Here is a 55,866-nt window from a genome sequence, read left to right as displayed (position 1 = left end):
GGGCGTCGAAAGGCCGCCGTCGCTCGGCGCCGTCGCTCCCGGTTCACGTCGTTATACGACGAAGAACCTTGGTTGGCCAGCCTTTTCGCGAAACTAAGTCAGTAAAACTGACATTCTCTCTCGCTGCGGCCGCGGTGCCGCGAAAGTTCGGCTGGTCGGCCGCTAGGGACGGCAAGAATTGATCCCGTTTCGAGACTATATCTCTTCTGGGCGCGGGTTTCGAGGCTTGTTATAAGCCCTACGGCTCGACACTCCGAGGAAAGAGATTTTGCCGTTTCTGCACCTCGCGATCCTCGCCCTTATTCAGGGCATCACCGAGTTTCTCCCCATCTCATCCTCCGGCCACCTCGTTCTGACTTGGCACGTCTTCGATGCCGTCGGAATGGACCAGGTCGAGCAGAGCGAGCGCCAGAGACTGGTCCTGGACGTGGCCGTGCACCTCGGCACGCTGCTCGCCGTCCTGCTCTATTTTCGCCGCGATATCATCGAGATGGCGGCCGGCCTGCTCAAGCTGCTGGTCGGCAAGCCGGACCGGGGCACGCGCCTCGCCCTCTACGTGGTGCTCGGCAGCATCCCCCTGGTCATCGTCGGACTGCTGGCGAAGGACCTGGTAATCGAGAGCCTGCGCAACCCGACGGTGGTGGCCAGCGCCACGCTCGGCTTCGGGCTGCTCCTGTTCATCGGCGACCAGATGGGGCTGACCATCCGCCGGGTGGAGCACCTCAACCTGGGCATGGTCGCCTTCATCGGCTGCGCCCAGGTGCTGGCACTCATTCCCGGCACCAGCCGCGCCGGCATCACGATGACGGCGGCCCGCTTCTGCGGCTTCGAACGCGGCGAGGCGGCCCGCTTCTCGCTCCTGCTGGCGGTGCCGGCAATCCTCGGGGCGTCGACCCTGGCCGGGCGCGACCTCTATCAGTCGGGCAGCCTGGAACTGGGGCTCAACGCCGCCGTGGCGGCCGGACTCGCGTTCCTCTCCGCCCTGCTGGCGATCGCCGCCATGATGAAATGGCTGCGCCGCGCCAGCTTCACGCCCTTCGTGGTCTACCGGGTCGCCCTGGCGGCGGTGCTGTTCTACCTGATCTACGAGGCGCCCTTGCGCGCCTAGAGCGGATTCACGCGGCAAATGGATCGCCTCAGGCGATTCATTTGACCGCGATCTGCTCTAGGTGTGGAGCCTCAACAGGTTGTCCTCGTCTGGGCCGAGTTTGCTGATTGGTGTTTTTGCTTTGAGGCTAGCATGAGGTCTGTGCCAGTTGTAGCGGTGGGTCCAGGCTGGCAGGTCTTTTGCGCGCTGATCTGAGTTTTCGTAGGCGCGGGCGTAGGCCCATTCCCGTAGCGCGGTCTGGATGAAGCGCTCGGCCTTTCCGTTGGTCTTCGGCGTGTAGGGTCTGGTTCTGATGTGCTTGACCTTGAGCTGCTTGCAGGCTTTGGCGAAGTCCTTGGAAAGGTAGCAGGAGCCGTTATCGGTCATGACGCGCTGGACCGTGACGCCGAGGCTTGTGTAGTAGGCGACGGCGGCCTTGAGGAAGGCGATGGCGCTGAGTTTTCTCTCGTCTGGCAGGATCTGGGTGAAGGCGACACGCGAGGCGTCGTCGACGCAGACATGGACGTACTCCCAGCCGACGCCGCGGGTGTTGCTCTGGCCTGTGCGGTCGCCGGTGATGCGGTGACCGGTTCGGCTGAAGCGGCCGAGCTTCTTGATGTCGATGTGGAGGATCTCGCCAGGCGTGTCGCGCTGGTAGCGGCGGACCGGCTCGGCCGGCTCGAGGTGTTTGAGCCGGTTGAGGCCGAGCCGCCGCAGGACGCGGCTGACGGTGGCCGTTGAGACCCCGACCTCGGCGGCGATCTGCTGTCCGGTCCGGCGCTCGCGGCGCAAGGTTTCGATCCGCTCGATGATCGGCGCCGAGGTCGGCCGGCGCAGCTTGTGCGGCCGGGAAGAGCGATCCCGCAAGCCCTGCGGTCCTTCCGCCTGGAAGCGGGCGACCCATTTGCCGACGGTCTTGGTACAGACCCCCAAGGCCCTAGCCACGGCCGTGGGCGCCTGTCCCTCATCGAGGATCCGTCGCACCAGCTCGGCTCGACTAAGCGGCGTCAGGCGTGCATTCTTGTGGATGTCCATTCGGCTCCTCCTTGGAAACGGATGTTTCAGCACCATCAGCTTCCTCGGTCAGGGCCGAGTGGACAACCTATTGCAAGCTCACATCTAGGGCGTGCCGAGGCGCCGGCCGAAGCGGCCGTGCCGGCGGTAGCGGTCGAGGTAGGTCGGCAGCACGACCCCGAGAGCGGTCGGCTGGATGCCGAGGTCGTCCAGCGTAAGGGCGCCGGCGCCGACAACGTTGTCGGACTTCAGCAGGCGGACCTGGTCCGGCGTCAGGAGGGGCGTCGGCGCGAGCTGGAGAACCGAAGCCTGGACCGTCGCGGCCCAGAACGGCAGCGGCAGCAGCAGGCGGCGCCGGCCGATCTCTCTCAGCATGATCTCGAGCAGCTCCTTGAAGCTGAAGATCTCGGGCCCGCCCAGTTCGTAGGTCTTGCCGGCGGTCGCCGGGTCGGTCGCGCAGAGCGCCACGGCGTCGGCCACGTCGCCGACGTAGACCGGCTGAAACCGGGTCTTGCCGCCGCCGACCAGCGGCAAGATTGGCGACAGGCGGGCGAGGCCGGCGAAAAGGTTGAAGAAGCCGTCCTCGGGGCCGAAGACGATGCTCGGCCGCACCACGGCCGCGCCGGGAAAGGCGGCGCGCACGGCCTCCTCCCCCGCCGCCTTGGTGCGGGCGTAGTCGGCCGGCGAGCGCGGGTCCGCGCCGATCGCGGACATCTGGACCATGCGCCTGGCGCCGGCCGCTGCCGCGGCTTCGGCGATCCGCCGCGCACCGTCCACGTGCACGGCCTCGAAAGTCTGACGGCCCTTCTCGAACAGCAGTCCGACCAGGTTGATGACAGCATCAGCCCCTTCGACGAGCGCGCGCACCGTGGCGTCGTCTTGCAGTGGGCTGCGCAGCGGCGTGATCTGGCCGACGTCGCCCAGAGGCTTGAGGAAGGCCGCTTCGGCCGGATTGCGCACACCGACGCGGACGGTCCAGCCCTGCCGGGCCAGTCGCTCCACGACGTAGCGTCCGATGAAACCGGAACCGCCGAAAATCGTGACGACGCTCTGCGCCATGACCGCTTCCCCGTCCAGTCCCCCGAATCCGCCGGGCGGCGAGCAAACCCGCCGTCGGCGGACTGCGCCACCTATATCCCGACACGCTTGACAAGCCAAGCGCCGAGGCGAGAATGCGCCAACTCCGGGCCGCGCGGAAGACGCCGAGCCCCCAGCCGGTGTTCCGAGCGTGGAAATCAAGCTCTATCAGAACGATCTGCCCGAGGGCCTGGACCTCGGCGACAGCCTCGCCGTCGATACCGAGACCCTCGGACTGAACCCGGCGCGCGATCCCTTGTGTCTGGTGCAACTTTCCGCCGGCGACGGGGTCTGCCACCTGGTGCAGTTCGCGGAGCGGGACTATCGCGCGCCGCGCCTGCGCGCCGTGCTCGGCGACCCCGGCGTTACCAAGCTGTTCCACTTCGCCCGCTTCGACCTTGCGGTGATCGAGCGTTACCTGGAGACGGTGGCCGCGCCGCTCTACTGCACCAAGATCGCCTCGAAGCTCGCCAGAACCTTTACCGACCGGCACGGCTTGAAGGACCTATGCCGGGATCTGCTCGGCGTGGAGATCTCCAAGCAGCAGCAGTCGTCGGACTGGGGGCTCGCAACCTTGAGCGAGGAGCAGCTGCGCTATGCGGCGACCGACGTGCTTTACCTTCACCGTCTGCGCGAGGCCCTGGACGAGATGCTTCGCCGCGAAGGGCGGGCCGATTTCGCGGCCGCCTGCTTCGAATACCTGCCGACTCGGGCCCGCCTCGATCTGGCCGGCTGGGGCGATATCGATCTTTTTGCCCATTGAGCCCGGCCCCGGGGCCGGGTATGAGACGTTGGGGCGCAGAAAAAAGGACTTTGCGGATATCTCTTAACGAGATCCGTATAATACCAACGATCAGGTGGCGAAGGGGCGGATTGAGAGAACCACGAGAGGGATCTGTTTGATGAGCTCCGTACCCCAATTGGCCGAAACCGAGAGCGCGGAAGACGCCGGCGACCTACAGGCCGCGCGGCGCGTCCTCGCGACCGAGGCCGAAGCCCTGGCGGCGCTGAGCCGCGCCCTCGACCGCTCGTTCATCGCCGCGGTCGACTGCCTGGCGGCCGTGACCGGCAGGGTGACGGTGACCGGCATGGGCAAGAGCGGCCACATCGCGCGCAAGATCGCGGCGACCCTGGCCTCGACCGGCTGCCCGGCGCAGTTCGTCCATCCGGGCGAGGCGAGCCACGGCGACCTGGGCATGATCATGCGGGACGACGCGCTGCTTGCCCTGTCGAACTCCGGAAAAACGGTCGAGCTGGCCGATCTGGTCGCCCATTGCCGGCGCTTCGGCATCCCGCTGATCGGCATGACCAGCCGGCCCGACTCCACCCTGGCGAACGAATCCAACATTGCGCTCATCCTGCCCAAGATGGAGGAGGCCTGCCCCATGGGTCTCGCACCAACCACGTCGACCACGGCGATGATGGCGCTGGGCGACGCCTTGGCGATCGCGCTGCTCGAACGCAAGGGTTTCACGGCCCAAGACTTCCACAGCCTGCATCCCGGCGGCTCGCTCGGCCAGATGCTGGTCCGGGTTAAGGACCTGATGCGCGGCGAGGAGGAACTCCCGCTCTGCGAGCCGGACACGGTGTTGTCGGAGGCGATCCTGACAATGACGAACCGCACCTTCGGGTGCCTCGGCGTGGTCGGTCCGGACCGCCGCCTGCTCGGCATCATCACCGACGGTGACCTTCGCCGCCACATGGCGCCCGACCTCCTGGAGCGCCGGGCCGAGGAAGTCATGACGCCGGCCCCGAAGACGACTGACGAGAACCTGCTCGCCGCAGAGGCCTTGGCGATCATGAACGAGTACAACATCACCAGCCTCTTTGTGGTCGAGAACGGCCGCCCGGTCGGGATCGTCCGGATGCACGACTGCCTGCGTGTCGGGGTCGCCTGAGAGGAAGCGAGACCAGCGTGTCGGAGGCGAACCAGACGCAGAGCGGCTCGAACCTGGACAGCCTGGCGCCGAGAGGCGCCGCGGGTGGCGCGGCGCTGCACGGGCGCCCCGGCTACTACGCCCTCGTGGGCGTCCTGAAAGTGGTGCTCCCCGTGGCGGCCGTGGCCATGTTCCTGCTCGTCGTGTTCTGGCCGCAGCTCCAGACCGAGATCGGCGGCGTCAAGGTCAAGGTTTCCGACGTCTCCCTGAGCCAGACCGGAACAATGACCCTGTTCGACCCCCACTTCGAGGGAGTCGACAGTAGCGGCCAGCCCTACAACCTGACCGCCGAGCAGGCCTCGCGGTCGTCCGGAAACAGCGACGTCGTCATCCTCGACCTGCCGAAGGGCGACATCACCCTGGACAGCGGCACCTGGCTAGCGCTCGACGCCCGCACCGGCCGCTACGATCAGCTTGCCCAGACCCTCGATCTCTACGGCGACGTGACGCTGTTCCATGACCGCGGTTTCGAGATCAAGACCGAGTCGGCGCGGATCGACCTGGCGGCGGGCACCGCCCGGGGCCGCGAGGCCGTGGCAGGACAGGGCCCGGAGGGCGAGCTGAAGGCCCAGGGCTTCCAGGTGCTCGACAAGGGCGAGAGGATCATCTTCACCGGGCGCAGCCGCGTGCTGATCTACCCCCAGGTCGACAGAGGGGGAACGTGATGGTCCCGGCGCTGTTGCGGCGCGCTCTCCTGCCCATCCTCGCACTGGCCGCGCTGGCCGGCCTGCCGGCCGGGGCGGCGGCCCAGAGCCTGGGTGCGGGGGGCGCCGGCAAAGCCATCGAGATCGATGCCGAAGAAGGCATCGAGTGGCACCGCAAGGACAAGCTCTACATCGCGCGCGGCGATGCCCGCGCCACCCGGGGCGAACTCACGGTGTACGCCGAGGTCCTGACCGCCCACTACCGGACGTCGGATCAGGGCGAAGCCGAGATTTTCCGCATCGAGGCGGACGGCGCGGTGAAGCTTACCTCGCCGAGCGAGACCGCCTATGGCGACAAGGGGGTCTACGACGTCGACAAGGGACTGCTTCTTCTGACCGGCGACAACCTGCGGCTGGTGACGGAGCAGGATGTCGTGCGCGCCCGGGACAGCCTGGAGTATTGGGAGGACCGGAAGATCGCTGTCGCCCGCGGCGAAGCCGTCGCCGAGCGCGACGACCAGGAGGTGCGCGCCGACGTGCTGACCGCCTACTTTCAGCCCAACAAGACGGGCGACCTGGAACTCACCACGATCCGCGCCGACGGGAACGTAGAGATCACCACGCCCGGCGAGTTTGCGAGCGGCGACGGAGGCGTGTATTACGTGAAGGATCAGATCGCCACGCTGTCCGGCGAGGTCAAGATTACCCGGGGCAACGATCAGGTGAACGGCGAGTACGCCGAGATGAACATGGCAACCGGCGTCAGCCGCCTTCTGGGGGCGCCCCCGGGGCAGTCGGGCGACGATCGGGTGCGCGGGCTCCTGGTGCCCGAAGACCAGGAAAACTAGAGTTGGCGGACGCCGGCTCCGAGAGGTCTCGATGAACGATGTCCCTCACAGCCACCAGCCGCTGGGCGCGCCGCGCCCGGAGGGCCCGACCCTGGTGGCGGATACCGAGGGCCTGGTGGCCTACAATCTCGGCAAGAGCTTCCGCAAGCGCCCGGTCCTGCGCGGTGTCAACATTTCCGTACACCGTGGCGAAGCGGTCGGCCTGCTCGGTCCCAACGGCGCCGGCAAGACCACCTGCTTCTACATCATCACCGGATTGTTGGCGCCGGATCACGGCCGGGTGACCCTCGACGGCCAGGAGATCACCGGCCAGCCCATGTACCGCCGCGCCCGCCTCGGCATCGGCTACCTGCCCCAGGAGGCCTCGATCTTTCGCGGCCTCTCGGTCGAGCAGAACATCATGAGCGTGCTCGAGGTGGTCGAGTCCGACCGACGCGTGCGCAAGGACTCGCTCAACGCGCTGCTCGAGGAATTCTCGATCGAGCATCTCCGGCACTCGCCGGCGATCGCACTGTCCGGCGGGGAGCGTCGGCGGGTCGAAATCGCCCGGGCGCTGGCCTCGCGGCCGAACTTCATTCTGCTCGACGAGCCCTTGGCCGGGATCGACCCGATCGCGATCAGCGACATCCGCAATCTGGTCTCCCACCTCAAGGACCGGGGCATCGGCGTCCTGATCACCGATCACAACGTGCGGGAGACGCTGGAAGTCATCGATCGGGCCTATATAATTCACGATGGCGTCGTCTTGATGCAGGGCAAGCCCTCCGAGATCGTGTCGCATGCGGACGTTCGCCGTGTTTACCTCGGGGAAACGTTTAGCCTCTAAGGGTCGCCACCATGGCCGTGACCCAGCGCCTAGAGCTTCGACAATCGCAAACTCTTGTAATGACGCCGCAATTGCAGCAGGCGATCAAGCTGCTGCAGTTGTCGAACATGGAGTTGCGCGACTACGTCGACCAGGAGCTGGAGTCGAATCCTCTGCTCGAGCGCGACGAGTCGGGCGAGGCCGGCACGCCGATCGAGGACGGCGGGCCGGGTGAGGGAGCCGCCGACGCGTCGGCCGAGCGAGAGCCCGAGCCAGGCGACGCCGGCCAGCCGGATACGCTGGACCTGGCCACGGCCGATACATTGCCGGGCGAAGCGGAGCCGCCGCTCGACACGTCTTTCGAGAACGAGGATACCTCCTGGTCCGACGGCGGGTGGCAGAGCCAGGAGACCGGCTACGCCAACGCACAGTCAGGCGGCGGCGGCACGGACGCCGGTCAGGCCGGCATCGAACAGCAGGCGAACGAGACTCCGAACCTCCGTCAGCACCTGCTCTACCAGATCCAGATCGAGCTGTCGGATCCGGTCGAGCAGGCGATCGGGATCCAGCTGATCGATCTGCTCGACGAGGCGGGCTATGTCATGGGCGATCTCGCCGAGGTGGCAGACACCCTGGGCTGCGACACCGCCCTGGTCGAGTCGACCCTGCGCCGCATGCAGCGCTTCGATCCGACGGGCATCTTCGCCCGATCCCTGCGCGAGTGCCTGGCGATACAGCTCGCCGAACGCAACCGCCTGGACCCGGCGATCGAGACCCTGCTCGACCACCTTCCCCTGGTGGCAGAGGGCGACGCAGCCCGGCTCCAGAAGCTCTGCGCTGTCGACGACGAGGACCTGGCCGACATGGTCGCCGAGATCAGGGCGCTGGATCCGAAACCCGCCGCCGCCTTCGAATCGGGCCCGATCCAGCCGGTCGTGCCCGACATCCTGATGCGGGCCAAGCCTGGCGGCGGCTGGCTGATCGAGCTCAACAGCGAGACCCTGCCCCGGGTCCTGGTCAACGGCAGCTACTATGCGCAGATATCGGATCGGGCGCGCAGCGCCTCGGAACGGGAGTTCATCACCCAGCGGTTCCAGTCCGCGAGCTGGCTGGTCAAGTCCCTGCACCAGAGGGCCACGACGATCCTGAAGGTCGCCTCGGAGATCGTGCGCCAGCAGGATGCCTTCTTCCACAAGGGGGTCACGCACCTGCGTCCCTTGACCCTGCGCGACGTCGCGGCCGAGATCGAGATGCACGAGTCGACGGTGAGCCGGGTCACCTCGAACAAGTTTATAGCGACGCCGCGCGGCACCTTCGAGCTCAAGTACTTCTTCAGCGCGTCGATCACCGCGACCGAGACCGGGGCGGCTCACGCCGCCGAATCTGTGCGGCACCGGATCAAGCAGCTGATCGAGGCGGAAGACCCCAAGAAGCCGATGTCCGACGAAGCCCTGGTCAGCCAGCTGCGCAAGGACGGCATCGAGATCGCGCGGAGAACCGTCGCGAAGTACCGAGAGGCCCTGCGGATCCCCTCGTCCTCCCAAAGGCGGCGCCTGAAATGCCGGCGCCTCTAGTCCCGGACAGAGGCGCCGACGAAGGCCTCAAGGCCCTTGCGCCGGCCTCGATGGAGCACCAGGATGGTCGGTCAGCTGGTGCTATTGACTTGCAGGGAGGGCGTGCCTATGGTCCGCCGCACCGCCGACCGGGAGCGCCTTCGGGCGCCAGGGAAACGGGGCGGCAACGGTCTCTTGGACGCCCGAAAACTGAATCGATGCAGCTCACCGTAAAAGGTAAACAGCTCGATGTCGGCCAGGTCCTACGCGACCACGTGGACGACAGCCTGAACCGTATGCTGGGCAAGTATTTCGGGGACGCCATCGAGGCACGGGTCACCTTCGCCCGCGAGGCGCACGGCTATCGCACGCAGATTTCGGCGCATGTCGGCCGCAACATCCTGCTCGAGGCGCACGGCGAGGCCGATGATCCCTACCCCGCTTTCGACGTGGCGGCCGACCGCCTCTCCAAGCGGCTGCGGCGCCACAAGCGGCGCCTGCGCGATCACCACAAGCCGCCGGCGCAGATCGACGATGAAACGCTGCCGGCGCAGCAGTACATTTTGGCCGACCTGGACGAGGAGTCGGACTCGCCGGAAAGCCAGGGCGAAACCCCGGACCAGCCCATGGTCATCGCCGAGATGACGACCGAGATCCCCAGCCTGACTGTCAGCGAGGCGGTGATGCGCATGGATCTGTCGGACCAGTCGGCCTTGATGTTCCGGAACCCGGCCCATGGCGGCCTCAACATGGTCTACCGGCGCCGCGATGGAAACATCGGCTGGCTCGACCCCCGCGGTAATCGCCGCTCGTAACCTTTCACAGGTCTAAGGGTGCGGAATGGAAATTCGCGATCTAATCGTCCCGCAAGGGGTCGTGGCCAAGCTGCACGTCACCAGCAAGAAGCAGGCGCTGCAGGAGCTGGCGAAGCGGGCGGCCGACCTGACGGGGCAGCCGGAGCGCTCGATTTTCGAGGTCCTGATCGAACGCGAGCGCCTGGGCACCACCGGCGTCGGTAACGGCATCGCCATTCCTCACGGCAAGCTGCCGGGCCTCGACCGCCTCTACGCGCTCTTTGCACGCCTCGACAAACCGATCGATTTCGATGCGATCGACGAGCAGCCGGTTGACCTGATCTGCCTGCTGCTGGCGCCCGAGACCGCCGGCGCGGACCACTTGAAGGCCCTGGCCCGCGTGTCCCGCCTCCTGCGTGACGCCGCGATCTGCGAGAAGCTGCGCGGCACCGACAAGTCCGAGGCGCTCTACGCGCTGCTTACCGAAGCCAGCACTAGCCACGCCGCCTAGGGCCTGTTGTCATTCAGGGCGCGCTCCTGGTCCGAGTGAAATCGGCCTGCTGTTAGGCGCGAGGAGGAATGACATGCAGAGCATATTCGACCCCAGTCTCAGTTTCCGGGAGCAACGCGGCAGCGGGCTGATTGCGCCGGATCCCTTCGGGACGGGGCGCGTTTGCGCCGGGGCGGCGTCGCGGAAGGCCTTGTGGGGCCCAACCCACGGCGCCTCCCGCTCCTGGCTCCGGCGCAAATCCGCTCCCGCCAGGAGCGCGCCGTGAATGTCAACAGGCCCTAAAGCGGCGCGAGGGCGTTTTCGACAGTTTGCGGAAGGCCCCCGATCAGTTCACTTCAACGGGAGTCATTTCATGCTGAAGGACGGCCGCATAGGCCTGCTCCCGGGTGGGTAGGACTGCGACCTGCCGGCCGTCGGCCGCGTGGACCGCGAAGGCGCTGGCTCCATCGACCTTGATGCTCCGGACGTAAGCGAGGTCGTTCATGCCGAGCACCCGGAAGTCCTGCTGGGAGAACTGGGGGGTCTGCGTCGATTCGCGCATGGTCTCCTCCTTGGAATGATCGCCTGGAGATCCGCTCAGGCGGTCTTGGCGCCCGACTTCCTGGGCGCCGCCTTCGCCTTGCCGTCGATGACCTCGGCGCGGCCGCTGCCCGCGGACGACACGATGTCGATCGTGCGGACCTGCGGCTCCGTGAGCGGCCGCTCGAGCTCGATGCTGAGCAGACCGTTCTCCAGCGACGCGCCGATCACCTCGATGCCCTCGGCCAGGACAAAGGAGCGCTGAAACTGTCGCGCGGCGATGCCGCGGTGAAGGTAGACCCGCTCCGGGTCATCGGCCTGCCGGCCCCTGATCATGAGCTGATTGTCCTCGATCTGGACTTGCAGGTCTTCGGAAGAGAAGCCGGCCACGGCCAGGGTGATCTTGAGGCGATTCTCACCCAGCTGCTCGACGTTGTAGGGCGGGTAGCCGTCCGCGCCGTGCTTGGACACACGGTCGAGGGCAGCTTCGACCTGGTCGAAACCGAGAAACAGGGGGCTGTTGAAGAGCGACAATCGGGTCATGCCCAGCATCCTCCTCCGCCTTGAGCAAGGGCTGTCGTTTCACCGATGCGAACCGAACCCTCAACGAGGCCTCCGGCACCGCAGACGGCCCAGAATGGCGCCGTCTAGACCTATGTGGGTAAGCGCGGGGGTGCCTTCAAGCCGAGCCGCCGGCCCCGCCCGCTTACTGGCCCGCTTAGCGGAATCTTAGCGAAACTGTGCGAATGGTTAAGACTTGGCGGCGCGTTCGCCCGCAACCCCAGAGAGGCGCTGACATGAGCGACACCCTGACCTCCTCCGCCCTTGTCGAGGAAATCGCCGCCACAGGCTCGATCACGGCCGACGACGTGCTCAGGCTGCGTCGCGAGGTCTTTCACGACAGCCTGGTCGATCCCAGGGAGGCGCGGGACGTGTTCCGTCTCGACCACGCCTGCAGCACCAAGGACCCCGCCTGGACCCAGTTCTACGTCGACGCGCTGACGGATTTCTTCGTCTGGCAGGCCAAGCCCAAGGGCTACGTCGACCAGGAGCTGGGCGACTTCCTGATCGAGAACATCGCGAGCGACGGCCGGGTCGACGACAGCAGCGAGCTCGAGCTGCTGATCAACGTGATCCACTGGGCCAAGTCCTGCCCGGAGCAGCTCGCTGTCTTCGTCCTGGAGGCGGTAGGCGAGAGCGTGCTGCGGCCGGAGACCGCGGCCTATGGTTCGAACCGGCCGCCGGCAGTGATCAGCCCGGCCGACGTCGAGATCATCCGCAAGGTGATCTACGCCGGCGCCAGCGGCGGCGGCCTGACCGTCACACGGACCGAAGCCGAGCTCATGTTCGACCTCAACGACGCCACGATTACGGCCGAGAACGCGCCCAGCTGGAGCGACCTCTTCGTCAAGGCCATCGCCAACCACCTGATGTTCCCGCGCGGCGCGCCGGTCGTCCCCGACGCCGACGAGGCCCTGCGCCGCGAGGCCTGGCTCAAGGACCGGCGCGGCGTCGGCCGCCTGCTCGGCCAGATGGGCAAGGCCCTGGGGTCCGGCGACGTGCCCGTGCGCGAGGCCATGGCGGAGGCGGACATCTTCGGCAACCGCGCCGCCAAGCTCGAGCGCGAGCGCGAGGCCGCACGAGTCAGCGAGGCGCTGTCGCGCGAAGCGATCGATCACGAGGAGGCGCGCTGGCTCAGCGAGCGGATCAACCGCGACGACACGCTGCACGAGAACGAGCGCAAGCTCCTGGCCTTCATCAAGAAGAACTCGCCCAGCGTCGACCCGCTGCTCGACGACCTCTTCGCCAAGGCCGGCCTCTAGAACCGGACCCGGGCACGCGGCCCGGGCTCCATGGCCACGGCCGCAGCTTTCGATACCCTGGATGCCCCGCTTCGGGCTATGGTTGCGTCCTCCGCTTTGGCGGGAGGGCACGCCATTCTCCATCGTCCGCTGCCCCGGCCCGCGTCTTTCGGGAAAACCGAGGAGATGTTCGACGCCATGAACGAGACTGTCCTGAGCGAGGTCGCTGACGGCGTCGCCTGGCTTACGCTCAACCGCCCGGACTCGCTCAACGCGCTGAACCCGGAGATGATCGACGGGCTGCTCGCGGCCCTGCCCGAGATCGAGCGGGACCCGGCGGTTCGCTGCTTGGTGATCCGCGGCGCGGGCGATCACTTCATGGCCGGCGGCGACCTCAAAGCCTTCAGCGAAAACCTGCATCAGCCGCCCGAAGCGCGCCGCCGTCATTTCGAAGACCTGATCCATCGCCTCCACCCCGCCATCGTCTGCCTGAGGCGCATGCCGAAGCCGGTGCTGGTCAGCGTGCAGGGCGCCGCGGCGGGTTTCGGGCTCAGCCTGGTGCTGGCGGCCGACCTCGCGGTCGCCGCAGAGGACTCCTACTTCACCCTGGCCTACAGCCTGATCGGCACGAGCCCCGACGGCGGCGCCACCTACCACCTGCCGCGCATCGTCGGCCTGCGTAAGGCCATGGAGATCGCCCTGCTGGGCGACCGCTTCTCGGCCTCCCGGGCCAAGAAGCTGGGCATCATCAACTGGGTCGTGCCGCCCGGCGCGCTCGAGCCGGAGACCGCCGGTCTGGCGAAACGCCTCGCCGAGGGGCCGACGGCGGCGCTCGGCCGGACCAAGGCGCTGCTGGCCGAATCCTTCGACCGGAGCCTGGAGGAACAGCTCAGCCTCGAGGCCGAGAGCTTCGCGGCCTCGGCCGCGACCGAGGACTTCGCCGAGGGCGTCGGCGCCTTCGTCGCGAAACGCAAGGCCGCGTTCAAGGGACGATAGCGGGCCGCGGGAGGGCGCCATGGCGCAGCGCTGGAAGGTCAGGCCCGAGGGGTCGAACTGGGGCGAGTTCGGCGAGGACGACCAGCGCGGCCGACTCAACCTGCTGACCCCGGAGCGGGTGCGCAGCGCGGTCGCCGAGGTGCGCGAGGGCATCAGCTTCTGCCTCAGCCTGCCGCTCGACCGGCCGGCAAAAGGCCTGCACCCGGCGCGCCACCCGCCGCGCCGCTTCGCCTCGGTCCAGAAGGGCGAGCCGAGGCACAATTATCCCATGAGCCGCCTGAGCCCCGATTTCACCGACGTGGTCAACGACGACGCCGTGCTGCTCCACACGCAGTTCTCGACCCAGTGGGATTCCCTGGCCCACGTCGGCCAGATGTTCGACGTCATGGGAGACGGCAAGCCGGTTCCGGTCTTCTACAACGGCTGGCGCGGCGACGTGGAGATCATCGAGCCGCGCGAGACCCGCAGCCCGGACGAAGCGACCCGCTTCGAGGGCATCGAGGCCAAGGTACTCGGCATCGAGAACATGGCCGAGACCGGGGTCCAGGGCCGCGGCGTCATGATCGATCTCAACGCCCACTTCGGGCGCGACCGCAAGCTGGTCGGCTACGACGACCTGATGCGCGTCATGGCGGCGGACGGGGTCGTCGTGGAGGAAGGCGACATGGTCTGCCTCTACACCGGGCTCGCCGACATGATCCTCGAGATGGGCCGCGACACCGACACGGCCGCGCTGCACGACAGCTGCGCCGCGCTCGACGGCCGCGACGAGGCGCTGCTGCGGTGGATCACCGACAGCGGCCTCTCGGTGCTGATCGCCGACAACTACGCTGTCGAGGCCGTGCCCGCCGCGGCCGGCGAGGGCAGCTGCGCCGGCCTGCCGCTGCACGAGCACTGCCTGTTCAAGCTGGGGATCCACCTGGGCGAGATCTGGTACCTGAAGGAACTGGCCGGCTGGCTGCGCGCCAAGGGCCGCAACCGTTTCCTGTTGACCGCCCCGCCTCTGCGCCTGCCCGGCGCCGTCGGCTCGCCGGTCACGCCGGTGGCGACGGTTTAAGCACCCCTAGAGCAGATCCGGGTTGCCGGAACCGCATAGCGTTTCCGTCAAAACCTGATCCGCTCTCGTCGGAGCTCGGTAAGGGGCCTACTGGGTCGGGTCCGGCGAGACCCTGACCACCAGCTTGCCGAAGTTCCTGCCTTCGAGCAGCCCCTGGAAGGCGTAAACCGTGTTCTCCAGACCGTCGACGAAGTCCTCGCGGTACTTGACCTGACCGCCGCGGATCCAGCCGCTCACCTGGTCGAGGAACTCGGCTTCCTGGGCGGCGTAATCGAAGACAATGAAGCCCTGGATTCTGAGGCGCTTGGTCAGCACCGAGCGCATCAGGACGGGGATCTGGTTCGGGCCTGGCGGCAGTTCGGTCGCGTTGTAGTGGGCGATCAGGCCGCAGACCGGCATGCGGGCGAAATCGTTGAAGTGCGGCAGGACCGCCTGGAAGACCGCGCCGCCGACGTTCTCCCAGTAGATGTCGATGCCGTCGGGGCAGGCCGTGGCGAGCTGTTCGGACAGGTCTGGGTCCCGGTGGTTGAGGCAGGCGTCGAAGCCCAGCTCCTCGACCACGTAGTCGCACTTGTCCTTGCCGCCGGCGACACCAACAACGCGGCAGCCCTTGATCCTGGCGATCTGGCCGACGATCGCGCCGACCGCGCCCGAAGCGGCGGCGACCACCAGCGTTTCGCCTTCCTTCGGCTGGCCGATGTTCTTGAGTCCCGTGTAGGCCGTCATGCCCGGCATCCCGAGCACGCCGAGCGCGGTCGAGATCGGCGCCAGCGCGGGGTCGACCTTCTTGAGGTCGCTGCCGTCCGAGAGCGCGTAGTCCTGCCAGCCGCTGTAGGCGAAGACGAAGTCGCCCTCCGCGAAGGCCGGGTTGTTCGAGACCACCACTTGGCTGACTGCGCCGCCGATCATCACCTCGTCGAGCGGCTGCGGTTCGGCGTAGGACTTGGCGTCGTTCAGGCGCCCGCGCATGTAAGGGTCGAGCGAGAGATGGATCGTCCGGCACAGCACCTGGCCGGGACCGGGCTCCGGCACGGCCGCCTCCTCCATCCGGAAGTCGCTGTCCTTGGGCGCGCCTTCCGGCCGCGCCGCCAGCACGATTCGCCGATTGACCTGTTCACCCATGAGCCTCCCCTCCTGCTTCGCGTGCACCCCAAGGTCGACATCCAGACTCCACCACAAGATACTTCAGCGCAACACGCGCGGAGGCAACAGCAGCACGAGGCCGGGGGAGTGACGCACGACCAGCCCGAGGAGAGCCCCAGCCCGGAGCGATCCGAGGCGGAGCGCTACGTCACCCTGGCCGAGCGCCGGGCCGGCGAGATCCCCGACGTGCCGCCCGACACGCCCACGGCGCCGGTCGAACAGGCGGCGGTCGTCGGCTGCGGCACCATGGGCCGGGGAATCGCCATGGCCTTCGCCAATGCCGGCATCCCGGTCACGGTGGTAGATACCGGCGAAGAAGCCCTGGCCCGGGGTCTCGAGGGCGTACGCCTGAGCTACGCGGGGCGGCTGTCCCGCGGCCGCATCTCGGCGCAGGAGATGGAGGCGCGTCTGGCCTTGATCGAGGGCACGGCGGACGTCGCGGCGGTCGCGGAGTCCGACTTCGTGGTCGAGGCGGTGTTCGAGGAACTGGACCTCAAGCGGCGGGTCTTCGCCGAGCTCGACCGGATCTGCAAGCCCGCGGCCCTCTTGGCGACCAACACCTCGACCCTCGACGTCGACGCGATCGCCGCGGCCACGTCCCGTCCGGAGCAGGTGATCGGCACCCACTTCTTCAGCCCGGCCCACGTCATGCGCCTCGTTGAGGTCGTGCGCGGCGCCCGGACCGGCAAGCAAACCCTGGCCACCGCGATGAAGCTGGCCAAGCGCCTGGAAAAGATCGGGGTCGTGGTCGGCGTCTGCGACGGCTTCGTCGGCAACCGCATGCTCTACGCCTACACCGGCCAGGCCAATGTCCTGCTCGAGGAAGGCGCCCTGCCCCAGGACGTCGACCGGGTGATCACCGAGTTCGGCTTTCCCATGGGGCCCTTCGCCATGGGCGACCTGGCCGGTCTCGACGTCGGCTGGCGGGTGCGCCGGCACAGGGCCAAGACCCAGCCCGGCAAGCACCGCGCCCTGCCGATCGCCGACCGGCTGTGCGAAGAGGGCCGTTTCGGCCAGAAGACTGGTGCCGGCTGGTACCGCTACGCCCCGGGCAGCCGCCGGCCGATCCCCGACCCGGCAGTCGAGCAGCTGATCCGCCGGGTCTCCGAGGAGCAGGGCATCGCGCGGCGGTCGATCGCCGACCGGGAGATCCTCGAACGCTGCCTCTATCCGCTGATCAACGAGGGCGCGAAGATCCTCGAAGAAGGCCTGGCGCTGAGAGCGAGCGACATAGACGTGATCTGGGTCCGCGGCTACGGCTTTCCGACGTCCCGAGGCGGTCCCATGTATCTGGCCGATCGGATCGGATTGAAGGCCGTCCACGACGTGATGGCCCGGCTGCACGCCGATCAGGGCGTCGCGCTCGAACCGGCCGCGTTGTTGGCGGAACTGTCCCGCACGGGAGGCACCTTCGCGCCGGTCTAAATTCGACCAGATTGAGACGACACGACCCCCAGGAAAGGCTTTAACCGGGCGCCGGCGCTCCTCATATCCGGAATGTAAGGTTAAGGCCGGAAATGCTATTTCCGGCTGTGCTTTGTCGTTCTAGTTTCATACAATTGTCATCGTTATTTCTGGGGCACAACGGCGGTTTCCGCCGGCGAAGGCAAGGGGCAAGGCATGCATGAAGAAATCGAGCTGAAGCTCGTGGTATCACCGAACGATTTAAAGCGCCTGCGCGGCGATCCTCTGATCCGCTCGCTGGCGAGCCGGCGAGCCAGTACCAAGCGCCTGCGGACGACCTACTACGACACGCCCTCCCACGACCTGCGCCAGCGCGGCATGGCGCTGCGCGTACGCCAGATCGGCCGGCGCTACGTTCAGACCCTGAAGGTGCCGGGCAACGGCGCCTCCGGACTGCAGCACTACCGCGAGTATGAGGCGGACGTGGCCGCCGACGCGCCCGAGGTGTCCCGGATCGACGATGTCTCGCTGCGCCAGCTGCTGGACGCCGAGAAGGTTTCCGAGAGGCTGGAGCCGATCTTCACGACGACCGTGAACCGCAGCACGGTGCCCCTGAAGCTGGAGGACAGCGAGGTCGAGCTGGCCCTGGACAGCGGCGAGATCGCCGCGGGCGAGGAGAGCCTGCCGATCTGCGAGGCCGAGCTGGAACTGGTCTCGGGCTCGAGCCAGCGGATCTTCGAGCTGGCGCTCGCGCTCAGCAAGCGCATCGACTTCCGGCTGGAGACCCGCACCAAGGCGGCGCGCGGCTACCAGCTGAGCGCGGGGCTCGAACTCGGTCCGCAGAAGGCCAAGCCCTTCGAGCTGGCACCCGAAATGACCGTCGGCGAGGTTTTCGTCGCGGCCGCTCGCGCTTGCCTGGAGCAGATCCGGTTCAACGAGGCCGTGGTCGTGCGGGACGAACTGGCGCCGCGCGATCCCGAAGGGATTCATCAGCTTCGGGTCGGCGTGCGACGCCTGCGCGCGCTGGTCAGCGTGTTCCGCCAGGCCCTGACCAAGGAAGCCTACGCCTACCTGCGAGAGGAGCTGTCCTGGCTGCAGGGCGCCCTGGGCCCGGCCCGGGAATGGGACGTCTTCTCGCTGGAGACGCTGGCGCCCCTACGCCGCCGGCTGTCCGAAGACCGGGATCTCGCGGCCCTCGCCGAGGCCGCCGCGGCGCGCCGGGAACTGGCCAACCAGGCCGCCCGGGCCGCCCTGCTGGAGCGGCGCTACACCGACCTGATCCTACGGTTCGAGCTCTGGCTCAGCAATCACGGCTGGGCGTTGCGCGGCGGCGGGCATGGCCATGTTCCGAGCCAGCGGATCGGGCACTTCGCCGGCGAAGCCCTGGATAAGCGCGCCCGCAAGCTGCACAAGCTGACCCGGAAGTGGAAGACCCTGCCGGAGGCCGAGCTCCACGAGGTCCGTATCCTGGCCAAGAAGCTGCGCTACACGCTGGAGTTCTTCGCGGCGCTCTATCCCCGCAAGACCATGCAGGCCCATGCGCGGACGATCAGCCGGATCCAGGACACGCTCGGCTCGCTCAACGACTCGGTGGTGAACGACGGCCTGCTGGCCGCCCTGGAAGGCGAGGTCAGCCCCCGGGCGACCGCGATCGTCAGGGGCTGGCAGGCGGCCTGCATCGAGCGGGACCTGGCTCATTTCCGCGCCGACCTGAAGGACTACGAGCAGGCCAAGCCGCCCTGGCATTGAGCCGGGCACCTCGCCCGCGAAACAAGACGCCGTCGCCCCGGTGCAAGCCGCCGTTGTTCCTGATCAATGCCGCGCTATACTGTGTCGTTGTCTGATTTCCTGACAATTCGACAGTCAAGCGCGAGGGCGATCGGTCGTGGAGCAAGTCGAGCAGGACGGTGCGCGCCGGCCCGGGGACCGGGAAGCGGTCGCCGAAGGCAATGAGGGGCTCGACGCCTTTCCGCCGGCGCAACGCTACATAAACCGCGAGCTTTCCTGGCTGGCATTCAACGAGCGGGTGCTCGAGGAGGCCTATAACGACAGGCACCCGCTGCTGGAGCGGCTTCGCTTCCTGTCGATCTCGTCGAGCAACCTGGACGAGTTCTACATGGTGCGTGTGGCCGGCCTGAAGGGCCAGGTCCAGGCCCATGTGGCGACGCAGAGCCCGGAGGGAATGAACCCGGGCCAGCAGCTGACCGCGATCAACGAACGGGTCGCCAGTCTGATGGCGCGCCAGCAGGCGTGCTGGCAAGACCTTCGGGGGTGCCTGCACGACGCCGGCCTCGAAGTCCTTAAAACCAGCCAGCTGACCGACGCAGAGTGGAAGTGGCTGGACCGTTACTTCGACGACGAGATCTTCCCGGTCCTGACCCCGATCGCGATAGACCCGACCCACCCCTTCCCCTTCATCCCCAATTTCGGCTTCGCCATGGTGCTGGAGCTCTATCGCAGCACGAACGGAGAGAGCCTCTACAGCCTTTTGTTGCTGCCGAACCAGATCGGCCGCTTCATCCGCCTCCCGGGGCCGGGCCTGCGCTTCATTCGCATGGAGCAGGTCGTCCGCCTGCACCTGGAACGCGTCTTTCCTGGCTTCGAGGTGCGGCATTACGGCTACTTCCGTGTGCTACGCGACAGCGACATCGAGATCGAGGAGGAAGGCGAGGACCTCGTACGCGAGTTCGAATCCGCCTTGAAGCGCCGGCGCCGCGGCTCTGTGATCCTGCTCACCGTCAACGCGGACATCGACCGGGGCCTGCAGGACTTCCTGGTCGAGGAGCTGCGGGTGTCGCACGAGGACGTCTTCCCGCTCGACGGCCTGCTCGGCCTCAACACCCTCTCGCAGCTGATCGTCGAAGACCGGCCGGACCTGCTTTTTCCGCCGTTCACGGCGCGCTTTCCCGAGCGGATCCGCGATCACGGCGGCGACTGCCTGGCCGCGATTCACGCCAAGGACATCGTGGTCCACCACCCCTACGAGAGCTTCGACGTCGTCGTCCAGTTCCTGCGCCAGGCCGCGCGCGACCCGGCCGTCGTGGCAATCAAGCAGACCCTCTACCGCACCAGCGAGAACTCGCCCATCGTGGCCGCGCTCACCGAGGCGGCCGAGGCAGGCAAGACCGTCACCGCGCTGGTCGAGCTGAAGGCCAGGTTCGACGAGGAGCGCAACATCCGCTGGGCACGCGACCTGGAGCGGGCCGGCGTCCAGGTGGTCTACGGCTTCCTGCGCCTCAAGACCCACGCCAAGGTGTCGCTGGTGGTCCGGCGCGAGGGCACGGCGCTCAAGTCCTACTGCCACTTCGGTACCGGCAACTACCACCCGGTGACGGCGAAGATCTACACCGACCTCTCCTTCTTCACCTGCGACCCGGCGCTCTGCCGCGACGCTGCGAGGCTGTTCAACTACATGACTGGCTACGCCAGCCCGGAATGGATGGAGAAGGTGGCCGCATCGCCGTTGAACCTCAGGGAGACGCTGCTGAAGTTCATCAAGGCCGAGGCCCTCCACGCCAAGGCCGGGCGGCCGGCGGCGATCTGGGCCAAGGTGAACTCGCTGGTCGATCCCGAGATCATCGACGCGCTCTACCGCGCATCGGCCGACGGCGTGCGGATCGAGCTAGTCGTACGCGGGATCTGCTGCCTGCGCGCCGGGGTGCCGGGTCTGTCGGAGAACATCGTGGTAAAGAGCATCGTCGGCCGTTTCCTCGAGCACAGCCGCATCGTGTGCTTCGGCAACGGCCACGGCCTGCCGTCGCGCAAGGCGAAGTTGTACATTTCGTCGGCCGACTGGATGCCGCGAAACCTGGACCGCCGGGTGGAGACGCTGGTGCCCATCGAGAACCCGACCGTCCACCAGCAGATACTCGGCCAGATCATGACCGCGAACCTCAAGGACGAGGCCCACAGCTGGTACCTCGAGCCCGACGGTGACTACCGGCGGGTGAAGGCCCGGCCCAAGGCTTTCAGCGCCCACCACTACTTCATCACCAACCCAAGCCTTTCCGGGCGCGGTTCGGCGCTCAAGAAGGACATGGCGAGGACCCCGCGTCTGGTACACAAGAAGAATTGAACACCATGGCCATTTGGGGTGAGGCGCTGCGCCGAGCGACGCGAAACCGGGGACCGGTGGCGGTCGTCGACATTGGCTCTAACTCGGTCCGCCTCGTCGTCTTCGACACCCAGGACCGGACGCTGCGGCCGTTGTTCAACGAAAAGGTTCTGTGCGGCCTCGGCCGCGGTCTGGGCACGACCGGCCGCCTGAACGCGGACGGCATTGCCTTGGCGCGCGCCAACCTCGTGCGATTCACCGGCCTAACGCGGGCGATGGGCGTGGACCAGATGGAGCTTCTGGCTACCGCGGCCGTGCGCGAAGCTGAGGACGGTCCGCTCTTCGTCCGCGAGGTCGAGCAAATCTGCGGGCGCCCGGTCAATGTCCTCGACGGCATCGCCGAGGCCCGCCTTGCGGCGGTCGGCGTGCTGGCGGGGCTGCCCGACGCGGCCGGCGTCGTCGGCGATCTCGGCGGCGGCAGCCTGGAACTCGTCGAGCTGCGCGATGGCCGGACCGGGCGCTCGGAGACCTTGCCGCTCGGCCCTCTGAGGCTCGCCGAGACCTGCGGCGAGGACGTCGGTGCCATGCGCCAGGAGATCGACCGTCAGCTTGCCGGGGTCGAATGGATCGCCGAGCTTGCCGCCGAGAGCGACGCGCGCATTTTCTATCCCGTCGGCGGCGCCTGGCGAAACCTGGCGCGTCTGCACATGGAGCAGCACGATTATCCGCTGCACGTCGCGCACGGCTATCGCATGCGGCGCGCCGAGGTTGAGAAGATGGAGGGCGTCGTCGGCCGGATGGGGCCGAGCTCGTTCGACCGGATCAGAGGAATTTCCCGGCGCCGCCTTGAAGTGCTGCCCACGGCGGCGGTCATCTTGGCCCGCGTCCTCAAGGCTTTGCGCTACAAGGACGTGCAGTTCTCCGCCTATGGGCTCCGCGAAGGCTACATCTTCGACGCCCTGCCCCAGAAACAGCGAGAGAAAGATCCGCTGATCGCCGCGGCGGAGGAGATGGCCGAGACCGGATCCAGGTTTGGCGGCATGTCCCGCCAGCTGATGACCTGGACGGCGCCGCTGTTCCCGAACGAGAGCCCGGGGGAGGAGCGCCTGCGCCGGGCCTCCTGCCTGCTGTCGGATATCGCCTGGCGCGAGCACGTCGACTACCGGGCGCGGCAGGCGCTGCACCGGATCCTCTACTTTCCCTTCGCCGGGATCGGCCACCCAGAGCGCGTGTTCCTCGCCTACGTGGCCCACACGCGTTATGGCGGCACGGAGATATCCGATGAGTTCGATCCCTACCTCGGCCTCATCTCGGCCGCGGCGGAACGGCGGGCGCGGGTCCTCGGGCTGGCGCAGAGGCTCGCCTATCAAGTCTCCGGCGCGACCGGCGCCGTGCTGGCGACCTCGGCGCTTCATTTCGATGATTCCGGCAGGCTCTCGCTCAGACTGCCGGGCGACGAGGTCACGCCGGGACGCGGCACGGTCGAGCGCCGCCTGGAAGCCCTCGGCGAAGCGCTCGACGCCACCGAGGTCAGCATCGACGACTAGAAGGTGACAGTCCGGAAAGGGGTGAACGTCTTTCCGAGGCGAACCGGCCCTATCGCACCGCCTCGCCCGGATAGAGGCCGAAGAAGCTGTCGCGGGCGAGCCAACCTTCCAGGCCCGCGACCTCGATCCGGCACCAGCCCCGCTCGCAGCGTTCGAGCTGTCCGACGACGCCCGGCTCCAACTCGGCGACCGGTTGGGCAGCGGGATCCGGATCGCGGTGAAGCGTACGCCTGGCGCCGACGATCAGCACGCCGCGCCGGCTGCTCAACATCGACATGTGGACCCAGCCGACCGTGTTCTCGTGATCGCGGATCTGGCGCCAGGTGTCGTGCTCGTTGATCACCTCGACCGGCAGCCCGGGGCGGCGGTAGACCCAGTCGATCGGGAAGCGGGTGCCCGGGCCGATCCGCAGATTGATCTCTGAGGCGCGCAGCGAAACGAAGCGCGGCAGGGGCAGACCGGTCGGTCCGACGCCCTGCGGCCCGCCTTCTTGCACCCCGCTGTCCTGCGCCAGGGCGCCCCCGGCCGGGGCCGCCGCCGCAAGGGCCGCGCCGACCAGCGCACCGAAGATTCTGAGCCTTCTCACCGCACCCTTCCGCATGGCAGAGACCGGGACCGCACGGCCCTGCGACGGGCCGCCTGGTCGGGTGACGTGATGTTCTCCTAGCCAGGGGCAAGCGTAGGGTCAAGGACCGCCTGAGCCCCGGGCGCGCGTGTGCTGGACAAAGCCGGGGGGCACCTGCTATGGCACCAAGTCCCCTCGGCGCCTTCCGGAGAGGCTCATGTCATCACAAAAACCACGCGTGGTCGTAACCCGCAGGCTGCCCGACGTCATCGAGACCCGCATGATGGAGCTGTTCGACACGCGGCTCAATCTCGACGACCAGCCGATGAGCCAGTCAGCCCTGATCGAGGCGGTCAAGGAGGCCGACGTGCTGGTCCCGACGATCACCGACCGGATCGACCTCGGCGTCCTGTCCCAGGCGGGGGCCGATCTCAAGCTGATCGCCTCCTTCGGCACCGGCGTCGACCACATCGACCTCAAGACCGCCCGCCAGCGGGGCATCAACGTCACCAACACCCCGGGCGTGCTGACCGAGGACACGGCGGACATGACCATGGCGCTGATCCTGGCCGTGCCGCGCCGCCTGGCGGAGGGCGAACGGCTGGTGCGCTCCGGCGAGTGGCACGGCTGGAGCCCGACCGGCATGCTGGGCCACAGGATCTGGGGCAAGCGACTGGGCATCATCGGCATGGGGCGGGTCGGCCAGGCGGTCGCCCGGCGCGCCAAGGGCTTCGGGCTCTCGGTGCACTACCACAACCGCCGCCAGGTCCATAACGACATCGAGGAAGAGCTGGAGGCGACCTACTGGGAGAGCCTCGACCAGATGCTCACCCGCATGGACTTCATCTCGATCAACTGCCCGCACACGCCGGCGACCTATCACCTGCTGTCGGCCCGGCGCCTCAAGCTGCTGCAGCCCCAGGCCGTCGTGGTCAACACCAGCCGCGGCGAGGTGATCGACGAGAACGCCCTGGCGCGCATGCTGGAAGCCAAGGAGATCGCCGGCGCCGGGCTCGACGTCTTCGAGCACGAGCCGGCGATCAATCCCAAGCTCCTCAAGCTCGACAACGTCGTCCTGCTGCCGCACATGGGATCGGCCACCTTCGAGGGACGGATCGCCATGGGCGAGAAGGTGATCATCAACATCAAGACCTTCGCCGACGGCCACACCCCGCCCGACCGGGTCCTGGAGACGATGTTCTGAGGGTGGGCTCGACCGCTGTGGTTGGCTCCTAGGGCGATGCGGATCGGGCTGGTTCAGCATCCCGATTCCCGCTGCGGCGCGGTCATCGAGATCGAGGTCGAGGTCGCCCGCCCGCAACCGGCCGGACTCGCCCTGCACTACCGCGTGACCGGAGAGGTCGGCGCCCTCCGTCTGCCGCCCCCCGGCGCGCCCCAGCGCCGGGACGGGCTCTGGCACCGCACCTGCTTCGAGGCCTTTCTCCGGACCGCGCCGGGGCCGGGGTACATGGAGCTCAACCTCGCGCCGTCCAAGCGCTGGGCGGCCTACGCATTCGACGCCTATCGGAGCGGCATGCGTCCGCTCGCGATCGCGGCGCCGCGGATCGAGGCACGGCGCGCCGGCCCGCGCTACGCGCTGAGCGCCCGGCTTTCCCTCGATGGCCTGGCAAGCGAAACGCCCTGGCAGCTCGGCCTCGCCGCGGTGATCGAGGAGCGCGACGGCGGGCGTTCCTACTGGGCGCTCGCCCATCCGCCGGGCAGACCCGATTTCCATCACGCCGATTGCTTTGCCTGCGAAGTGGCGGCACAAGGAAAGCCATGAAGTTCGGCATCGAACGCCTCTGCGCCGAGCCCGGCCTGCGCAAGCCGCTCGCCGGCAAGCGCGTCGCCCTGCTGGCGCACCCTGCCTCGGTGACCGGCGACCTGATCCATAGCCTGGACGCGCTGGCGGCCTGTGGAGACCTCAGCCTGTCCGCCGCCTTCGGCCCGCAGCACGGCCTGCGCGGCGACAAGCAGGACAACATGATCGAGTCGGCCGACTTCCATGATCCGGTCCACGGGGTCCCGGTCTTCAGCCTCTACGGCGACGTGCGCCGGCCGACCGACGCGATGATGGCGTGCTTCGACGTCCTCCTGGTCGACCTGCAGGACGTCGGCTGCCGCATCTACACCTACATCACGACGCTGCGCTACGTGCTGGAGGCGGCGGCGCAGCACGGCAAGGCGGTCTGGGTGCTCGACCGGCCCAACCCCATCGGCCGCCCGGTCGAGGGCCTGAGGCTGCAGCCCGGCTGGGAGAGCTTCGTCGGCGCCGGGCCGCTGCCGATCCGCCACGGCCTCACCCTCGGCGAGCTGGGCCTCTGGTTCATCGAGCGGCTCAAGCTCGACGTCGAGTACCGCCTGGTCGAGATGGAAGGCTGGCAGCCCGAGACGGCGCCGGGCTTCGGCTGGCCGCTCGGCGAACGCGACTGGGTCAACCCCAGCCCTAACGCGCCCAACCTCTTCATGGCCCGGGCCTTTCCCGGCACGGTGATGGTCGAGGGCGTCACGCTCTCCGAGGGCCGCGGCACCACCCGCCCCCTCGAGCTCTTCGGCGCGCCTGACATCGACGCGCGGGCGGTGATCGCCGAGATGCAGGCGCTCGCTCCCGACTGGCTCGCAGGCTGCCGTCTGCGTGACTGCTGGTTCGAGCCAACCTTCCAGAAGCACGTGGGCGCGCTCTGCCACGGGGTTCAGATCCACACCGAGAACCCGGGCTACGACCACCTCGCCTTCAGGCCCTGGCGCCTCGTCGCGCTCGGCTTCAAGGCGGTCCGCCGGCTCTATCCCGACTATCCCCTCTGGCGCGACTTCCCCTACGAGTACGAAGAAGGGAAGCTGCCCATAGACGTCATCTGCGGCGGGCCCCTACTGCGCGAGTGGGTCGACGACGGTGCGACGGCGCCCGCCGACCTGGAGGCCCTTGCCCGGCCCGACGAGCAGGCCTGGCTCGGCGAGCGGCAGTCCCACCTGCGCTATTGATCCCGGGTCGCCGGTAGCCGATTGCAGCCGGCGGCCTCCATCCCCATCTCTCCTCTTCGCCGACACCTGGGCCGACAGATGGAGAGAGTGAGCATGGATCCCCAAAGCCTTCTGGAGCAGTTTCTCGGACCCGACGCCCGGCGCAGCGCCGGCAACGCCTTCGAGGGCGCCAAGGGCAAGCTGGCCAACAGCGGCGTGGGCGGTGTCGCCGGCGGCCTCGCGGCAGGCGGCCTTCTCGGCCTCCTGGTCGGCAACAAGAAGGCGCGCAAGAAGGTCGGCAAGATGGCCGGCGGCGTGGTCGGCTACGGCGGCGCGGCGGCGCTGGGCGCGCTCGCCTACCGGGCCTACCAGAACTGGCAGGATGGCCAGCAGGCCACCACCTCGGCGCCGGCGACCCAGGCTGAGCCCCCGGCCCCGCCCCCCGGCTCCAAGTTCCTGCCGGCGGCGGCGCCGGCCAGCGACGGCAAGCCCTTCGAGCTCGCCCTGGTTCTCGCCATGATCGGCGCGGCCAATGCCGACGGCCACATCTGCGCCGACGAGCAGCGTCTGATCTTCGAGCGGGTCGGCGAGCTGCCGCTCGATGCCGAGGACAAGGCCTTCGTCTTCGACTCCCTGGCAAAGCCGCCCAGCCTGCAGGACATCGCCGCCCTGGCGCAGGGCCCGGAGCAGGCGACAGAGCTCTACCTTGCCTCGCGTCTCGCGATCGACCCCGATCACCCGGCCGAGCAGGCCTACCTGGAGGCCCTGGCCAGCCGGCTGTCGCTACCCCGCGAGTTGGTCGACCACCTGGAGGCCCAGGCCGGCGCCGCAGGGTCTTAGAGCAGATCCGGGTTTGACTGAATCGCCGGAGGCGATCCATCAAACCCGGTGAATCTGCTCTAAACCTAGGATGTAGAGCGGATTCACATGTTTAGTTGGAGACCACGAAGTGGTTCCATCTAAACATGATCCGCTCTAGGGGCTCGGCCGGCACATCACCGGCCGCGGCCCCAGGGAAAGGCGGCCCGCGGCGGCAAGGTGCCGCCCGCGCCGCCCAGCTGGTCGGCGATGCGCAAGCCCTCGTTCCACTTCGCCATGCGCTCGGAGCGGGCGAACGAGCCGACCTTGAGCTGCTTCACGCCCCAGCCGACGGCCAGGTGGACGATAGTGAGGTCCTCGGTCTCTCCCGAGCGGGCCGAGACGATGCTCTCCCATCCCGCGGCCCGGGCCGCCTCGAGCGCCGCCCTGGATTCGGTCAGGGTTCCGGCCTGGTTCGGCTTGATCAGCGCCGTGTTGCAGGCGCCCAGGGCCTCCGCCGACTCGATGCGGCCGGCCGAGGTGCAGATGAAGTCGTCCGCGACGACCTCGACCCCTGATCCCGCGGCAGCGGTGAAGCGCGCCATCGCCGACCCATCGTCCTCGGCGAGCGGGTCCTCGATGGCGACGATCGGATAGCGCGCGAGCCAGCCAAGCAGCATCTCGGCCAGCGCATCGGAGTCGACCTCCCGCCGGTCCGTCGCCAGACAGTAGCGGCCGCCGCGGCCGAAGTCCGTCGCCGCGATGTCGAGCGAGATCGCCAGGTCCTCGCCCGGGATGAAACCCGCTCGCTCGATCGCGCGCACCAGGTAGTCCAGCGCCTGCTCGTTCGACTCGAAGGCCGGCCAGAACCCGCCCTCGTCGGCCACCCCCTGCATCAGCCCGGCCTCTTGCATGATCGCGCCGGCGGCGCGGTAGACCTCGGCGGTCCACTCGAGCGACTGGGCGTAGCTGCCGGCGCCGACCGCGACGACCATGAAGTCCTGGATATCGACCCGCCGTCCCGCGTGGGCGCCGCCGCCGAAGATCTGGATCTCGGGCAGCGGCAGCGAGAAGCTTTCCCGGTCCGCGCCCAGGTAGCGCCACAGCGGCAGGCCCTCGGCCGCCGCGGCGGCGTGCGCCACCGCCATAGAGGTCGCGACCAACGCGTTGCCGCCGAGCCGAGACTTGTCCGGCGTGCCGTCGAGCTCGATCATGACCCGGTCGGCCGCCATCTGATCGCGCGGGTCGCGCCCGCGCAGCACGCCCGCGATCTCTCCCGTCACGGCCGCGACCGCGCCCTGCACGTCGAGCCCGCCGAAGGCCGCGCCCCCGTCGCGTTTGTCCAGAGCCTCGCCGCTGCCGGTCGAGGCGCCGGCCGGGGCGATCGCCCGCCCAATGGTGCCGTCCGACAGCCGGACCTCGGCCTCGACCGTCGGGCGTCCGCGGGAATCCCAAACGCGGCGCCCCTGCACGGTGGCGATTTCGGTCATGTGGCGAGTTCCTCTGCCCAGGCGGCCCGGATGTCCTCGAGGCGCGCAGGCGGCGCCTCGAGCAGAGGACGCGCCGCGCGGCGCACCCGCTCCCGGTCGGCCTCCTCGGTGATGTACTCGACCGGCGACTTGCCGTCGACCCGGGCCAGGAAGAGCCCCGGAAGAAGGCTCGCCACGCGCGCTTCCAGTTCCCCTGGCGCTTCCCAACCGACCTCGGCGAGATAGGCCGACGCCATGGCGTCGAATCCCGCGAGAAAGTCGGGCCGCGCCGCCGGCGTCCAGAGGCACTTCAGCAGGAAATGGTTGAGGCAGAACGCGAGATCGAAGGCCGGGTCGCCGATGCAGGCACACTCGGCATCGAGGAACACCGGGCCGGCGGGCCCGATCAGGATGTTCTTCGGGCTGACATCGCCGTGGATCATTGCCTTGCGGGTGGCGGCGGTGCGCGCGGAGAGGGCGAAGAGCGCGTCGTGCAGGTCGGGATGCCGTGCGGCGGTCGCCTCGAGATAGGGCTCGAGGCGAATGGCGTGGAAGATGTCGTTGCGGGGAAAGAGCGCGGCAGTCTCGGCCCGGCCCGCGGTGCCGGCGTGGATGCGGGAGAGCCGCCGGCCGACCTCGGCGGCAACCGTCGGATCGGCATTCCCGGCCCGCAGTTCATCCTTCCACAGCTTGTGCTCGGCCGGATCGAGGTAGTCCATGGCGCAGAGCATGGCCTTCTCGTCATGCAGCAGAACCCGCGGCGCGGCGCCCGGCACGATGCCTTCGGCGATCCTATACCAGGCCACTTCGAAGCGGTTGCGCTCGACCGGCGCGAACCAGTCCGCCGCCACCTTCAGCTTCGGAAGCGCCCGCTTCACGCAGAACACCCGGCCCCCGCCTTCGACCTTCCAGATGTCCGAAGAGACACCGCCGGCGAGCGGCTCGAAGGATGTCTCCGCCGCCCCGCCAATGAGCCCGGCGCTCTGCAGAATCTCGATCATCTGCGGATCTGGCTGCGGCGGAACCCCGCTTGGCTTTACCATTGGCCGTTCAGCCCCATGCCTCCGTGGTTTCCAGTTCCCCTGCCTTCAGGGGCCATGAAATCCCCGGCGACGTGCCACTTGCCGGCGACCAGGGTGCGGTAGCCCGACGCGCGCGTCGGACAGCAGCGCGCGCAGTTGTACATCATGGTGAGCAGCGCGCCGTCCTTCGCCAACCGGTCGATGTTGGGCGTCCTGATTTTCGACCCGGTCACCCCTAGGTCGGAAAAGCCCATGTCGTCGGCCAGGATTGGGACGACGTCGGGTCTTGTTGCCACACCCGCCTCTCAGGCCACGCAATAGGGCTGGTCGGCGCGGTAGGTCATGGTCTTGAGGTCGGCGATGCTGGCCTGGGGGCCGCAGAGCGCGCAGGCGGGGTCGGCTTTGAGCGCCACCGTGCGGAAGCTGCTGCCGAGGGCGTCGTAGAGCATCAGCCGGCCCGAGAGGCTCTCGCCGATGCCGAGGATCTCCTTGATCACCTCGAGCGCCTGCAGCGTGCCCATCACGCCGGCCAGCGCGCCCATCACGCCGACGTCGGCGCAGCTCTGCTTGGGGTCTTCCGGCTGGGCGCCGAAGACGCAGCGGTAGCAGGGCGCCTCGGCCGACTCGTAGGCCTTGTAGGTCGAGAGCTGACCGTCGAAGCGCATGATGGCGGCCGCCACCAGGGGTTTCTTCGCCAGGAAGCAGGCGTCGTTCAAAAGATAGCGGGTCGGGAAGTTGTCCGAGCCGTCGGCGACCAGGTCGTAGTCGGCGATCAGCGCCTCGACGTTGTCGGGCCCGACGCGTGCCTGGTGCGGGATCACCGTGACCTCGGGGTTGATTTCGGCGAGGCGCTGCTTCGCGCTCTCGACCTTGGGGATTCCGACCTTGGAGGTGTCGTGCAACACCTGGCGCTGCAGGTTGGAGAGATCGACCGAGTCGTCATCGACCACGCCCAGCGTGCCGACGCCGGCCGCCGCCAGATAGAGCGCGAGCGGCGAACCGAGGCCGCCGGCGCCGACCACCAGGACCTTGGCCTGGAGCAGGCGGGCCTGGCCCTCCTCGCCGACCTCGGGCAGCACGATGTGGCGCGCGTAGCGGTCGACCTGCGCGTCGGTCAGTTCCAAGTCGTCCGGTTCGGTATCCATCTCAAAGGCCCTCGAAGAGTTCCGTCGTCAGGTAGCGTTCCGCCGCGGAGGATAGCACGGCGACCACGGTCTTGCCCGCCATCTCGGGTCGGGCGCCGACCTCGAGCGCGGCGGCCAGGGCGGCGCCCGAGGAGATGCCGACCGGCAAGCCCTCGAGCCGGGCGACCTCCCGCGCCATGGTGAACGCGCTCTCGTTGGCGATACGGATGACCTCGTCGATCTGCGCGGTATCCAGGTTGTCGGGCACGAAGCCCGCGCCGATGCCCTGGATCTTGTGCGGTCCGGGCAGGCCGCCCGACAGCACCGGGCTGTCCTCGGGCTCGACCGCGACCATGCGCAAGCCCGGCTTGCGCGCCTTCAGCACCTGGGCCACCCCGGTCAGGGTGCCGCCGGTACCGACGCCGGCCACCACGACGTCGACCGCGCCCGCGGTGTCGGTCCAGATCTCCTCCGCCGTGGTCAGGCGGTGAACCTCCGGGTTGGCCGGGTTGGAGAACTGCTGGGGCATGACCGCCTTGGGCAGCTCCGCCAGTAGCTGCTCGGCCTTGGCGACGGCGCCCCGCATGCCCTCGCCGCCCGGCGTCAGCACCAGCTCGACGCCCAGAAGGCGCAGCATCCTGCGCCGCTCGACCGACATGGTCTCCGGCATGGTCAGGATCAGGCGGTAGCCCTTGGCGGCGCAGACGAAGGCCAGCGCGATGCCGGTGTTGCCGCTGGTCGGCTCGATGATCGTGGTCTCGGGGTCGATCCGCCCCGCCGCCTCGAGGGCCTCGATCATGGCGAGGCCGATCCGGTCCTTCACCGAGCTCAAGGGGTTGAAGAATTCGCACTTGCCGAGCAGGTCGGCGGCACAGCCGTGCCGCCGGGCCAGCTTCGCCAGGCGGATCAGCGGGGTCCGCCCGATGGTCTCGAGCACGCTCCCGTAGACCCGGCCGCCGGAGTCTCCGTCCCGGTGGGTCCCGGCCGGGAGACCGCCCGCCGGCCGCTTCGCGCTCGCCTCGACGCCATCTTCCATCGCCTGCCGGTGTACCCGGCGGCGCGTGACGAATCAACGGCCCGAAGGGGATTGGCGGCGCCCGCTCTCCTGCGGACTCGCGGAACGCACGTTGGTCTGATATCAGGTCCCAAGCGTATCGTTCTTGTTTGATCGGAGGGGGATCATGCCGCTGACGTGGCTTCGGGAATTCTTGAGGCTGGAAGCGACCAGCGGGATCGTCCTGATGTTCGCGGCGGGCGCCGCCCTGATCTTCGCGAACTCGCCCCTCGGGGACTACTACGTCGAGTTTCTCAAGATCCCGGGGGTCATCCAGGTCGGCGACCTGATTATCGCCAAGCCGCTGCTGCTCTGGGTCAACGACCTCTGGATGGCGGTTTTCTTCTTCCTGATCGGCCTCGAGATCAAGCGCGAGTTCATCGAGGGCGAGCTCTCGACCAAACGCGACCTGATCCTGCCGGCGGCCGGCGCCATCGGCGGCATGGCCATACCCTCGCTGATTTTCGTCGCGATCAACTGGCAGGATCCGGTCAACCTGAACGGCTGGGCGATTCCGGCGGCGACCGACATCGCCTTCGCCCTCGGGATCCTCGCCCTGCTCGGCACCCGCGCGCCGACCTCCCTGAAGGTCCTCCTGACGGCGATCGCGATCATCGACGACCTCGGCGCCATCGTCATCATCGCCGTCTTCTACACCGCGAACATGTCCTACACGTCGCTCAGCTTCGCGGCGGTGGCGATCCTCGGTCTCATCGCCTTGAACCTGTTCCGCGTCTCCCACGTGCTGGCCTACCTGATCGTCGGCGCCATCCTCTGGATCTGCGTGCTGAAATCGGGGGTCCACGCCACGCTGGCCGGCGTCGTCACGGCCTTCGCCATTCCGCTCAAGGTCGAGGACGAAGACGGCCATTCGCTGCTCAAGCACCTGGAGCATCTCCTGCACCCCTGGGTCGCCTTCCTGGTCCTGCCGATGTTCGCCTTCGCCAACGCGGGCATCTCCTTCGAGGGGATCAATCTCGGCAGCTTCGTCGAGCCGGTCACGCTCGGCATTTCACTCGGCCTGATCGTTGGCAAGCAGCTGGGCGTCTTCATCCCCATGTGGATCTGCATCAAGGCCGGGTTCGCCCAGATGCCCAAGGAGTCGAACTGGATCCAGCTCTATGCCGTCTCCACGCTCTGCGGCATCGGCTTCACCATGAGCCTCTTCATCGGCGGTCTCGCCTTCGAGCTGACGGACTTCAAGGCGCCCGTGCGCCTGGGCGTGCTGACCGGCTCCATCGTCTGCGCGCTCTTGGGCTATGCCTTGTTCCGTTTCGGCAGCGAAAGGACGGCCGGGGAAAGGCCGGTGCAGTCGCAAGCCTTCTAGGTCTCCTTTAGTCGCATCGCCCGCAGGCGCTGGCTAGAGCAGATCAGGGTTCGACTGAATCGCCAAAGGCGATCCATCAAACCCGGTGAATCTGCTCTAGCAATTTGATGCCGAGCGGATTCACATGTTTTGCCGGAACCGCGAAGCGTTTCCGTCAAAACATGATCCGCTCTAGGCGCGGACAGACCCCAGGAAAGGTCGTTTTCTGGGCCGTGCCCTCAGGTGATGTGACGCATCCTGATCTGATTGGCCCGCTGTTCGACCGCGTGGCCCTCCCGCGAGGTCGGCCGGGGCACGACCTCCGCCACGGAGTCCTCGAGCTTGCGCCGTTCGCCTTTCGGGATTCTGTCCTCGAGACTGTCGAGCTTCTCGGCCACCGACTGCCAGAACCAGTAGCGCTGCTCGATCGACAGCCTGTCCCAGTTCTGGACCTGGGCCCGGGCCATGGTCTTATCCGACACGCCCTCGTAGAAGCTGTCGAGCCAGGAGGCCTCGATGCTGCCGAGGAAGGCGACGTGATGCTGCTTCGGCACGCCTTCCACCCGTTCGCTCTCGCAGAGGACCGCTTTCAGCCGGGTCTCGTAGAGCACCCGGCCGTCTTCCAGCTCGAAGCCGTAGCTGCACTTGTTGCCCGGGACCGGAACCGAAACCGTGTGCCATCCGGGGCTGAGATCCTGTCCGAACAGACGCCGCCGGATCTCGCAATCCTCCTGGGTATAGTGCACGGCGTGCTCGATCCGCGGGCAGTCGCAGATGCTGCAGAGCTTGTGAGAACGCAGGCCCGAATTGAGCTTCGAAAGGCCCAGGTGGGCCTTGCGGATCTCGGATTTCTGCCAGCGGACGAACATTCTGTAGTGTATCACTTTAAGAGGGTTGCGTTCCAGAATAATACACTACCCGAAACATCGTTAAGAGAATGAAACAATTAAGTTAAGGAACCTATATCGTGAAGTCCGGCACGCTGGCGGCGCGGGAAATCCCCTCCCGCCCGGCACGGTCGCAGAGGTCCTGGACGGTCAGGCTGTCCAGCCGTTCCATGGCCTCCTTGAGCGTTTCGTCCAGAGCCGGCCGCACCACCTTGCCGGCGAGTGCGGAGCCGTCGTCGTCGCCGGAATCCGCGTTGTCGAGACGCTGCACCACGCGCACGATCTCGCCGACGCTGATCCGGCGGCGCTCCCGCGTCAGGTTGTAGCCGCCCCGGGGCCCTCGGTGGCCCGAAAGGATGCCGTCGTGAACCAGCTGCTGAAGCACCTGCTCGAGATAGCGGCGGGGAATGCCCTGACGCTCTGAGATCTCGGACGAGCGCACCGGGCCGCTTCCGCCGTGATAGGCGATATCGACGACCGCTTCGATGGCGTGGATCAGCTTCCTGCTCGGCCGGAGCATGCTTCCCCTCAGCCGCCCGGCCGGTCGGTGGCCTTGGCGTCCAGACCGGTCGAGCCGAAGCCGCCGGTCCCGCGTGCGCTGGGCTCGAGACCTTCCGCCCGGCGCCACGCGGCCCGTTCGACCGGCGCCACGACCATCTGGGCGATCCGGCTGCCCCGGGTCACTGTGAAGGGCGCGTTGCCGTGGTTCACCAGGATGACGCCGACCTCACCCCGGTAGTCCGCGTCGATCGTGCCCGGCGCGTTGAGCACCGTCACCCCGTGCTTGAGGGCGAGGCCCGAGCGCGGCCGGACCTGGGCCTCGTAACCGCTGGGCAGGGCGATCGCCAGGCCGGTGGGGACCAACAGGCGCTGGCCCGGCTCGATGACCGCGTCGCGCTCCACCGCGGCGAGCAGATCCATCCCCGCGCTCTCCGCCGTCTCGTAGCGCGGCAGATCGAGATCCCGGCCGTGGGGCAGATAGGTGACGGCAATCTCGACGCTTGTCATCAACGGGCGGACCCCTCGTCGCCGTCGAATGCCGCCGCGATCCGCTGGGCCAGACGTTCCGCCACGTCCTGTTTGCTCATGCGCGGCCAGTCTTCGACCCCGGTACCGTCGATCAGGTGGATCTTGTTCTCCGCCCCGCCGAAAGTGCCGCTGGCCGGCGAGACGTCATTGGCCAGGAGCCAGTCGCATCCCTTGGCCTTCAGCTTGGCCTTGGCATGGTCGACCACATTTTCGGTTTCCGCCGCGAAGCCAACGACGATGCGCGGCCGCAGATTGCCGGCCGCCGAGAGCGTCCGCAGGATGTCCGGGTTGGTCGCGAACTCGAGCTTGGGAGTCTTGGCCCCGTTCTTCTTCAGCTTCTGTCCGGCCGGTGCCTTGACCCGCCAGTCGGAAACCGCGGCGGCGCAGACAGCCACGTCGACGGGCAGCGCGGCTTGGCAGGCCGCGTGCATCTGTTCCGCCGATTCCACCGAGACCACAGCGACGCCCGGCGGATCGGCCAAGGCCGTCGGCCCGGAGACCAGCGTCGTCTCGGCGCCCAGCCGTGTGAGCGCGGCCGCCACTGCGTGCCCCTGCTTGCCCGAGGAGCGGTTGGCGATATAGCGCACGGGGTCGATCGCCTCGTGGGTCGGCCCGCTGGTTACCAGGGCGCGGCGACCGCTGAGCGGCGCGGCGGCCGCAAAATAGGTCTCGATCGCCGCCAAGATCTCCGCGGGCTCGGCCATGCGGCCGAAACCGTACTCGCCGCAGGCCATGTCGCCCTCGTTCGGCCCAACGATCCTGACACCGCGCTCCCTGAGCAGGGCGAGATTGTCCTGGGTCGCCGGGTGTTCCCACATGCGCACGTTCATGGCCGGTGCCGCGAGCACCGCCTTGTCGGTCGCCAGCAGGGCGGTCGAGGCGAGGTCGTCGGCCCTGCCGGTCGCCATCTTGCTCAAGAGGTCGGCGGTCGCCGGCGCCACCACCACGAGGTCGGCCTCGCGCGAGAGGCGGATGTGGCCGAGCTCCGATTCGTCGGTCAGGGAGAAGAGGTCGCCGTAGACCCTGTCCTCGGTCAGCGCCGCCACCGAGAGCGGCGTCACGAACTGCCCCGCCGCCTCGGTCATGACGGCGCGCACGGATGCGCCGCGCTCGCGCAGGCGACGGATCAGGTCCAGACACTTGTAAGCGGCGATCCCGCCCGCAATGACCAGGAGGATCCGTTTACCGTGCAGCATCGAAACGCAACCGAGCAGGGTGGTTCGGACGCGGCACACCTTAGGTCCAAGGCCGAGACCTGGCAAGCGAGCCCCCGAAATGCCGAGGCCGCGCAGGCCGGGCTTAACCAAGGATCCCAACAATTGTTTCACATTTGGCCGTCATCCTGGGGCTCGGCTCGATAAGAAGCCATAAAAATCAGAATGATAGAACAAGAACGGAGGAGCAAGCAGTGACCAGTCTTGCACTTGGAGACAGGAAGGCTGACGCCCAAGCCTTAAGCACCGCGGCAGCGACCGTCACCGTCTTCGTCGGATTTCCGGTCCTCTTCTTCGCCTTCGGCATCCTCGCGCTCGGCGCCTCGGCGATCCTGGCCGCGGCCCTCGGGCCGACCGCCGGCGCCGCCCCAGGGGCGCCGCTCGCCCCGGCGGGCGGCCGGCTGGCGGTCGATCTCGGCGTGGCGGCGGCCAATTTCCTGGTCGCCTGGACCGTCCTCTCGCTCGCCCAACGCCTGTTCCGGGGCGCCCGTCATCGCCTGACGCTGTTCACCTTCGCCGCGGGCTACACCGTCCTGGCGGGCGCGGTCACGTTGACCACCGAGATCAATCTCGGCTGGTCCGTGACCGGCGTCCTGGTCGCCTGCGCCCTGCGCTTCGTTCACATGTCGGCCGTCGAGCTTCGATAGAGCCGCCGGTCCTTCACGCGAAGAGCCACAGGGCGAAGAGCAGGGCGACCGCGGCCCAGAGCGCCAGTTGCCCGGACGGCAGGCGGAGCGCCGGCGGGCTCGGGAGCGCCCCGCCCGTGTCGAGCCGAAGGCTGCCTCTGGCCAGGGTCTCGGTCGCCAGCTGCAGATTGCGCACCGCGCGGGGCAGGTTCTCCAACGAGCTGGTCAGATCCTCCACCGTATCGCGCAGCCGCGCCTCCGGGCCCCGGTTCTCGCGCATCCAGTCCTCGATCAGCGGCTGAGCCAGCGTCCAGATGTTGAGCGAGGGGTCGAGGCGGCGGCTGACGCCCTCGGCCATGACCATGTTCTTCTGCAGCAGGAGCAGCTGGGGCTGCACGGCCATCTGGAACGACTCGGTCAGCTGGAAAAGCTGCGCCAGCAGATGGGCGAAGGAGATTTCATTGAGCGAACGTCCGAAGATCGGCTCGCAGACCGAGCGCAGCGCCCGGGCAAAGGTCGGGAGGTCGGCGTCGGACGGCAGGTAGCCGGCGTCGGCGTGGACTTGGGCGAGGCGCCGATAGTCCCGGGCCAGGGTCGCCAGAAGCATGTCCGCCAGGAAGTAGCGGGTGTTCCGGTCGAGCTGGCCCATGATGCCGAAGTCGACGGCGCCGATGTTGCCGTCGGCGTCGACGAACATGTTTCCCGGGTGCTGGTCGCCGTGGAAGAAGCCGTCCCGGAAGACCTGCTTGAAGAAGATCGCCGCCGCCTTGGAGAGCACGTCGCGCAGGTCATGTCCCGCGGCGAGCAGAGCGCCTCGGTCGTCGAGGCGGATGCCGCTCAGCCGGCCCTGGGTCAGGACCCGCCGGGCGCTCCGCTGCCAGTCGACCGGCGGCACGCGGTAGCTGGGATCGTCAGCGAAGTTCTCGGCCAGCTGCGAAGCGGCGGCGGCCTCCATGCGCAGGTCCATCTCGACCTGGACGGTCGTTTCGAACAAGGCGACCACCTCGACCGGTTTCAAGCGGCGCAGTCGCGGCTGGCTGTTCTCGGCCAGGCGCGCCAGGGCGTAGAACAGCTGCAGGTCACGGGCGAAGGCCCGCTCCACCCCGGGCCGCAGAATCTTGACCGCCACCTCGCGGCCCGGCGTTCCCTCCGCCTCGCGGGTGACCGCGAAGTGCACCTGGGCAATCGACGCCGCCGAGACGGGCGTTTCATCGAACTCCGCGAAGAAGCTCTCCAGCGGGCCGCCCAGTTCGCGCTCGATGGTCGCGCGGGCCTGGGACGCGGGGAACGGCGGCAGGCGGTCCTGCAGCCGGGCGAGATCGGCCGCCATCTCCTCGCCGAGCAGATCGGCCCGGGTCGAGAGGAACTGGCCCAGCTTGACGAAGCTCGGCCCCAGTTCCGTGAGCGCCCGGGCCAGTTTCTCGCCGGGGCGTCCGCTGGAGCGCGACAGCGACAGGCGGCGCGCGAACCAGGCGACTCCCGGGGCGACGCCCGACTCCTCCAGGGGTGCCAGAGCGTCGTGGCGCGCCAGGGTCCGCGCGATGGCGGCCAGACGGAACAGGAGGCGTGGCGCTCCGAAGAGCCCGGAGCCGGCGCTGGGACGGGGCATTAGAGTCGCCAGGCGGTGTGCAGGGCGGCGATGCCGCCTGTCAGATTGCGGTAGCACACCATGTCGAAGCCGGCCTTGGCGATCTTACGGCAGAGCGCTTCCTGCGCGGGGAAGCGGCGAATGCTTTCCACCAGATAGGCATAGGCGTCGCGGTCGCCGGCGACGGCGGCGCCCATGGCCGGCAGGACGCGAAAGGAGTAGAGGTCGTAGAGCTGCGCCAGGACCGGGAGCACCACCTGGCTGAACTCGAGGCAGAGGAACCGGCCGCCGGGTCTGAGCACGCGCCGGGCCTCGGCCAGGGCGAGGTCGATGTCGGTGACGTTCCTGAGCCCGAAGGCGATGGTGTAGGCGGTGACGCTGCGGTCGGGCAGCGGCAGGCTCTGGGCGTCGCCGCACAGCCAGGCGAGCCGGTCGGACAGCCCGCGCTCCGCGGCCCGGTCCCGGCCGGCGGCGAGCATGCCCTCGGTCAGGTCGCACACCAGGATCGGCTCGCGCAGCCCTTCACCGAGCCGCTCGGCCACCCGGAAAGCGATATCTCCGGTGCCGCCTGCGACGTCGAGCAGGCGCAGGTCCGGCCTCGGGTCGAGGCGGTCGACCAGGGCCTCCTTCCAGAGCCGGTGGACCCCGCCGGACATGAGATCGTTCATCAGGTCGTAGCGCCCGGCGACCCGCTCGAACAGGCCGCGCACGCGCGCACCCTTCTCCGCCGCGGCGATCTCGCGGAAGCCGAAGTGGGTGGTCGGGTCCTTCTCGGCCGCCGCCCCGCGGGGCGGCGGTTCCTGCCGGCTTGACTCCGCCGAGCGAAGACCCGATACCGCGCGCCTTGAACCCCTGCCGTTCATGGGCGGAACATAGCGCGGGCTTACCGGTCACGCTACTCTGCCTGCGAGCCTGCGAAGCGAGGCCATGCCCGAGCTGCCAGAAGTCGAAACCGTCGTCCGCGGCCTGCGCCCGCGCCTCGAAGGCCGCAGGCTGCAACGCGTCGAGCAGAATTGCGAGAGCCTGCGCTTCCCGCTGCCGCCGGCCTTCGCGACGCGCCTCTCGGGCCGCCGCGTGCTCTCGATATCGCGGCGCGCCAAGTACATGCTGTTCCACCTGGACCGGGAAGAAGTCCTGCTGTGCCACCTCGGCATGAGCGGCCGCATGGTGCTCAGCCGGGACCCGAAGGCGCCGCCGGCGCCGCACGACCATATCGTTTTCACCACCGACGCCGGGGACGAGATCCGTTTCAACGACGCGCGGCGCTTCGGCATGATGGATCTGGTGGCCGAGAGCGCCCTGCCCGCGCATCGGCTGCTGCGCGATCTCGGCCCCGAGCCGCTCGGTAACCGCTTCAGCGGCCCGGTCCTGGCCCAGTCCCTGCGTGGCAAGCGCACACCGATCAAGGCGGCGCTGCTCGACCAGAAGGTGGTGGCCGGCCTCGGCAACATCTACGCCTGCGAATCGCTCTATTTTGCCGGGCTCTCGCCGCGCCGCCTCGCCTACACGGTTCAGGGGCGCCGTGCCGAGCGCCTGGCCGGCGCGATCCGCGACGTCCTGAACCGTGCTGTCGAGGCCGGCGGCTCGAGCTTGCGGGACTATGTGCAGGCCAGCGGCGAGCTGGGCTATTTCCAGCACCAGTGGGCGGTCTACGACCGCGAGGGGCAAGCCTGTCCCGATTGCGACTGCGCGCCGGCGCCGGACGGCGGCATTCGCCGGCTGGTGCAGTCCAACCGCTCGACTTTCTATTGTCCAAGGCGCCAGCGCTAGGGTAGTTAGGCCCCCATGAAACGACCGACTGCCAGCACGCGTGTCCGCCTGGCGTGCGCCGTCCTCGCCGCGGTCCTGCTCGGCGCCGCGGCGGCGCCGGCGGCGGCTCAGCAGCCTGGCTACGTCACCCAGGTCGAGGATCTCCCATTGATGCCCGGACTGACCGAGGTGGCGGACGCCGGCCTGGTGTTCGATCAGCCGGCCGGGCGGATCGTCGAGGCCTACGCCCAAGGCCAGGTCACGCGCGAAGAGGTGCTCGACTTCTACCGCAGCGCTCTGCCGCCGCTCGGCTGGAAGACTCTCGACACGCTGCGCTTCGGTCGCGAAGGCGAGACCCTGACCCTCGATTTTCTCAACGCGCGCGATCGCCTGATCGTCCGCTTCAGCTTGACGCCCGGATAACTGCCGCCCCCCAACCACCGGCACCGCTCCGGCGGGCGCCGGGCAACCCGAACCCGGAGGAACCTGCCGACATGGCCTATGAGCACATTCTGGTCGAGACCCGCGACAAGGTGGGCTTGATCACCCTGAACCGCCCCAAGGCCCTCAACGCTCTCTGCGCCGCCCTGATCGACGAGCTCGCCAAGGCGCTCGACGATTTCGAAGCCGACGAGACGATCGGGTGCATCGTGCTAACCGGTTCGGAGAAGGCCTTCGCGGCGGGCGCCGACATCAAGGAGATGCGCGACAAGACCTACATGGAGGCCTACCTGGAGGACTTCATTACCGAGGGCTGGGAGCGCCTGTCGCACACCCGCAAGCCGGTCATCGCGGCGGTCGGCGGCTACGCGCTCGGCGGCGGCTGCGAGATCGCCATGATGTGCGACATGATCATCGCGGCCGAGACCGCCAAGTTCGGCCAGCCGGAAATCACCCTCGGCACCATCCCGGGCTCGGGCGGGACCCAGCGCCTGACACGCTTCGTCGGCAAGTCGAAGGCCATGGACCTCTGCCTGACCGGCCGCATGATGGACGCCCAGGAGGCCGAGCGCTGCGGGCTCGTCGCGCGGGTGGTCCCCGCCGAGTCGCTGCTCGACGAGGCCTTGGCGGCGGCCCGGACCATCGCCGGCCTGTCCCGGCCCAGCGTGCTGATGGCCAAGGAAGCGGTCAACCGGGCCTACGAGACGACCCTCGCTGAGGGCATCCGCTTCGAGCGCCGCCTGTTCCACTCGACCTTCGGGACCGAGGATCAGAAAGAGGGCATGAGCGCCTTCGCCGAGAAGCGGAAGCCTGACTGGAAGCACCGCTGATCGGCCGTCGGACCCTGAAACTGGAGCGGGCCGCGATCTGCTCTGGGGGCGGGCTCTGCGTCGCCGAGCTCGCTTGACGGGGCTCGGGGGCGGGTCTATAACGCCGGGCTTTCCGTCACCCGCGTCGTAACAGGACAGATCGAGAACCATGGCCCACCACAAGTCCGCCAAGAAGCGGATCCGGCGCAACGCGCGGCGCGCCGAGATGAATCGTTCGCGCATCGGCCGCATCCGCACCTTCGTGAAAAAGGTGGAGACGGCCATATCCAGCGGCGACAAAGAGAGTGCCGCGGCCGCCTTGAAGGACGCCCAGCCGGAATTGCACCGGGGCGTGACCAAGGGCGTGCTGCACCGGAACACGGCGGGACGCAAGATTTCCCGGTTGAACGCCGCCATCAAGTCGATGAGCTAGACTTGGCCGACGGCCCCCGTGCCGTCGCAGCCACCCGACCAACCCACCGCAGTCGTTTACCCCGAGGTGCGCCAACGCAGCGCCGGCAAACGCTTGGTGTGCCCGCGTTTTGGCGGGTTTCTGCCGTTTGGAAGCGGTCCGAACAGGGGAATTTTTCTCCGTTCTCCTTTCAGACCTGTTGCAAGGGGAAGATGTGACAGGTACATTAACCAAGGAGGCTACCTGGGGCTCTATAAGTAAAAATACGGTCAAAACAAATAGAATTCACCCGAGACGGGGGAAATTCTAAGTAGCCAGGTACGGGCATCAGTAATTGGGGCCATTTGCACGCGATTGCTCTTAAACCCATGGGCTTCTGTCCTTGGGAACGGAGGTGGTTTGTCCGACGAAACGGCTCGGGTCAACGATCTGGGTCGATAGGAGGAGTACTACGGATAGATGGACGATGCCTTGTCGTGCGTAATGACCTCCCCGCGAGGTCACGGTCTCAGGTTTCACGGTTCCGAGGTCCCCGAGGCGCTCGCGCGCGGCCGGTCGGCAGATCGCGTGGGTTGGACGAGAGAACAGGTCTTTTGTTGAGGGGGCTAGACGGATGTCTGTTGGCCAGATTGATTCCACCACCCAGGCACTCTGGACGCGGGTACGCGGACGTCTGCGCGCCGAGGTCGGCGAAGCGGCATACCGGAGTTGGCTGAAGCCTCTGGTCCTGGTCGGCGCGAAGGAGGGCGCGGTCCGGCTGGCCGTGCCGACGCGCTTCATGCGGGACTGGGTCAAGAAGAACTACGCCGAGCAGATCTTCGAGCTCTGGGGCGACGAGGACGGGGTGATCCGCAAGATCGACATCGTCGTTCAATCGCCGGTGCGCCCGCACCCCAAGCCCGGAGTCGAGCGGGCGGGGATTGCGTCCCGGGCCGAGCGGCGCAACGGCGCGCGCGGCCCCGACGCGGTCGAGCCCGGCGATTCAGGGCTCTACGATACGGTCAGCCGCGCCAGCCGGCCCGAGATCAGCGCGCCGCTCGACCCCCGCTTCATCTTCAAGAACTTCGTCGTCGGCAAGCCGAACGAGCTCGCCTACGCCGCCGCACGGCGGGTCGCGGAGGCCAAGACAGTCCCCTTCAATCCGCTGTTCCTCTATGGCGGCGTCGGACTCGGTAAGACCCATCTGATGCACGCCATCGCGCACCACATCAAGCAGCGGGAGCCGAAGCGCCGGATCATCTACCTATCGGCCGAGAAGTTCATGTACCAGTTCGTCCGGGCGCTGCGCACCAAGGACACCATGGCCTTCAAGGACGAGTTCCGCTCGGTCGACGTGCTGATGATCGACGACGTCCAGTTCATCGGCGGCCGCGAGGCCACCCAGGAGGAATTCTTCCACACCTTCAACACACTGGTCGACCACAACCGGCAGGTCGTGATCTCCGCGGACAAGAGCCCGTCCGACCTGGAAGGCGTGGAAGAGCGTATGCGCTCACGGCTCGGCTGGGGCCTCGTGGCCGACATACATCCCACAACCTACGAGCTGCGCCTCGGCATCCTTCAGGCCAAGGCGGAGCAGTTGTCGGCCGACATCCCGGAGAAGGTGTTCGAGTTCCTGGCCCACACGATCACCTCGAACATCCGCGAGCTGGAGGGCGCGCTCAACCGGATCGTCGCCCACGCCACCCTGGTCGGCCGGCCGATTACGCTCGAGGCGACACAGGAGGTCCTGCACGACCTGCTCCGGGCGAACGATCGGCGCGTGACCATCGAGGAGATCCAGAAGCGGGTCGCCGAGCACTTCAACATGCGGGTTTCGGACATGCATTCGGCGCGACGCGCCCGCGCGGTCGCGCGCCCGCGCCAGGTCGCGATGTATCTGGCCAAGCAATTGACCTCGCGCTCGCTGCCCGAGATCGGCCGGAAATTCGGCGGCCGGGACCATACCACGGTGATGCACGCGGTCCGGAAGATCGAGGAGTTGAAGTCCACCGACAACGGCTTCGCCGAGGATGTCGAGCTGCTGCGGCGGATGCTCGAAGGCTAGAGCAGATCTGCCATCCTCTAAACATCTGAATTCGCTCTAAACTTTTGATGGATAGCGGGTTCGCGCGCGGGGAAACGGAGGGTTTGCCGGGCCGTCGGCGGCGCCCGGTTAAGCGGCAATAAAGCTTACCATTCCGGACACCTGTGCTATAGTGTTCAACCGTTCCGGAAAGCCTGGATTCGGCTCTCTTCATTTCGGCATAGGGGCGGTGATCGCTGGGCCGTTATCGGCGGCCGATCGAGTGTTGGAAGCGGATCCCCTGACGCTATGCAGAGTTCAAGACACGATACCTAGGACACCATGAAGCTGACGATCGAACGCGCGGCGCTCCTGCGGGCGCTCGCCCACGTGCAAAGCGTGGTCGAACGGCGCAACACCATCCCCATCCTGTCCAACGTCCTGTTGGAAGCCGCTGGCGACCGCCTGACCCTCTGCGCCACGGATATGGACCTGACGGTGGTCGAGCAGGTCGATGCCGACATCGCCGACGCGGGCGCGACGACAGCCCCGGCCCACACGCTCTACGACATCGTCCGCAAGCTGCCCGACGGGTCGCAGATCGGCCTGGAGACCAGCGGCGAAGCGGGACAGATGACCCTGAACGCGGGCCGCTCCACCTTCCGGCTGTCGACCCTGCCACGCGAGGACTTCCCCAGCACCGGCGCGGAGAGCCTGCCCCAGAGCTTCGCCCTGGACTCGGCCGAGCTGCGCAACCTGATCGATCGGACCCGCTTCGCGATCTCGACCGAGGAAACCCGCTACTACCTGAACGGCATTTACCTGCACTGCACCGCGTCGAACGATCTTCCCGTGCTGCGCGCGGTCGCGACCGACGGGCACCGCCTGGCACGCTTCGAGATGCCCCGGCCCGAGGGCGCCGAGGACATGCCCGGAGTCATCGTGCCGCGCAAGACGGTGGCCGAGCTGCGCAAGCTGATCGACGAGAGCGAGCAGACGATCGCCGTCAGCCTGTCGGAAACCAAGGTGCGCTTCGCCTTCGATTCGACGGAGCTGACCTCCAAGCTGATCGACGGCACCTTCCCCGACTACGAGCGGGTCATCCCGGCCAACAACGACAAGGTGATGGGCGTCGACCGCAAGGCCTTCTCCGCCGCCGTCGACCGGGTCTCGACGATCTCGACCGAGAAGAGCCGGGCGGTGAAGCTCTCGATGGCCGACGGCAGCCTGAGCCTCTCCGCGACCAGCCCCGATGCGGGCAGCGCGACCGAGGAGGTGGAGATCACCTACGGCGGCGAGCCCTTGGAGATCGGCTTCAACTCGAACTACCTGCTCGACATCGCCCGGCAGATCGAAGGCGAGAATGCCGAGTTCTCCCTGAAGGACGCCGCCTCGCCGACCATCGTTCGCGACATCGCAGATGCCAGCGCGCTCTATGTCCTCATGCCCATGCGGGTCTGAGGGAGCGCGCCGGTAACGTGAGCGTGGCGGAAACCACATCGCTCGACCGCGAGCGGCCGGAGCCTGCGGCGGAACGGCTGCCGGGGCGTGCGGCGCCGAGCTGGATCCGCCAAGTCACGCTGACCGACTTTCGCTGCTACGGCCGCGCCGCGCTGAGCGCGGACGGTCGCCCGGTGGTGCTCTGCGGACCCAACGGCGCCGGCAAGACCAACTTCCTCGAGGCGCTCTCCTTTCTGGCTCCCGGAAGGGGCCTGCGCGCGGCCAAGCTGCCGGAAGTGGCGCGCATGGCGCCGGGCGAGCGCGAAAGCGCACGCCCCTGGGCCGTGGCGGCCGTGCTGGAGACCCCGGAGGGACCGCGCCGCCTCGGCACGGGGCGGGATCCGGCGCAGGAATCGGCCAAGCGCGAACGGCGCGTGGTCAAAGTCGACGGCGTCGCCGTGAAGGGCCAGCAGGCGCTCGGCGAGACCGCCGCTATGGTCTGGCTGACGCCGCAGATGGACGGCCTGTTCCGCGACGGCGCCTCGGCTCGCCGGCGCTTTCTCGACCGCCTGGTCTATGGCTTCGACGCCGCCCACGCCGGTCGCGTCGCGGCCTACGAGCAGGTCCTCAGGGAACGCGGCCGCCTGCTCAAGAGCGGCGCCGGCGACCACGACTGGCTGAGCGCCCTGGAAGAGTCGGCCGCCGGCCACGGCGTCGCCATCGCCGCCGCCCGGCGCCAGTTCGTCGCCAGGCTGGCCGCCGCCTGCGCGGCCGGCGTCGGCCCCTTCCCACGGGCGCGCCTGGGGCTGATCGGCGAGATCGAGTCCTGGCTCGGCGAGGGCGCGGCCCTGGAGACGGAGGAGCGCTTCCGGCAACAGCTCGCCGCCAACCGCCGGTCCGACGCGGAGAGCGGCACGACCGCCTGCGGCCCGCACCGCAGCGACCTCGCGGTCGAGGACATGGAGCGCGGCGTGGCGGCGGCGCTCTCCTCGACCGGCGAGCAGAAGGCGCTGCTGATCTCGATCGTCCTGGCCCACGCGCGCCTACTTGCCGCCGAGCGCGCGACCACGCCCATCCTGCTGCTCGACGAGGTCGTCGCGCACCTGGACGAGCGCCGCAGAGGGGCGCTGTTCGACGAGCTCCTGGCGCTCGGCTGCCAGGCTTGGCTGACCGGCACCGACCGGGCGTTGTTCGAAGCGCTCGGGCCAGCGGCCCAGTTTTACGAGGTGCGCGCCGCCCAGATCGCGGCCCTCGACGATACCCGTTCCGTTTCTCAAAGCCTGTAGTGATCATGACCCAGCAAACAGAGCCCCAAGCACCCAAGGACAAGGAGCACGACGACGCCTACGGCGCCGAGTCGATCAAGGTCCTCAGGGGATTGGAAGCGGTGCGCCGCCGGCCCGGCATGTACATCGGCGACACCGACGACGGCTCCGGCCTGCACCACATGGTCTACGAAGTGGTCGACAACTCGATCGACGAATCGCTGGCCGGCCACTGCGACCGAATCGAGGTGACGCTGAACGGCGACGGCTCGGTCACCGTGCTCGACAACGGCCGGGGCATCCCCGTCGACGTCATGGAAGAGGAAGGCGTTTCCGCCGCCCAGGTCATCATGACCCAGCTGCACGCGGGCGGGAAGTTCGACCAGAACTCCTACAAGGTCTCCGGCGGGTTGCACGGCGTCGGCGTGTCGGTGGTCAACGCGCTTTCCGAGAGCCTGACGCTGCGCATCTGGCGCGACGGTCAGGAACACAGCATGACCTTCTCGAACGGCGAGGCGGAGGCGCCGCTCGCCGTGGTCGGCGACTGCGAAGACGTCACCGGCACGGAGATCACCTTCCTGCCGTCGCCCAAGACCTTCTCGAACATCGAGTACGACTTCTCGACCCTGGAGCACCGCCTGCGCGAGCTCGCCTTCCTCAACTCCGGGGTCCAGCTCACCCTGATCGACGCCCGGCACGCCGAGCCGAAGGTGGTCGAGATGCACTACGAGGGCGGCCTGGAAGCCTTCGTGAAGTACCTCGACCGGACCAAGACGGCGCTGATCTCGCCGCCGATCCTGGTCAAGACCGAGCACGAGGGGATCGGCGTGGAGGCCGCCCTGCAGTGGACCGACAGCTATCACGAGTCGGTGCTCTGCTTCACCAACAACATCCCGCAGCGCGACGGCGGCACCCACCTGGCCGGCTTCCGCAGCGCCCTGACCCGCCAGATCAACAGCTACGCGACGGCCCAGGGCCTGATGAAGAAGGAGAAGGTCACCCTGACGGGCGACGACGCCCGCGAAGGCCTGACCTGCGTCCTCTCGGTCAAGGTGCCCGATCCCAAGTTCTCCAGCCAGACCAAGGACAAGCTCGTGTCGTCGGAGGTCCGGCCGGTGGTCGAGAGCGTGATCGCCGAGCGCCTCGATCAGTACTTCGAGGAGCACCCCGCCCAGACCAAGCGCATCGTCGCCAAGGTGGTCGAGGCGGCGGCGGCGCGCGAGGCAGCGCGCAAGGCGCGCGAGCTGACCCGGCGCAAGAGCGCGCTCGACGTCTCTTCGCTGCCCGGCAAGCTGGCCGACTGCCAGGAGCGGGATCCCGCGCGATCGGAACTCTTCCTGGTCGAGGGCGATTCGGCGGGCGGCTCGGCCAAGCAGGGGCGCGACCGCCGGTTCCAGGCCATCCTGCCGCTGAGAGGCAAGATCCTCAACGTGGAGCGCGCCCGCTTCGACAAGATGCTCTCCTCGGCCGAGATCGGCACCCTGATCACCGCGCTGGGCACCGGGATCGGCGCCGACGAGTTCAACCTCCAGAAGCTGCGCTACCACAAGGTCATCATCATGACCGACGCCGACGTCGACGGCAGCCATATCCGCACGCTCCTGCTGACCTTCTTCTTCCGCCACATGCCCCAGATCATCGAGCAGGGGCACCTCTACATCGCGCAACCGCCGCTCTATCACGCCAAGAAGGGCGATTCCCGGCGCTATCTCAAGGACGACCGCGAGCGCGAGGCCTTCCTGATCGAGAACGGCACCAAGGACGCGGTGCTCGAGTGCAGGACCGACGCCCAGGTCGCGGGAGCGGAGCTTCTCGAACTGGTCCAGCAGGGCCTGCGCGCCAAGCACTTGATCGACCCCCTGGTCCGGCGCGTGCGCAGCCGGGACGTCGCGGTCCAGGCCGCCATCGCCGGCGCGCTCAATCCCGATCTGCTGACCGACGAGGCCCAGGCGGCGGAGGCGGCAAACCAGATCGCCCGGCGGCTCGACGACCTGGCGCCGGAGGCCGAGCGCGGCTGGCAGGGCGCCGTGGACGCCGACCGCGGACTCAGCTTCACGCGCAGCCTGCGCGGCGTGACCGAGCACTACCTGATCGACCGCGCCCTGATCCGCTCTTCGGAGGCGCGCGCCCTGAACGACATGGCGGCCGACCTGTGGCGGGACTACGAGCACCACGCCACGCTGCGCCAGAAGGATCAGGAATACCGGGTGACCGGCCCGCTCGATTTGATCGAGGCGATCTTCGAGCTGGGCGCCAAGGGCCAGGTGATCAGCCGTTACAAGGGACTGGGCGAGATGAACCCGGAGCAGCTCTGGGAGACCACCCTGGATCCCGAGGTGCGCACCCTGCTGAAGGTCGAGATCAAGCACGCCGACGACGCCGAGGACATCTTCTCGACCCTGATGGGCGACGTGGTCGAGCCGAGGCGCGAGTTCATCCAGACCCACGCCCTGGAAGTCGCCAACCTGGATATCTAGCGCGGTCCCCGCGGAGCAGCGGATCCGTCCGCGCTTGGCGGGGCGCGCGCCGCCCAAGGTTGATTGTGGCCATTCGACCCGAGAGCGCTTAGATAGACAGAGATGCCGCGCCGGAAGAAAAGCGGGAAGATTCGCTGGACCTCGGTCGAGCCAAAGCCCAAGCGTTCGCTGCTGGGCCGCGTTCTGGCGTGGTGCGTGATCATCCTGATCTGGGGGACGCTCGGGGTCGCGTCGGTCGTCGGCTGGTACGCCTACAACCTGCCGGACGTTACCATGATCGGTTCCGGCCGCCAGCCCAACATCACGATCCTGGCTTTGGACGGCACGCAGCTCGCGGCGGTCGGTGACATCCACGGCGAGACCGTCGTCCTCCGCGAAGTCTCGCCCAATCTGACCAAGGCCCTGATCGCGATCGAAGACCGCCGATTCTACGAGCACAGCGGCATCGACCCCCGCGGCCTCGCCCGCGCCATGCTGGCGAACCTGAAGGCCGGGCGCATCGTCCAGGGCGGCTCGACGATCACCCAGCAGCTGGCCAAGAACCTGTTCCTGACCCCGGAACGCACGATCCGGCGCAAAGTGCAGGAGGTTCTGCTCGCGCTCTGGATGGAACGGCACTTTACCAAGGACGAGATCCTCACGCTCTATCTCAACCGGGTCTACTTCGGCGGCGGCAACTACGGCGTCGACGCCGCCGCCCGGCGCTATTTCGACAAGGCCCCCGCCGACTTGACGGTCTACGAGGCGGCGCTGCTCGCCGGGCTGCTCAAGGCCCCGTCGCGATACAACCCGGCGACCAACGCGGCCGGCGCCGACCAGCGCACGGCCCTGGTGCTGTCATCCATGGTCCAGGCCGGCTTCCTGACCGCCGCGGAATCCGAGGCCGCGCTCGAGAACAAGACCGCGGCGCGCGGCGTTGCCCGCGGCCAGGCCCGGTACTTCACCGACTGGGTGCTGTCCCAGGTGCAGGACTACGTCGGGCCGACCGGGCGGGACCTTGTGATCCTGACCACGCTGAACGCCGAGCTTCAGGCCGTGGCCGAAGCGGAAACCGCGGGCCTTCTCGACGGACCGGGCAAGGAACTCGACGCCAGCCAGGCCGCCTTCGTCGCCCTGGACACCAGCGGCGCGGTGCGCGCCATGGTCGGCGGCCGCGACTACCGCAGCAGCCAGTTCAACCGCTCCGTCCAGGCCCTGCGCCAGCCCGGCTCGGCCTTCAAGCCCTTCATCTACCTTTCTGCGTTCGAGAGCGGCCGGACGCCCGATGACCGCTTCGTCGACGAACCGGTCACCTTGGACGGCTGGACGCCGCGCAACTACGACGACAAGTACCTGGGCGAGGTGACCCTCCGCGAGGCCTTCGCCCGCTCGCTCAACTCGGTCGCGGTCCGCGTGGCGCTGGAGTCCAGCCCGGAAGCGGTCGCCGCCATGGCGCGCCGCCTCGGCATCACCTCGCCAATCTCGGCCACGCCCAGCATCGCGCTTGGCACCTCGGAGGTCAGCCTGCTGGAGCTGACCGGCGCCTACGCCGCCTTCGCCAACGGCGGCGTCGGCGTCTGGCCCTACGGCATCGCGGAGATCCGGGACAGCAGCGGCCGCACGCTCTACCGCCGGTCGGGCGACGGCCCGGGCCAGTTGATTGCCGGGGAGGACGTCGACCAGATGACCGACGTCATGACCGCCACGGTCGAATGGGGCACCGGCAAGGCCGCCAACCCCGGCCGGCCCGCAGCCGGCAAGACCGGCACCAGCCAGGACTTCCGCGACGCCTGGTTCATCGGCTACACCGCCGATCTGGTCGGCGGCGCCTGGTTCGGCAACGACGACGGGACGCCCATGCGCCGCGTCACGGGGGGCGGGCTGCCGGCCAGGCTCTGGGCGCGGGTCATGACCCGCGGGCTGGCCGGCGTACCGTCCAAGCCGCTGCCGCGGGCTGGTGAAGGCGGCGGCGAAGGCCTGATCTCGCGCATTCTGCGCCGGCTGGGCGGCGACGGAACGGCATCCGATACCGCTGCCAACACTCGCTTCGGGCGCGAGGAAGGCGGCCCGCAACGCTGACCATCGGGTTCCGGCCCGGGTCGCTCAGGTGGACTCGCCGGCCGGCTTGCGGGCGAGCGTGAGCAGGCGGGCGGCCAGGGCGCCGAGGCTGACGATGGCGATCGCGGTCATCATGACCCGGGGCGTGCCGTCGTGCAGCCCGCCGACGGCGATCCCGACCAGGGCGGCGAAACCCATCTGAACGAAGCCGAGGAAAGCCGAGGCGGTGCCCGCCATCTCCTGGAACGGGCCGATGGCGCCGGCCAGCGCGTTGGGCAGCATCAGGCCGGCGGCAATCAGCACCGTGAAGACCGGCAGCAGTACCGCGGCCAAGTTGTAGACACCGGCCCAGGCGAGGGCGCCGCCGGCGCCGCCGCCGAGCAGGCCGACCAGGGCGCCGGCGGCGACCAGGCGCTCGAGCCCGAGTTTCATGGTCAAGCGTCCCGAGACGAAGGTGCCCAGCATGTAGCCGACCACCACGAAGGCGAAGCAGAGGCCGTAGCGGTCCGGGCTGAGGCCGAAGCCGTCGATCAGCACGAAGGCCGAGCCTGAGATGAAGGCGAAGATCGCGGCGTAGGTGCAGGCCGCGACCAGGACGTAGCCGAGGAACACCCGGTCGCGCGCCAGCCTCAGGTAGTTACGGGCCATGGGGCCCGGCCGGGTGGCGGTCGGATTGGGCCAGAGATTGGTTTCCGGCAGCACCAGGAGCAGAGCGCCGAGGGAGACCGCGCCGAAGGCGGTGAGCGCCAAGAAGTTGGCGCGCCAGCCGAAGGCAACCTCGATATAGCCGCCCAGGATCGGGCCGATCGCCGGCGCCAGCGCCATGGCCATGCCCATGTAGGAGAGCGCCCGCGCGGCGCCGGCCCGCCCGTGGATGTCGCGCACCACGGCCCGGCCCAGAACCACGCCGGCGCAGGCGCCGACCGCCTGACAGAACCGGGCGGCGATCAGAAAATCGATGCCCGGCGCCAGCGCGGCGGCGAGGCTCGCCGCGACGTAGAGGCTCAGCCCGAAGATCAGCACCGGCCGCCGGCCGAAGCGGTCGGACAGCGGTCCGTAGAAGATCTGGCTGACGGCGAAGCCTGCCAGAAAGACAGACAGGGTCAGCTGGACCTCGGCCGTGTCGCTGTCGAAGGCCTCGACGATCGCCGGCAGCGAAGGCAGGTAGAGGTCCGTCGAGATCGCGCCGAAGGCGACCAGCGCGGTGAGCAGAACGGTGACGGCCAGGCTTTCCGGGCGAAACATGGACCCCTCGAAATCGAAGCAAGTGGCCCTTTTCCAGCGGCCCCCCGATCCGGTTATAGTCGGGGGCCAGCACGCGGCCAAGGGAGGTGGCATGAAGCGGAGGACCGGCGAACCCTTTATGGCGGCGGACGCCTACGGCCGCTCGCTCAGCGGCTTCGGCGTCAACCTCCTGGTGCGTGACATAGCCCGGGCCGTGGCCTTCCAGACCGAGGTGCTGGGGGTCGAGCTGGTCTACGCCGATCCGGATTTCGCCGTGCTGCGCCACGGCGGGCACGAATGGATGCTGCACGCCGACCACACTTACGGCGGCCACCCGCTGCTGTCCCTGACCGGGGACGGGGCGATCCGCGGCGCCGGGGCCGAGCTCAGGCTCTACGGAATCGACCCCGACGAGGCCGAGGCGCGGGCCGAGGCGCGCGGCGACACGGTCCTGGCCGCAAGCGCCGACAAACCTCACGGCCTGCGCGAATGCTACCTCGCCGATCCCGACGGCTACATCTGGGTTCCCGGTACCGCGCTCGGCTGAGGCGGCCGGCGGTCCCCTACTTGGTAATGATCTCCGGCCCCATCAGGCTGATCGGCAGCCAGGTCGAGATCCATGGCACGTAGGTCACCAGGATCAGGAAGACGAACATGATGCCGAGCCAGGGCAGCGCCGCCTTGACCACGTTCATCACCGACATCTTGGAGACCCCGGCGGTGACGAAGAGGTTCAGGCCGACCGGCGGCGTGATCATGCCGATCTCCATGTTGACCACCATGATGATGCCCAGGTGGATCGGGTCGATCCCCAGCTCGACGGCGATCGGAAACACCAGCGGCGCGACGATGACCAGGAGACCCGAGGGCTCCATGAACTGGCCGCCGATGAGAAGGATCACGTTGACCACGACGAGGAAGAGGATCGGTCCCAGGCCGGCGGCGAGCATCGCCTCGGTGATCGCCTGAGGAATGCGCTCCTCGGTCAGCACGTGCTTCAGAATGAGCGCGTTTGCGATGATGAAGAGCAGCATCACGGTCAGCCGGCCGGCTTCCAGCAGGGTCTTCTGGGTATCCGGATGGGTCCAGACGGTCAGCAGGCTGGTCGGCTTCTTCAGCAGCGGGATCGGATCGCCGCCCTCGACGTAAAGGGGGCCCATGTCGCGATAGACGAAGTTGGCGATGAAGAAGGCATAGACCGCGGCGACCGCCGCCGCCTCTGTCGGCGTGAAGATGCCACCGTAGATGCCGCCCAGGATGATGATGATCAGCAGCAGGCCCCAGACGGCGTCCCGCGCCGAGGCCAGGATCTCGCCCCAGCCGGCCCAGTCCTGGGCCGGCAGGTTCTTGATCTTGGCCGCTACGTAGATCCCGATCATCAGCATCAGGCCGGCGACCAGCCCGGGGATGACGCCGGCGAGGAACATGCGGCCGACCGAGACGTCGGTCGCCGCCGCGTAGACCACCATGACGATGGAGGGCGGAATCAGGATGCCGAGGGTCCCGGCGTTGCAGATCACGCCCGAGGCGAATTCCTTGGTGTAACCGACCTGCACCATGCCGGCGATGACGATAGTGCCGATCGCCACAACCGTCGCCGGCGAGGAGCCGGAGAGCGCCGCGAACATCATGCAGGCGAAGACCGACGCGATGGCGAGCCCGCCCTGGAAATGGCCGACCACGGCGATCGCGAAGCGGATGATCCGCCGGGCCACCCCGCCGGTCGACATGAAGGTCGAGGCCAGGATGAAGAAGGGGATCGCCAGCAGGGTGTAGTGCCCCTCGAAGGCGGAGAACAGGGTCTGCGCGATCGAGGCGAGCGAGCCGTCGGAGTGCAGAAGCAGGAAGACCACGCTGGAGAGACCGAGCGAGACGGCGATCGGCACGCCGATCAGCATCAGGCCGATGACCAGCGCGAAGAGCAGGACGATCGCCATGGCTCAGTCCTTCCGGTCCGGCCGGTGCGACAGGTCGTCGGTGACCTCGTCGATCAAGGCGGCCTCGGCCTCGTGGCCCGCGATCAACAGCTCGCGCTTGCCGGTCAGGATGTCCCAGCCGGCCTGGACGAAGCGCCAGGTCAGCAGCGCCATGGACAGCGGCAGCACGAAGTAGGGAATGAAGCGCGGCAGCTTCTCGTAGCGTTCCCCCTCGTTCAGCCAGTCCGCGAGGAACTGGAGGAACTCGGGCATGGGGACGTCGTCGGTCTCGAGGAAGGCGCGCTTGGTCGCGAAGGGATACCAGTAGTCCCAGGCGCCCTTAAGCATGAGCAGGGCGAAGAGTATGCAGGCCGCCGCCGCGATCAGCGAGATCATCCGCTGGGTTCCCTTAGGCAGGGCGCGGATCATCACGTCGACGCCGATGTGGATCGAGTGCTTGACCGCGTAGGACGCCCCCAGCAGCACCAGCCAGGCGAAGAGGAAGACCGTCACCTCCAGCGCCCAGAGGATGTTGGTGTTGAAGATGTAGCGCGCGACGACGTTGGCGAAGGTCAGCAGGGTCATTACGCCGAGCAGCACCGTGATCACGGTCTCCTCGACCCGGTCGACAGCGCGACCGAACGCGCTCTGCGCTTGCCTGGACATGAGGCTCCCCCCTCCCCGAGACGACTTGGATTGCGGCGCGCGGGGCCGCGCGGAAAACTCCGCGCGGCCCGACGCTCGCGGCCGGCTTAGCTGCCGGTGTTGGCCGCCTGGGCGGCTTCGATCAGGTCGGCGCCGATGTCCTTCTCGAACTTGGCCCAGACGGGCTTCAGGGCATCGACCCAGGCCTGGCGCTGTTCCTTGGTCAGGGTGCGGACCTCGGTGCCGGCATCGATGATCTTTTGCTTGTTGGCCTCGTTGACCGCGGTCGACTCGGCGTTACGAGTCTCGGTGACCTCCTTGAGGATGCGCGCCAGGTCCTCGCGGACGCCCTCGTCAAGGTCTTCCCACCACTCGGTCGAGGTGACCACCAGGTAGTCGATGATGCCGTGGTTGGTCTCGGTGATGCCGTCCTGCACCTCGAAGAACTTCTTGCCGTAGATGTTCGACCAGGTGTTCTCCTGGCCGTCGATCACCTTGGTCTGCAGCCCGCCGTAGACCTCCTTGAAGGACATCTTCTGCGGGTTGGCGCCGAGCTGCTCGAACTGCGCGACCAGCACGTCGGAGGCCTGCACGCGGAACTTCAGGCCCTTGGCGTCCTCGGGCTTTATCAGCGGCCGGCTGGCCGACATCTGCTTCATGCCGTTGTGCCAGAAAGCCAGACCCTGGAGGCCCTTGCGCCGCATGGACCCCTTCAGCTTCTGGCCGGCCTCGGAGTTCTGGAAGCGGTCGACCGCGGCCACGTCCTCGAAAACGAAGGGCAGGTCGAAGATCCGGAACTTCTTGGTGAACTTCTCGAACTTGGAGAGCGAGGGCGCGGCCATCTGGACGTCGCCGTTCAGCATGGCCTCCAGCACCTTCTTGTCGTCGTAGAGGCTGGAGTTCGGGAAGACCTGCATGCAGGCCCGGCCGTTCATCTCCTCGTTGACCCGCTTCTCGAGCAGCGAGGCGGCGATGCCCTTGGGGTGCTTGTCGGTGTTGGTGACGTGGCTG

The 55,866-nt window shown here is 68.0% G+C and carries 53 protein-coding genes; 32 read left to right on the top strand and 21 right to left on the bottom strand.

Annotated features, from left to right (window positions below):
• Positions 1-268: 268 nt before the first annotated feature.
• Positions 269-1,108 carry an undecaprenyl-diphosphate phosphatase gene (locus tag QNJ67_04805; GenBank protein ID MDJ0608275.1) on the top strand — a complete coding sequence of 280 codons (840 nt, stop codon included), beginning with the start codon at positions 269-271 and terminating at the stop codon, positions 1,106-1,108.
• Between the two features lie 57 nt (positions 1,109-1,165).
• Here the strand turns inward: QNJ67_04805 and QNJ67_04800 are convergent, their stop codons facing one another.
• Complete coding sequence (locus QNJ67_04800) at positions 1,166-2,122, bottom strand: IS481 family transposase (protein MDJ0608274.1); 957 nt, start codon at positions 2,120-2,122, stop codon at positions 1,166-1,168.
• 84 nt (positions 2,123-2,206) lie between these two features.
• Positions 2,207-3,160 (bottom strand): complex I NDUFA9 subunit family protein, encoded by a 954-nt coding sequence (locus QNJ67_04795; protein ID MDJ0608273.1) that lies wholly within the window; start codon positions 3,158-3,160, stop codon positions 2,207-2,209.
• 169 nt (positions 3,161-3,329) lie between these two features.
• Here QNJ67_04795 and QNJ67_04790 point away from each other — a divergent pair, with 169 nt between their 5' ends.
• The 8 genes from QNJ67_04790 (at position 3,330) to ptsN (ending at position 10,270) form a co-directional block, all read left to right on the top strand.
• Entirely contained in the window at positions 3,330-3,941 is a 612-nt protein-coding gene (locus tag QNJ67_04790) for a ribonuclease D (protein ID MDJ0608272.1), read from the top strand.
• Between the two features lie 139 nt (positions 3,942-4,080).
• The gene (locus QNJ67_04785) at positions 4,081-5,076 is read left to right on the top strand and encodes a KpsF/GutQ family sugar-phosphate isomerase (GenBank protein MDJ0608271.1); all 996 of its coding nucleotides are present in this window, start codon (positions 4,081-4,083) and stop codon (positions 5,074-5,076) included.
• A gap of 17 nt (positions 5,077-5,093) precedes the next feature.
• Positions 5,094-5,780 (top strand): LPS export ABC transporter periplasmic protein LptC, encoded by a 687-nt coding sequence (lptC, locus tag QNJ67_04780; protein ID MDJ0608270.1) that lies wholly within the window; start codon positions 5,094-5,096, stop codon positions 5,778-5,780.
• Complete coding sequence (locus QNJ67_04775) at positions 5,780-6,607, top strand: LptA/OstA family protein (protein MDJ0608269.1); 828 nt, start codon at positions 5,780-5,782, stop codon at positions 6,605-6,607. The genes lptC and QNJ67_04775 overlap by 1 nt, the downstream gene beginning before the upstream one ends.
• A 31-nt stretch (positions 6,608-6,638) precedes the next feature.
• Positions 6,639-7,433 (top strand): LPS export ABC transporter ATP-binding protein, encoded by a 795-nt coding sequence (gene lptB / locus QNJ67_04770; GenBank protein MDJ0608268.1) that lies wholly within the window; start codon positions 6,639-6,641, stop codon positions 7,431-7,433.
• Between the two features lie 11 nt (positions 7,434-7,444).
• Positions 7,445-8,986 (top strand): RNA polymerase factor sigma-54, encoded by a 1,542-nt coding sequence (gene rpoN / locus QNJ67_04765; protein MDJ0608267.1) that lies wholly within the window; start codon positions 7,445-7,447, stop codon positions 8,984-8,986.
• 197 nt (positions 8,987-9,183) lie between these two features.
• On the top strand, positions 9,184-9,780 hold the full coding sequence (raiA, locus tag QNJ67_04760) for a ribosome-associated translation inhibitor RaiA (GenBank protein MDJ0608266.1): 597 nt from the start codon (positions 9,184-9,186) through the stop codon (positions 9,778-9,780).
• Positions 9,781-9,805: 25 nt separating this feature from the next.
• The gene (gene ptsN / locus QNJ67_04755; GenBank protein MDJ0608265.1) at positions 9,806-10,270 is read left to right on the top strand and encodes a PTS IIA-like nitrogen regulatory protein PtsN; all 465 of its coding nucleotides are present in this window, start codon (positions 9,806-9,808) and stop codon (positions 10,268-10,270) included.
• Positions 10,271-10,595: 325 nt separating this feature from the next.
• On the opposite strand, the gene QNJ67_04750 is transcribed toward ptsN, so the two are convergent.
• Both QNJ67_04750 and QNJ67_04745 read right to left on the bottom strand, forming a co-directional pair.
• A complete protein-coding gene (locus tag QNJ67_04750; protein MDJ0608264.1) occupies positions 10,596-10,811 on the bottom strand; it encodes a DUF1150 family protein in 216 nt (71 codons plus the stop codon).
• A gap of 35 nt (positions 10,812-10,846) precedes the next feature.
• Positions 10,847-11,332, bottom strand: coding sequence for an Hsp20 family protein (locus QNJ67_04745; protein ID MDJ0608263.1), 486 nt, complete (start codon positions 11,330-11,332; stop codon positions 10,847-10,849).
• 254 nt (positions 11,333-11,586) lie between these two features.
• Here QNJ67_04745 and QNJ67_04740 point away from each other — a divergent pair, with 254 nt between their 5' ends.
• The 3 genes from QNJ67_04740 to QNJ67_04730 all read left to right on the top strand — a co-directional run bounded on the left by QNJ67_04740 (position 11,587) and on the right by QNJ67_04730 (position 14,644).
• Entirely contained in the window at positions 11,587-12,612 is a 1,026-nt protein-coding gene (locus tag QNJ67_04740) for a hypothetical protein (GenBank protein MDJ0608262.1), read from the top strand.
• Positions 12,613-12,789: 177 nt separating this feature from the next.
• The gene (locus QNJ67_04735; GenBank protein ID MDJ0608261.1) at positions 12,790-13,587 is read left to right on the top strand and encodes an enoyl-CoA hydratase-related protein; all 798 of its coding nucleotides are present in this window, start codon (positions 12,790-12,792) and stop codon (positions 13,585-13,587) included.
• Positions 13,588-13,606: 19 nt separating this feature from the next.
• Entirely contained in the window at positions 13,607-14,644 is a 1,038-nt protein-coding gene (locus QNJ67_04730; protein ID MDJ0608260.1) for a cyclase family protein, read from the top strand.
• A gap of 87 nt (positions 14,645-14,731) precedes the next feature.
• On the opposite strand, the gene QNJ67_04725 is transcribed toward QNJ67_04730, so the two are convergent.
• Entirely contained in the window at positions 14,732-15,766 is a 1,035-nt protein-coding gene (locus QNJ67_04725; protein MDJ0608259.1) for an NADP-dependent oxidoreductase, read from the bottom strand.
• 108 nt (positions 15,767-15,874) lie between these two features.
• Here QNJ67_04725 and QNJ67_04720 point away from each other — a divergent pair, with 108 nt between their 5' ends.
• The 4 genes from QNJ67_04720 to QNJ67_04705 all read left to right on the top strand — a co-directional run bounded on the left by QNJ67_04720 (position 15,875) and on the right by QNJ67_04705 (position 22,792).
• The gene (locus tag QNJ67_04720) at positions 15,875-17,212 is read left to right on the top strand and encodes a 3-hydroxyacyl-CoA dehydrogenase NAD-binding domain-containing protein (GenBank protein MDJ0608258.1); all 1,338 of its coding nucleotides are present in this window, start codon (positions 15,875-15,877) and stop codon (positions 17,210-17,212) included.
• Between the two features lie 195 nt (positions 17,213-17,407).
• The gene (locus QNJ67_04715; protein MDJ0608257.1) at positions 17,408-18,940 is read left to right on the top strand and encodes a CHAD domain-containing protein; all 1,533 of its coding nucleotides are present in this window, start codon (positions 17,408-17,410) and stop codon (positions 18,938-18,940) included.
• Positions 18,941-19,076: 136 nt separating this feature from the next.
• On the top strand, positions 19,077-21,266 hold the full coding sequence (locus QNJ67_04710; protein MDJ0608256.1) for an RNA degradosome polyphosphate kinase: 2,190 nt from the start codon (positions 19,077-19,079) through the stop codon (positions 21,264-21,266).
• A gap of 5 nt (positions 21,267-21,271) precedes the next feature.
• Positions 21,272-22,792 (top strand): Ppx/GppA family phosphatase, encoded by a 1,521-nt coding sequence (locus QNJ67_04705; protein MDJ0608255.1) that lies wholly within the window; start codon positions 21,272-21,274, stop codon positions 22,790-22,792.
• A 49-nt stretch (positions 22,793-22,841) separates the two neighbouring features.
• Here QNJ67_04705 and QNJ67_04700 read toward each other — a convergent pair whose 3' ends face one another.
• Positions 22,842-23,378, bottom strand: a complete 537-nt coding sequence (locus QNJ67_04700; GenBank protein MDJ0608254.1) for an SH3 domain-containing protein — start codon at positions 23,376-23,378, stop codon at positions 22,842-22,844.
• A gap of 196 nt (positions 23,379-23,574) precedes the next feature.
• On the opposite strand from QNJ67_04700, the gene QNJ67_04695 reads away from it, so the two are divergent.
• From QNJ67_04695 to QNJ67_04680, 4 genes are all read left to right on the top strand, one after another.
• A complete protein-coding gene (locus tag QNJ67_04695) occupies positions 23,575-24,561 on the top strand; it encodes a D-glycerate dehydrogenase (protein MDJ0608253.1) in 987 nt (328 codons plus the stop codon).
• Between the two features lie 36 nt (positions 24,562-24,597).
• On the top strand, positions 24,598-25,140 hold the full coding sequence (locus QNJ67_04690; GenBank protein ID MDJ0608252.1) for a DOMON-like domain-containing protein: 543 nt from the start codon (positions 24,598-24,600) through the stop codon (positions 25,138-25,140).
• Positions 25,137-26,339, top strand: coding sequence for a DUF1343 domain-containing protein (locus QNJ67_04685; protein MDJ0608251.1), 1,203 nt, complete (start codon positions 25,137-25,139; stop codon positions 26,337-26,339). Before QNJ67_04690 ends, QNJ67_04685 begins: the two co-directional genes overlap by 4 nt.
• Positions 26,340-26,432: 93 nt before the next feature.
• Positions 26,433-27,158, top strand: a complete 726-nt coding sequence (locus tag QNJ67_04680; GenBank protein ID MDJ0608250.1) for a tellurite resistance TerB family protein — start codon at positions 26,433-26,435, stop codon at positions 27,156-27,158.
• 155 nt (positions 27,159-27,313) lie between these two features.
• Here the strand turns inward: QNJ67_04680 and QNJ67_04675 are convergent, their stop codons facing one another.
• From QNJ67_04675 to cysK, 5 genes are read right to left on the bottom strand one after another with little or no spacing between them, the layout of a single operon-like run.
• Entirely contained in the window at positions 27,314-28,606 is a 1,293-nt protein-coding gene (locus QNJ67_04675) for an enolase C-terminal domain-like protein (GenBank protein ID MDJ0608249.1), read from the bottom strand.
• The gene (locus tag QNJ67_04670) at positions 28,603-29,586 is read right to left on the bottom strand and encodes an aminoglycoside phosphotransferase family protein (protein ID MDJ0608248.1); all 984 of its coding nucleotides are present in this window, start codon (positions 29,584-29,586) and stop codon (positions 28,603-28,605) included. The genes QNJ67_04675 and QNJ67_04670 overlap by 4 nt, the downstream gene beginning before the upstream one ends.
• Positions 29,587-29,621: 35 nt before the next feature.
• The gene (locus QNJ67_04665) at positions 29,622-29,903 is read right to left on the bottom strand and encodes a sulfatase-like hydrolase/transferase (protein MDJ0608247.1); all 282 of its coding nucleotides are present in this window, start codon (positions 29,901-29,903) and stop codon (positions 29,622-29,624) included.
• A 9-nt stretch (positions 29,904-29,912) separates the two neighbouring features.
• Complete coding sequence (gene moeB, locus QNJ67_04660; GenBank protein ID MDJ0608246.1) at positions 29,913-30,752, bottom strand: molybdopterin-synthase adenylyltransferase MoeB; 840 nt, start codon at positions 30,750-30,752, stop codon at positions 29,913-29,915.
• 1 nt (position 30,753) lies between these two features.
• Complete coding sequence (cysK, locus tag QNJ67_04655) at positions 30,754-31,767, bottom strand: cysteine synthase A (protein ID MDJ0608245.1); 1,014 nt, start codon at positions 31,765-31,767, stop codon at positions 30,754-30,756.
• A 145-nt stretch (positions 31,768-31,912) separates the two neighbouring features.
• On the opposite strand from cysK, the gene nhaA reads away from it, so the two are divergent.
• Positions 31,913-33,112 carry a Na+/H+ antiporter NhaA gene (gene nhaA / locus QNJ67_04650; GenBank protein MDJ0608244.1) on the top strand — a complete coding sequence of 400 codons (1,200 nt, stop codon included), beginning with the start codon at positions 31,913-31,915 and terminating at the stop codon, positions 33,110-33,112.
• A gap of 218 nt (positions 33,113-33,330) precedes the next feature.
• Here the strand turns inward: nhaA and QNJ67_04645 are convergent, their stop codons facing one another.
• From QNJ67_04645 to coaBC, 4 genes are all read right to left on the bottom strand, one after another.
• Positions 33,331-33,960 (bottom strand): hypothetical protein, encoded by a 630-nt coding sequence (locus QNJ67_04645; GenBank protein MDJ0608243.1) that lies wholly within the window; start codon positions 33,958-33,960, stop codon positions 33,331-33,333.
• Positions 33,961-34,051: 91 nt separating this feature from the next.
• Complete coding sequence (locus tag QNJ67_04640) at positions 34,052-34,498, bottom strand: Rrf2 family transcriptional regulator (GenBank protein MDJ0608242.1); 447 nt, start codon at positions 34,496-34,498, stop codon at positions 34,052-34,054.
• 8 nt (positions 34,499-34,506) lie between these two features.
• Complete coding sequence (gene dut, locus QNJ67_04635; GenBank protein MDJ0608241.1) at positions 34,507-34,986, bottom strand: dUTP diphosphatase; 480 nt, start codon at positions 34,984-34,986, stop codon at positions 34,507-34,509.
• The gene (gene coaBC, locus QNJ67_04630; GenBank protein MDJ0608240.1) at positions 34,986-36,203 is read right to left on the bottom strand and encodes a bifunctional phosphopantothenoylcysteine decarboxylase/phosphopantothenate--cysteine ligase CoaBC; all 1,218 of its coding nucleotides are present in this window, start codon (positions 36,201-36,203) and stop codon (positions 34,986-34,988) included. The genes dut and coaBC overlap by 1 nt, the downstream gene beginning before the upstream one ends.
• 212 nt (positions 36,204-36,415) lie before the next feature.
• On the opposite strand from coaBC, the gene QNJ67_04625 reads away from it, so the two are divergent.
• Positions 36,416-36,868 carry a hypothetical protein gene (locus tag QNJ67_04625; GenBank protein ID MDJ0608239.1) on the top strand — a complete coding sequence of 151 codons (453 nt, stop codon included), beginning with the start codon at positions 36,416-36,418 and terminating at the stop codon, positions 36,866-36,868.
• 13 nt (positions 36,869-36,881) lie between these two features.
• On the opposite strand, the gene ubiB is transcribed toward QNJ67_04625, so the two are convergent.
• A complete protein-coding gene (gene ubiB / locus QNJ67_04620) occupies positions 36,882-38,456 on the bottom strand; it encodes a 2-polyprenylphenol 6-hydroxylase (protein ID MDJ0608238.1) in 1,575 nt (524 codons plus the stop codon).
• A complete protein-coding gene (locus QNJ67_04615; GenBank protein ID MDJ0608237.1) occupies positions 38,456-39,298 on the bottom strand; it encodes a class I SAM-dependent methyltransferase in 843 nt (280 codons plus the stop codon). Before QNJ67_04615 ends, ubiB begins: the two co-directional genes overlap by 1 nt.
• Before the next feature lie 64 nt (positions 39,299-39,362).
• On the opposite strand from QNJ67_04615, the gene mutM reads away from it, so the two are divergent.
• The 9 genes from mutM (at position 39,363) to QNJ67_04570 (ending at position 51,091) form a co-directional block, all read left to right on the top strand.
• The gene (gene mutM / locus QNJ67_04610) at positions 39,363-40,205 is read left to right on the top strand and encodes a bifunctional DNA-formamidopyrimidine glycosylase/DNA-(apurinic or apyrimidinic site) lyase (GenBank protein MDJ0608236.1); all 843 of its coding nucleotides are present in this window, start codon (positions 39,363-39,365) and stop codon (positions 40,203-40,205) included.
• A gap of 15 nt (positions 40,206-40,220) precedes the next feature.
• Entirely contained in the window at positions 40,221-40,607 is a 387-nt protein-coding gene (locus QNJ67_04605) for a hypothetical protein (GenBank protein ID MDJ0608235.1), read from the top strand.
• A 71-nt stretch (positions 40,608-40,678) separates the two neighbouring features.
• Positions 40,679-41,455 (top strand): enoyl-CoA hydratase, encoded by a 777-nt coding sequence (locus QNJ67_04600; protein ID MDJ0608234.1) that lies wholly within the window; start codon positions 40,679-40,681, stop codon positions 41,453-41,455.
• 148 nt (positions 41,456-41,603) lie between these two features.
• Entirely contained in the window at positions 41,604-41,867 is a 264-nt protein-coding gene (gene rpsT, locus QNJ67_04595; protein MDJ0608233.1) for a 30S ribosomal protein S20, read from the top strand.
• A 592-nt stretch (positions 41,868-42,459) separates the two neighbouring features.
• Entirely contained in the window at positions 42,460-43,893 is a 1,434-nt protein-coding gene (gene dnaA / locus QNJ67_04590; GenBank protein MDJ0608232.1) for a chromosomal replication initiator protein DnaA, read from the top strand.
• A gap of 300 nt (positions 43,894-44,193) precedes the next feature.
• Positions 44,194-45,312, top strand: coding sequence for a DNA polymerase III subunit beta (gene dnaN / locus QNJ67_04585; protein ID MDJ0608231.1), 1,119 nt, complete (start codon positions 44,194-44,196; stop codon positions 45,310-45,312).
• Positions 45,313-45,329: 17 nt separating this feature from the next.
• Positions 45,330-46,577, top strand: a complete 1,248-nt coding sequence (recF, locus tag QNJ67_04580; protein MDJ0608230.1) for a DNA replication/repair protein RecF — start codon at positions 45,330-45,332, stop codon at positions 46,575-46,577.
• Between the two features lie 5 nt (positions 46,578-46,582).
• A complete protein-coding gene (gene gyrB / locus QNJ67_04575; GenBank protein MDJ0608229.1) occupies positions 46,583-49,033 on the top strand; it encodes a DNA topoisomerase (ATP-hydrolyzing) subunit B in 2,451 nt (816 codons plus the stop codon).
• A gap of 102 nt (positions 49,034-49,135) precedes the next feature.
• Positions 49,136-51,091, top strand: a complete 1,956-nt coding sequence (locus QNJ67_04570; GenBank protein MDJ0608228.1) for a PBP1A family penicillin-binding protein — start codon at positions 49,136-49,138, stop codon at positions 51,089-51,091.
• Positions 51,092-51,115: 24 nt separating this feature from the next.
• Here QNJ67_04570 and QNJ67_04565 read toward each other — a convergent pair whose 3' ends face one another.
• Positions 51,116-52,315, bottom strand: a complete 1,200-nt coding sequence (locus QNJ67_04565; GenBank protein MDJ0608227.1) for a multidrug effflux MFS transporter — start codon at positions 52,313-52,315, stop codon at positions 51,116-51,118.
• A gap of 91 nt (positions 52,316-52,406) precedes the next feature.
• Here QNJ67_04565 and QNJ67_04560 point away from each other — a divergent pair, with 91 nt between their 5' ends.
• Positions 52,407-52,841, top strand: coding sequence for a VOC family protein (locus QNJ67_04560; protein MDJ0608226.1), 435 nt, complete (start codon positions 52,407-52,409; stop codon positions 52,839-52,841).
• Between the two features lie 16 nt (positions 52,842-52,857).
• Here QNJ67_04560 and QNJ67_04555 read toward each other — a convergent pair whose 3' ends face one another.
• From QNJ67_04555 to QNJ67_04545, 3 genes are all read right to left on the bottom strand, one after another.
• Complete coding sequence (locus QNJ67_04555; protein MDJ0608225.1) at positions 52,858-54,231, bottom strand: TRAP transporter large permease; 1,374 nt, start codon at positions 54,229-54,231, stop codon at positions 52,858-52,860.
• 3 nt (positions 54,232-54,234) lie between these two features.
• Positions 54,235-54,876 (bottom strand): TRAP transporter small permease, encoded by a 642-nt coding sequence (locus tag QNJ67_04550; GenBank protein MDJ0608224.1) that lies wholly within the window; start codon positions 54,874-54,876, stop codon positions 54,235-54,237.
• Between the two features lie 86 nt (positions 54,877-54,962).
• The coding region (locus QNJ67_04545) for a DctP family TRAP transporter solute-binding subunit (protein ID MDJ0608223.1) at positions 54,963-55,866 on the bottom strand (904 nt) is incomplete at its 5' end.

This window comes from Kiloniellales bacterium, from assembly GCA_030064845.1.
In the GTDB taxonomy this organism is placed as follows: domain Bacteria; phylum Pseudomonadota; class Alphaproteobacteria; order Kiloniellales; family JAKSDN01; genus JASJEC01.
This window is presented reverse-complemented; position numbering and strand designations above follow the sequence as displayed.

Excerpts from the sequence above, each read along its gene's own strand:
- QNJ67_04800 (MDJ0608274.1), bottom strand. The coding sequence starts at position 2,122 with ATGGACATCCACAAGAATGCACGCCTGACGCCGCTTAGTCGAGCCGAG.
- QNJ67_04795 (MDJ0608273.1), bottom strand. The coding sequence starts at position 3,160 with ATGGCGCAGAGCGTCGTCACGATTTTCGGCGGTTCCGGTTTCATCGGA.
- QNJ67_04785 (MDJ0608271.1), top strand. The coding sequence starts at position 4,081 with ATGAGCTCCGTACCCCAATTGGCCGAAACCGAGAGCGCGGAAGACGCC.
- QNJ67_04775 (MDJ0608269.1), top strand. The coding sequence starts at position 5,780 with ATGGTCCCGGCGCTGTTGCGGCGCGCTCTCCTGCCCATCCTCGCACTG.
- lptB (MDJ0608268.1), top strand. The coding sequence starts at position 6,639 with ATGAACGATGTCCCTCACAGCCACCAGCCGCTGGGCGCGCCGCGCCCG.
- rpoN (MDJ0608267.1), top strand. The coding sequence starts at position 7,445 with ATGGCCGTGACCCAGCGCCTAGAGCTTCGACAATCGCAAACTCTTGTA.
- raiA (MDJ0608266.1), top strand. The coding sequence starts at position 9,184 with ATGCAGCTCACCGTAAAAGGTAAACAGCTCGATGTCGGCCAGGTCCTA.
- ptsN (MDJ0608265.1), top strand. The coding sequence starts at position 9,806 with ATGGAAATTCGCGATCTAATCGTCCCGCAAGGGGTCGTGGCCAAGCTG.
- QNJ67_04750 (MDJ0608264.1), bottom strand. The coding sequence starts at position 10,811 with ATGCGCGAATCGACGCAGACCCCCCAGTTCTCCCAGCAGGACTTCCGG.
- QNJ67_04745 (MDJ0608263.1), bottom strand. The coding sequence starts at position 11,332 with ATGACCCGATTGTCGCTCTTCAACAGCCCCCTGTTTCTCGGTTTCGAC.
- QNJ67_04740 (MDJ0608262.1), top strand. The coding sequence starts at position 11,587 with ATGAGCGACACCCTGACCTCCTCCGCCCTTGTCGAGGAAATCGCCGCC.
- QNJ67_04735 (MDJ0608261.1), top strand. The coding sequence starts at position 12,790 with ATGAACGAGACTGTCCTGAGCGAGGTCGCTGACGGCGTCGCCTGGCTT.
- QNJ67_04730 (MDJ0608260.1), top strand. The coding sequence starts at position 13,607 with ATGGCGCAGCGCTGGAAGGTCAGGCCCGAGGGGTCGAACTGGGGCGAG.
- QNJ67_04725 (MDJ0608259.1), bottom strand. The coding sequence starts at position 15,766 with ATGGGTGAACAGGTCAATCGGCGAATCGTGCTGGCGGCGCGGCCGGAA.
- QNJ67_04715 (MDJ0608257.1), top strand. The coding sequence starts at position 17,408 with ATGCATGAAGAAATCGAGCTGAAGCTCGTGGTATCACCGAACGATTTA.
- QNJ67_04705 (MDJ0608255.1), top strand. The coding sequence starts at position 21,272 with ATGGCCATTTGGGGTGAGGCGCTGCGCCGAGCGACGCGAAACCGGGGA.
- QNJ67_04695 (MDJ0608253.1), top strand. The coding sequence starts at position 23,575 with ATGTCATCACAAAAACCACGCGTGGTCGTAACCCGCAGGCTGCCCGAC.
- QNJ67_04690 (MDJ0608252.1), top strand. The coding sequence starts at position 24,598 with ATGCGGATCGGGCTGGTTCAGCATCCCGATTCCCGCTGCGGCGCGGTC.
- QNJ67_04685 (MDJ0608251.1), top strand. The coding sequence starts at position 25,137 with ATGAAGTTCGGCATCGAACGCCTCTGCGCCGAGCCCGGCCTGCGCAAG.
- QNJ67_04680 (MDJ0608250.1), top strand. The coding sequence starts at position 26,433 with ATGGATCCCCAAAGCCTTCTGGAGCAGTTTCTCGGACCCGACGCCCGG.
- QNJ67_04675 (MDJ0608249.1), bottom strand. The coding sequence starts at position 28,606 with ATGACCGAAATCGCCACCGTGCAGGGGCGCCGCGTTTGGGATTCCCGC.
- QNJ67_04670 (MDJ0608248.1), bottom strand. The coding sequence starts at position 29,586 with ATGATCGAGATTCTGCAGAGCGCCGGGCTCATTGGCGGGGCGGCGGAG.
- moeB (MDJ0608246.1), bottom strand. The coding sequence starts at position 30,752 with ATGGATACCGAACCGGACGACTTGGAACTGACCGACGCGCAGGTCGAC.
- cysK (MDJ0608245.1), bottom strand. The coding sequence starts at position 31,767 with ATGGAAGATGGCGTCGAGGCGAGCGCGAAGCGGCCGGCGGGCGGTCTC.
- nhaA (MDJ0608244.1), top strand. The coding sequence starts at position 31,913 with ATGCCGCTGACGTGGCTTCGGGAATTCTTGAGGCTGGAAGCGACCAGC.
- QNJ67_04645 (MDJ0608243.1), bottom strand. The coding sequence starts at position 33,960 with ATGTTCGTCCGCTGGCAGAAATCCGAGATCCGCAAGGCCCACCTGGGC.
- QNJ67_04640 (MDJ0608242.1), bottom strand. The coding sequence starts at position 34,498 with ATGCTCCGGCCGAGCAGGAAGCTGATCCACGCCATCGAAGCGGTCGTC.
- dut (MDJ0608241.1), bottom strand. The coding sequence starts at position 34,986 with ATGACAAGCGTCGAGATTGCCGTCACCTATCTGCCCCACGGCCGGGAT.
- coaBC (MDJ0608240.1), bottom strand. The coding sequence starts at position 36,203 with ATGCTGCACGGTAAACGGATCCTCCTGGTCATTGCGGGCGGGATCGCC.
- ubiB (MDJ0608238.1), bottom strand. The coding sequence starts at position 38,456 with ATGCCCCGTCCCAGCGCCGGCTCCGGGCTCTTCGGAGCGCCACGCCTC.
- QNJ67_04615 (MDJ0608237.1), bottom strand. The coding sequence starts at position 39,298 with ATGAACGGCAGGGGTTCAAGGCGCGCGGTATCGGGTCTTCGCTCGGCG.
- mutM (MDJ0608236.1), top strand. The coding sequence starts at position 39,363 with ATGCCCGAGCTGCCAGAAGTCGAAACCGTCGTCCGCGGCCTGCGCCCG.
- QNJ67_04605 (MDJ0608235.1), top strand. The coding sequence starts at position 40,221 with ATGAAACGACCGACTGCCAGCACGCGTGTCCGCCTGGCGTGCGCCGTC.
- QNJ67_04600 (MDJ0608234.1), top strand. The coding sequence starts at position 40,679 with ATGGCCTATGAGCACATTCTGGTCGAGACCCGCGACAAGGTGGGCTTG.
- rpsT (MDJ0608233.1), top strand. The coding sequence starts at position 41,604 with ATGGCCCACCACAAGTCCGCCAAGAAGCGGATCCGGCGCAACGCGCGG.
- dnaA (MDJ0608232.1), top strand. The coding sequence starts at position 42,460 with ATGTCTGTTGGCCAGATTGATTCCACCACCCAGGCACTCTGGACGCGG.
- dnaN (MDJ0608231.1), top strand. The coding sequence starts at position 44,194 with ATGAAGCTGACGATCGAACGCGCGGCGCTCCTGCGGGCGCTCGCCCAC.
- gyrB (MDJ0608229.1), top strand. The coding sequence starts at position 46,583 with ATGACCCAGCAAACAGAGCCCCAAGCACCCAAGGACAAGGAGCACGAC.
- QNJ67_04570 (MDJ0608228.1), top strand. The coding sequence starts at position 49,136 with ATGCCGCGCCGGAAGAAAAGCGGGAAGATTCGCTGGACCTCGGTCGAG.
- QNJ67_04565 (MDJ0608227.1), bottom strand. The coding sequence starts at position 52,315 with ATGTTTCGCCCGGAAAGCCTGGCCGTCACCGTTCTGCTCACCGCGCTG.
- QNJ67_04560 (MDJ0608226.1), top strand. The coding sequence starts at position 52,407 with ATGAAGCGGAGGACCGGCGAACCCTTTATGGCGGCGGACGCCTACGGC.
- QNJ67_04555 (MDJ0608225.1), bottom strand. The coding sequence starts at position 54,231 with ATGGCGATCGTCCTGCTCTTCGCGCTGGTCATCGGCCTGATGCTGATC.
- QNJ67_04550 (MDJ0608224.1), bottom strand. The coding sequence starts at position 54,876 with ATGTCCAGGCAAGCGCAGAGCGCGTTCGGTCGCGCTGTCGACCGGGTC.